Here is a 57,671-nt window from a genome sequence, read left to right on the forward strand (position 1 = left end):
CTCCCGGCACTCAAGGGGGATTATTTCCGCCTTGACTCGAATACCGTGGGCCGCCCCTACCATATCTATGTGCGCTACCCCGGGGGATACCGGGACAACCCGGAGCAACAGTACCCGGTTATTTACCTGCTGGACGGTGACTCCATGTTCCCCATCCTCGCCGCCAACCACCTGTTCCTGCACTACGACGACAAAATTCCCGAAGCCATTGTGGTGGGCATTGCCTATGGCGCGTTTGATCCCGCCATCAACATGCGAGACATCGATTTTTCCACTCCGGCGAAAGATCGGGAGAGAAGCGGTGGTGTGGCACTGTTCCACCAGTTCCTGGAACGGGAGTTATTACCGGCAGTGGAGAGTCGCTACCGGGCGGATCCCCAGCGCCGTATTCTCTACGGCCAGAGTCGCGGCGGCTTTATGGTGCTTTACTCTGCCTTCAATCACCCCGACCTGTTCTGGGGCCGCATTGCCGGCAACCCGAGTTTCCTGCCAGACATGGAGCAATTCTTTGCCACTCCGGCGCCTTCAACCCGGGATGACCTGGTGTTGGCAATCTCCAGTGGCTCAGCCGACCGCTTCCAGGCCAGGGGGGAACGTGCACGCCAGTGGTACGACTACTGGAAGGAAAAAGGGGACGCGCCCTGGGAAATTCACTTCAATACCATCGAGGGTGGCACGCATGCTGCCGATAGCCCGGCGACCTATCGGTTCGGCCTGCGACAGCTATTCAGTGACGAGATCGAAACTGCCCGCCGCGCGGCAGAAAGAGCAAGTTCGGCATCCACCCAACACTGAATCACTCGGGGGGAATCGGGCACGGCGCCACCGGCGCCGTGCCCGGGATACATCAGAAGTTATAGCGCAGGTCCAGGCCGTAGGTACGCGGTGCTGAGATACCCAGGAAGCCAGTGCCGAAAACATCCAGCGTACGGCCACCCACACTGCCAGTCACCTCGTTTTCCAGCAGGTTGCGGCCCCAAAGGGCAACTTCATACTGCTCGCTATCACTCATCCACGACAGGCGGGTGTTGAGCAGCCGGGTATCCTCACCGAAACCCGGGATAGGCGTGTCCACGCCGGCGATCATTACCGATGAGATAGCAGCGGGATCACTTTCCGCACTGTTCTCGGCATAGATATAGTCCGCGTACAGGTCCACCGAGCCAAAGCTCACCTCAGGTGACCAGTTGAACGTGAGGGTATAGGCGGTATCGGCAGAATCGTTCTCGCGATCGGACTGCAACTCGCCGCGGGCATTGTAAAAGCTTTCCCACTCGGACTCGGTATCCCGCAGGGTGGTCACCAGGCCCAGGCGCACAGTGTCCACGGGCAACCAGTCAAACGTCACCTCGATACCGTCGATTCTCTGGTCACCGTTGATTACCCGCGGCAGGGCGTTGGTCTGGCCGGGAGGCAGGGTCTCGACGCTGCGCTGGCGATTATCCACAGTCATATCGAAGTAGCTGAGCTGCACCCTGGCGCGATTGTCGAACAGGTCCCCCTTCAGGCCCAGTTCGATATTCTCCACTTCCTCGGGCTTGATCGGGTTTGCCGCCGAGGACTGGTCGAGGCTGTCAAAGCCCCCGGATTTATAGCCGGTGGCATAGGACAGGAACACCATGGCCTGGTCGGTGATATCGTACTGGCCCACCAGGCGACCGGTAACCTTACTCCAGTTGTCCTCTGCTTCCAGCTGCCCGTCACCCACAACATAACCGTCGTCAGTGCGGAAGATCAGCGGTTCAATTGGCGCGGTACCGGGAACCGTCGGGCGGGAGAAATCCACCCCGGGCACCAGCCAGCTGAACTCCTTGTTGTCGTGGCTGTAGCGCAGGCCTGCCGACAGGCGGAAGCGATCGGTAAAGGCATATTCCGCATCGGCGTAGAAACCATAGTTAACAAACTCACCTTCATTGATTACCGACTCCTGCCAGGTCATGCCGGCGTACTCCGGCCCGAACAGCATACTGGTGCCGAGAGCCTGGGCGACGGCATCGTAATAGACACCGTCCTGTGGCAGCACTCCCTGCCCCAGCAAGGTGGTGAATGTGGCCCAGTCCCCCGGCGCCCACAGGTGATCGATCGATGCCAGCGCAGCCAGTGAATCTGCGGCTGCGGCACTGGCTATCGCGTCGGCTTCCGCCTGGCTGATCAGGCCCGCCTGCACTGCCGGTGCGGTTTGCGCATTGGCTGCGGCAATGGTGCCGGCCTCAATCATGCCCTGCAATGTGGGGTCGTTTACCAGGGCCGTGGTGGTGACGCGGATGGCGGAGTCTGCCAGCGCCGTGACGGTGGTGTCCTGGCGAATGGATTCGGAGGAATAGTTGGCACCGAACACGGCGTTGAGGGTGTCGGTGTTGTAGTTGAACTGTACCTCGGAATAGCTGATATCGTTGTCGAAGCGATTGTTCGTATCCAGGTATACGGTGGGCTCGGCGGTACCGTCTTCCTCTTCCCGGTTGGTGGTTTCGAAGGCGCGATAGCTGTGCACCGCCTTGACGCTCAGGGTGTCGGAGAAATCGTGGAACAGCTTGGCATTGATTGCGTACATATCGCGGGTTTCCTCGCCGCGAATCAGGTCGTTGGCAACCCTGCGGGAATACGGCTCGGTATTCAGGGCAAAATCGCTGAAGCCCACGGCCGCGCGGGGGGAGTTATCCACCTGGTCCCAGTCGTAGGAGAGCTGCAGGTCGGTCGCCTCGCTCACATCCCACAGTGCGGAAATACGGCCAGTCACCACATCCTGCTCACCGGAGTCGCGGCCGCTGGCATTCTCGATATATCCGTCGCGCTGGTTCGTCAGCAGGTTCGCCCGCACGTACAGGCTGTCGGTAACCGGGGCATTCACCATGCCCTCGTTGCGGACCAGGCCGTAGTTGCCGATCTTGGTGGAAACAAAGGCCTCGAAATCCTCCGAGGGCTGGCGCGGCACCAGGCTCAGGGTACCGGCCGCCGAGTTGCGCCCGAACAGCGTGCCCTGCGGGCCTTTCAGGACCTCCACCCGCGCCATATCGGAAAACGCAATGGTCGTCGCGGCGGAGGGCAGGTAGGCATCGTCATAAAAAGTCGATACCGAGGGATCACCACCGGCACTGATATTGGGGCTGGAAATACCCCGTATCGACAGCGAGGCCTGGGTCAGGCCATCACCGGCATCGAAACCGGGGATGTACGCATCCATTTCGTTGAGCGTCAGCGCGCCGGTATCGACGATATCATCCGAGGAGAAGGTATCGACGGTAATCGGCACGTCGAGGCTGTTCTGCTCGCGCTTCTGTGCGGTTACGGTGATTTCCTCCAGCGCGCTTTCGGCAGCAGAGATGGAGAGTGAAAAGCCGGCGAGTGGTGTCACCAGTGCAATGGCCAGCGGCAGCCGGGCCCGCTTGAAAGTTACAGGCTTCATGGTGGGGGTCCCCTATTTATTATTAGGATCGCAGGGTACAGGTTCGCAGCTGGTCGCAGGGTACATCGCAGCCAACGCGATCCCTTTCTCATCCCGGACCTCCCCGACACAGGAGGGCAACATCCCCTCACTGCCTGCCGAAAAGAAATACCCGGGAGTAAATCAGTTAAAAAATTAGCAACAAAGCCGGGGCGTGTAAATCGTCAATAGCGGTCACCCGGGAGCCTCACAGATTGATAATGATGAATTCCGCTGGCCTTATTGTGGCCAGGCCGATGGACACTTTCAGGGCCGGCTCTATCCGCCCACCATCCTCGGCGGTCTCCGAGATATAACACCGGCTAAAAAAAGCGTCTTCCGGCTTGGTGCCCTGCAGGGCACCGGCGCGCCACTGCGCCGTAAGGAACTCCCCTATTGCAGACTCAACCATATGTCGTGCATACCGACTGTCTGTAATCTCCCCCAGGCCCCGGAGAAACCTCCGCACAGCTACCCGCACCATATTGCAGTAGCGCCTTACATTGATATAGCGCCATTCATTACTATCTCCCGCCAGCGTGCGCGCACCCCAGACGCGGTTACCTTTATCCGTGAAATAACGCAATGGATTGATGGCCGTACCACTGCTGTGCACGGTCATCCCCTGGCCCATCCGTGAGTCAACCTCCACGGCCAGGGACCTGACTCCCGCCAGCGCAATATTGGCCGGGGTCTCCCAGACCCCGCGACTGCGATCCACGGCGCAATAGATTCCGGCCATGGCCGCTGATGGCGGCAGGGTTACCGAGTGCCGATCGAGGGCGGCACGAACTTTCCGGTAAAGCTCCGGCCTGGCATTTCTGCCGCGACCTTTCAGGTCGGCAAGTGTGTGGGCTCTGCCGGCTCGCCGCCCCATATCCTGCATTACCAGGATCGACTGTTCATCCCAGCGCCATGGCAACGTGGTATGGATAGAGGGAAAGTAAGCGGCACCGTATTCGAGACTGGGTGAGCTGATGCCGTCACGGAAGGCGGAGAGGCAATCCTCCACCGGGCCGCCCCCGTCCCAGGGGTCGGCAATCAGGAAGCGATCACCGGTTTCTGCACACTGGTCGAGTGCGACGCGCAGCACATCGTAATAGCGGGCCTGTATCGAGCGAATCAATGACAAATCGCCCGGCACCGCCGGGCGGATGCCGCTGAGGTCCGGCATCACCATCAGCGTGGGCCCTTCTGTCCGGGCCAGTGCGGAGAGGGCCCCAAGGTGATCGGCGGCCACTTCCGACATGACACCAGCGCCGTCAAAGCTCCCCGCGCTGACAACATAGCAACGGCCACCGCCGTTCAGGAAGTAATGCTTCAGGGCATAGGCCAGCCGGAACCGCGCCAGCGTGTCCTTATTGGGATCGGCAATGCCGTCGATCGGGTTGCCATCGGCGTCCAGGTGGATTTCGAAATTCCCGATGGCCGGTGGCTGTCCGAAAATCATTGCGAACTCGGCCAGCGAGCGGATTTCCACGACGCGGTTGAGCAGTGACTGGCCGAAGTGGAAAATTCTTTCTGTGTAGCCAATGAATACGGGCACTGCGGTCTCCACCGCGTGCACCTGCTGAAACGGCACCGGGATTTCGTCCACAAAAACACCCGGCTGGCCATAGAGCTCGCTCATGGTACCCCCTCATCACTGGTCTTGAGTCTCTGCTGACTGGCAGTTTTCCCTAGTGTGCCAATCGCCGGCCCGGCAATCTATTCCAATGCCGACCGGAACGGGCCTTTGGGAAAATATTGGCAGCGTTTCCTTTTTAGGGACTCAGTGACCGAATACAGCGGAGAGTTTCCAGCGCAGATTTCCCCCTGGGGAGTAGAGAAGCGGGCAGGCACCCCTGCCCCGGCAGTACTGGGTTCCGGTTTGCCCGCCGACAGGTGAACGTCAGGTAAGGTGATGCTCGAACAATGCCAGCATCTTTTCCCAGGCACGCTCTGCCTGTTTCGGGTTATGGGCCATGGAGCCCGGCGGGCACCAGCCGTGCATGGCGCCCTCATAAACTTCAACCTCGGCCTGGACACCGGCGTCGTCAAACGCCTCACGCAGCACGGCCTTGGCTTCCGGCTGCCGTTCATCGTCGTTCTCGGCAATGGCCACCAGGAAACCGGCCTGGATTTCCGGCACCAGTCGGTGGGGACTGTCCTCTTTATCGGTTACCAGCCGGCCGCCGTGGAAGGAGGCTCCGGCCCCGATTCGTTCCGGCATATCGGCAGCCAGGCGGAAGGTATAGGAGCCCGTCATGCAGTAACCCATGGTGCCCGCCTTTTTCCCGGTATCCACCGCGGCCTGACGGTCCAGGAACTGCATAAATGCACGGCCATCAGTCACGCAGGTTTCCGGGGACAGGGTGCCGGCCTGTTTCCGCGCCTCCGGCCAGACTGCCTTGCGCAGCTCCGCATCAATCAACCGGGTACCGTCCGGCACCAGCTGGCCCTGCATGGTCCGGTAGTAGGGATTGACCACCAGGACCGTATAGCCGGACTCTGCCAGTCGCTTGCCCATCTCGCGGAAGGCCGGGCGTATGCCAAAGATATCGGGCCACATGATCACCGCCGGGTATCGGCCACTGGCAGGGTGCACGAAATAACAATCGGCTTTGCCATCGGGCGTCGTGACCGTCACATTCGATTCCACCACCTGCATGGCCCGCGCGGACACCGGCAACATCGCTGCCAGCGCCGCGCCAAGTCCGATCCTGCCGAAATCCCGCCGGCTGATGCCGCGACTGTCTCCGTGGCTATCTATGTACTCGTCCACATCCCTGTTCGTCTGCTCGTCACACATGCCCTGCCCCCTTGGGTTAAATTCGCCTGCTGGCGTTTATTTGATCGGCCACTGCCGTGGACCGGGCCAGGCCCGGCTCTACCTCACCGGGAATACGATCCGCGACAGCGATCAGCCCACCGAATAGGCCAGGATCTGGCTGATTTCATTCAGGCTGCGCCCGGTCTGGCCCTGCCACCCGGCAACAGCCTTCTGCAGCGCAGCCCAGTCCTTTTTCGACGAGGGCGTCTTCTGCACCACCCCTTCACGCACCAGCGCCTGCACCATGTCGGGGGAGAAGATCAGCGTATCCACCCCCATGCGGCGCAGGAAAATCTGCCCCGTACGACCACCCAGGCGGGAGCCTCCCTTCTGCAGGTAGCGCAGGTTGTCACCGTAATCTGCCGCCTGCCAGCCGGCAAAGTAATTGCCCAGGCCATTGTGGGCACGGGAGAGCTCGAGAAAGAAGGTAGCGTTGTCGCGGATGGCCCTGGTCTTGGCCCAGTGACGGATCATGCCATCCTGTTTCATGACACTCTCCAGCTCGTCGTCGGGCATAAAGCTGCAGTGGTGCAGGTCGAAGCCGTGGAAAATCTCCTCGATGCGCGGCCACTTGTTGCGCACCACGGTCCAGTTGAAGCCGGCCTGGAACACGGCCCGCGATGCCGCGGAGAGCCATTCGCTGTCCGGGATCTTTTTCAGCGCCCGCGCTGACCTTGGCCTGGTGAGCTCTTTATCCAGTTCCGCTTCACCACCAAAACGCTCGATCACGCCCGCCTCTATATCCCGGAAATCCCGCACTTCCACTCTCCTCGCTATGCCAGCCTTACCGATGCACGTTTATAACAGGGGGCGCCCGCCCCCGCTACACTCACCCGGCCAAGTGCAAGCCGGCTATAGTTTCGGCACAATGAATGACAGATCGGCGCGACCACCACCAACGCCGGGAAAATGATAAGAAGGGGAAACTCCATGATCCGACGCACCACATCCGCTATTGCCACATTCGCCACCGCCTCGGCGCTCACCCTGGCCTGCGCCATTTCAACGGCCCATGCCTATGACGAACAGTCCCTCAGTAGTGACGCAAACTGGGTCGAAGCCCAGTCAAAGCGTATTGCCCCCCAGGCCACCGGCCTGGCCGATGACCTGTGGAACTGGGCGGAAATGGGTTACCAGGAGACCCGCAGTAGCGGGGCAATCCAGGACCACCTGAAGGAGGCCGGTTTCTCGGTAGAGACCGGTATCGCCGATATCCCCACGGCTTTTGTCGCCAGTTACCGGCAGGGTCGCGGCGGGCCGGTGATCGGCCTGCTGGCAGAAATGGATGCCCTGCCCGGGGTGGCGCAGGAAGCGGTCCCGGAACACAGCCCGATCGAGGGCCAGGCCGCCGGCCACGCCTGTGGTCACCACCTGTTCGGTGCCGGCTCCACCGCCGCGGCCATCATGCTGAGCCGCTGGCTGAAGGAAACGGGCACCCCCGGTGAAATCCGCCTCTACGGCACCCCCGCCGAGGAAGGCGGTTCCGGCAAGGTCTATATGGTGCGCGCCGGGGCCTTCGAGGGCACCGATGTGGTCCTGCAATGGCACCCCGGTGACCAGAATGCCGCCCTGCCCACGTCCAGCCTCGCCAACCGCTCCGCGAAATTTCGCTTCAAGGGGATCGCCAGCCATGCCGCCGGCGCCCCGGAACGGGGCCGCTCGGCCCTCGATGGTGTGGAGGCGATGAACTACATGGTGAACATGCTGCGCGAGCATGTACCGGACAGCACCCGCATCCACTATGTGATTACCGACGGCGGCCTGGCCCCCAATGTGGTACCGGCCAACGCGGAGGTCTTCTATTACGTGCGCGATAACACTGCGGCAGAACTGGAACCGGTCTGGAAACGGGTTGAGGAAATTGCCCGGGCCGCGGCGCAGGGCACCGGTACTAGCGTGGAATGGGAGATCATCCACGGCAACCACAGCCTGCTGCCCAACCAGACCATCAACCGCCTGCTGGATGCCAGCATGCGCCAGTTCGGTGGGATCGAATATACAAAAGCGGAAGAGAAGTTTGCCCGCAGCCTGGACGGCCTGGCCAGCAAGCCGGGGCGCATGCTCGGCGACCAGGAAAAGATTGCCGAATACAATCCTTCCGAGGCCCCCATGCCCGGCTCCACCGATGTGGGTGACGTCAGCTGGAATGTCCCCACCGGCGGCTTCGGCACAGCCACCTGGGTACCGGGCACTTCCGCCCACACCTGGCAGGCAGTAGCGGCCGGGGGCACCAGTATCGGCCACAAGGGCATGATGCTGGCCGCGGAAACCCTGGCCCTGGCCGGCATCCAGATGCTGCGGGAACCCGCGCTGGTGGAACAGGCCACCGAGGAGTTTGAACGCAAGCGCGGCAATGACTTCGAATATACGCCGCTGCTGGGCGACCGCGAGCCGCCGCTGGACTATCGCCGCTAATCCAGGCTATCTGTCACCCGGGGGATCGCGCCCCCGGGCAGGCCGGAATCATCAGGCCGGGGTGCTTCGCAGCTCCCGGCGCAGGATCTTGCCCACGGTGGATTTGGGCAGCTCGCTGTGAAAATGGATGTGCTTCGGTACCTTGTAGGCGGTCAACTGCTCACGGCAGAAATCGACGATCGCCGCCTGGTCCAGCTCCCCTTCCACCACGAGATGGGCGTTGACGGCCTCGCCGGTCTGCTCACTGGGGGAGCCCACCACTGCCGCCTCGATGATTTGCGGGTGGCGGCAGAGCACGTCCTCCACCTCGTTCGGGTAAACATTAAAGCCGGACACGATGATCATATCCTTGAGGCGGTCGACGATACGAACGTTGCCATTGTCCTGTACCAGGCCAACGTCGCCGGTACGGAAGAAACCATCGCGCAGCACTTCTGCCGTCGCCTCCGGGCGTTGCCAGTAGCCGGCCATCACCTGGGGACCACGAACCACCAGCTCGCCACTCTCACCCGGGGCCACCTGGCGGCCCTGCTCATCCCACACCTGCACCTCGGTTTCGGCCAGCGGCGTACCCACGGTACCGATTTCCTCGCGATCGAATTCATTCAGGGTGATGACCGGCGAGGTCTCTGAAAGTCCCCAGCCCTCGGTTACCGTGCAGCCGGTGACCGACTGCCACAATTCCGCAGCGGATGTTGTGAGTGCGGTACCGCCGGAGAAGGTCATCTTCAGGCTGCTGAAATCCAGCGCCTTGAATTCCTGGTGACGGCACAGGCCGGTAAACAGGGTGTTGATGCCCGCCATGCCGGTAAACCGGAACGGCTTGATGGCCCGAACCAGTCCATCCAGGTCGCGGGGATTGGGAATCAGCACGTTCATGGTGCCCATACTGAACAGGGCCAGCACGTTCACGGTAAACGCATAGATATGGTAAAGCGGCAACGGGCACACAAAAATTTCCTCGCCCTCGTTACCGCGCTGCGAAATACGCTCCAGCATCTGTGCCGCGTTGGCGAGCAGGTTGGCGTGGGTCAGGCTGGCCCCCTTGGCGACACCGGTAGTGCCACCGGTGTACTGCAGCACGGCGATATCCTCGCGTACCGCCGTGGATTTTTCGATCGACGGTAATTCGCCACCGCGCCCAATGGCGTCGACCAGGCCATGGTAACCGCCCGGTGCATCGACGGGATTGCCCAGCAAGTCGGCCGCGCCGGTAACCAGAACCCGCTCGATATCGGTATCGGCCTTGATGGCCTCAAACTTTTCCAGGAAGTCGGCGAGGATAACCAGCGCGCGGGCACCGGAATCGGAGAACTGGTGCTGCATCTCCCGCGGTGTGTACAGCGGGTTGGTGTTGACGATTACCAGGCCGGCCCGTAGCGCGGCATAGGCGGCAATCGGGTACTGGCTGATATTGGGCAACTGGATGGCAATCCGGTCGCCGCGCTCCAGGCCAGCCTCGTGCTGCAACCACTGCGCCAGGTGGCGGGACTTCTCCTCCACCTCGGCGAATGTCAGCGTCTGCCCCAGGCAATTGAAGGCGGGCAGGTGGGCGAATTTATCCAGGCCATGCTCGATAAATTCGGCGAGGTTATTGAACTGCATATTGAGTCCGGACTTTTTCATTTTATCGCTCTCCGGCTTTGTGATCAGGCCTGCCAGGGATTGACTGGCAGGCATTGTCCAGGCGCCAGCGCCCATTGCTATTAACTCTTCGCTTTGCTGCCCGCAGCCTGGCGCTGCTCCCGCGCCAGTCCCTGCCGGACCTTGCCATCGATGATGCGGTGGAACAGGCCGGGCGCCTTGCGGGCGATGGCCCGGGTCAAGCGGGCACGGAATCCCGGGGTAATCATGTATTGCCGCTTGCGCAGGCCCGCGAGTATTCCGTCGACTGCCCTGTCCACCGGCATGACACCAGCAAACTCGTTGATGAGCTCAGTCACCAGGCGTCCTGTGCGGCGTTCTTCTTCCAGCATGGGTGTGTGGATTTCCCCCGGGCAGACCACAGAGACATCAATGCCCTTCGGGGTGAGCTCGGTGCGCAGTACCTCGGCCAGGCCCACCACCCCAAACTTGGAGGCGGAGTAGGCAGCGTGGGTATAGCTGCCGCAGATTCCCGCCAGGGAAGCGACCAGTGCCAGGTGGCCACCGGGCTGCATATGCCGCAAGGCACCGGCCGCGAAGTTGCGACTGCCGATCAGGTTGACTCGGATGCTCTGCTCAAAGGTCTCGAAGGCCAGCTCGGAAAACTCCGCGGTGCGCAGGATCCCGGCACAATTGATGGCAAAGTCCGGTACACCGACTTCGGCCGTGGCCAGGTCCATACTGGTGGTAACTGCCACGGGATCGGTAATATCCACGGTGTAGCTTTCCACCCAGCCACCGGCATGCGCCTGCTTGCCGCGCAGGTCAGCCAGCACGGACTCATCAACGTGCAGGTCGAAGATCGCCACCCTGGCCCCTTCCTGCAGCAGGGCTCCGGCGAGGCGAAGGCCAATTCCACTGCCGCCGCCAGAGATAAATGCCACCCTGGGCGCGCCGTGTTTCCAGTTACTCATCGCTCTGTACCTCAGAAAATTATGACGTGCTGTACCGGGGGCATGGATTCTCGGCCGCACAAGCAGCCAGGTCAGCCCGGCACTGCAGTCCCCGGCACGCCGCTACCGAGGTGGTCCGCCAGTTCCGACATTGCCTGCTGGTAAGTCACCACCGGCTGGTAACCCAGCTGGCGCCTTGCCTTATCCACGGAAAACTCATTGGGGCCTCCCATCAGCCGGTAGGACTGACGGGTGACCAGCGGGCGCTCTTTCTGCCCACGCAGGTGACCGAACCATTCCAGCACCGGTGCCAGTGCCCTTGCCAGCCAGTTGGGAACTGAGGCCGGCGCTGGCGCACCGGCGAGTCGGGCCAGGTCGCCGAGATACTGCTTCCAGGTAATTCCATATCCATCCGCGGCCACAAAAATGTCGCCCCGGGTAGATTCCGAACGGGCTGCCACAAGCAGCATTGCCACCAGGTTCCTTACATGCACCAGCCCCGCATCCCAGTCACCGCTGCCAAGCAGGCAGGCCTGGTGATTGCGCAGCATGTCCACCATCAGGTTTACCCAGGGCCCACTGCCGACACCAAAGACATTGGCGGGACGTATGACCGTTGCCCTGAGCCCCAGTCGTTGCACCGCCTCACGGGTAACGCGCTCCTGCTCCTGCTTGCAGTACTCATAATGGGACGTGGCCTCGCCGAGTGGACTGTCTTCGTCGAGAGGGCCTCTGGCCAGGGCGCTGGCGTAGGCACAGACGCTGGTGGTCACGATAAAGTGCGCATCCCACGCCAGCGCCAGGTCGATAGCCTGGCGGGTACCCCCGACCGTGATATCCACATGCGCATGGCGCGTGCCCCAGTCACTGACTACCGCCGCCAGGTGAAAGATGGCGTCAACCCTGCCGATCTGCCATTTCAACCCGGCCAGGGCTCGCACATCACCGGTGACAATACGTACCCGGTCACCCCAGTCCGCCGGGACCGGCTCGCCCGGCATCATCAGTGCAACCACAGAGACCTTTTCAGCCAGCAGGGCCTGCACCAGGTGGCGACCGATAAACCCACCGGCCCCGGTAACGAAGGCGGAATTCAACTCACTCACAACCGGCCCTGCTTATTCGCCCACGACGATCATCTGGTCGCAGCGCTTGCCCTCCGCTTCACACAGGGCGCGGTAAAGATTCATGACAGTCTTGGCATCGAGCACACTGGTGACATTGCCATCGTCATCGATATTGACGTTGCTGCCAAAGATGGCAAACCAGACGTCTGCGTCTTCAGTTGCATCGTCGGCCACCGTGAGGGTGTGCACAGAGTGGGCCGGCTCGAACAGGTAGGAGCCCGCATTGTTAATTTTTTGCGGATATTCCTTATAGAACCATTCGCCGGATTTGGTAAAGGCAAACACGGGCCCCGTATGGTAGTGGGTATCGACACAGAAACCGGGTTTGAAGCGGCTGCGGATTACCCACAGGTTCTGGTTCAGGTCGATATGCAGCACCTGCAGCAGTGAGCCATCGGGCAGGGTTACCCAGGGTAGGTCGGTCTCCTGCAACAGCACCGCCTCGCGGGCGTCATCACGGGATACCACACCGCCTGACTGCATGGCAGCCAGCATTTCCAGTACCGGGGTCTTTGCTTCACTCATCGCCTTGTCTCTCTCATCACTGGGAGCTGTAACGCCCCTTTAATAACAGGGTCAGTCTAGGGGCAGTGACATCCGCTCAACTTGACTATTTACGAACAAAGCTTGATATTTTGCGAACACCCGGAATTGACTGGATCGAGGTCGTGGATGTTCCTGATTCGCAGTGGCGCTATTGAAAGGTACGAGCAGCTGGTCAGTGAAATGGGGCAGAACCCGAATGAGTTACTTGGTCAGGTGGGCCTGACCATTGCCCAGGTCCGCCAGCCGAACAGCTATATCGCCTATCCCCGCCTTGCCGACTTGCTGGACCTGTCCGCTGACGCCTGTAATGAGCCCCTGTTCGGGCTGCGCCTGGCTGCCCGACAAACCATGCTGGCGCTGGGAGAGATGGCCCTGTCCGCCTCGCAGCAGGAGACCCTGCAGGATTCCCTGTCCTACGCCGAACACCACATTGTGCTGCACGCCCATGGTGTCAGCGTCAGCCAGCATATCAATGGCGAACAGCTGGAATTACACCTGGCCTTTGACTTCAGTAATTCGAGTGGATTGCGACAGCTGATGCAGCTGAGTGCCGGGCAGGCGTTCAATACGGTATGGCAAATGGTGCAGGGTGCTGGCACATCACTGAAAATCCACCTCCTGCAATCCAGGCCGGAAGGAGACCTGTGGCAGTCAGAGAGATATGCAGATCGACTGGTTTTCAACAGCCATTTTTGTGGCATCAGTTTCCCCGCCAGCTGGCTGTCCCGTAAGCCGTGCCCGGATGAAGCATTGATTCGCGAGCATTTCCGCGAGCGTATCAGGCAGCTTGAATCCCTCTACCCCGATAACCTGCAGGCCCAGGTGCGCCATATCGTCAGTAACCTGCTGGCCAGCGGCGAGTGTGATGTCACCCGGGTTGCCGCCACCCTGGATCTGCATCCGCGGGTGTTGCAGAAAAAGCTGCAGGCCCAGGGAGTGACATTTCGCGAGCTATTGCAGGAGACACGTATGGAAATTGCCGAGCTGAACCTGCGCTTTGGCCGCCAGTCCATTACCGATCTCGCCCTCAACCTGGGCTATGCAGACGTGGCCGTATTCAGCCGTAACTTCAAGCAATGGACAGGGATGTCGCCCCGCCAGTGGCGAAAGGAAAACCGGGAAACCGGGCGGAACTGATATCCCGCCCGGCAGAGGGTCAACTGCCCTACTTTGCCTGGCACTATCCCCTTGCGCTTTCCTCCATCCCCTTACGCCCCTTTCCGCTCACGGCGCTCGGCGCGGCGTTCCTGTCGCTCTTCCCGGAGTTCACGCAGTTCGGCTTTCTGCTCGTCGGTCAGGACCGCCAGGAACTGCTGGCGGCTATTCTGGTGCAACTCCATCCGGCGAATCTTGAGCTGGCCTATTTTCATCGCCAGGGCATCCAGGGTAGCCCGGCCGGCCTCATCTGCCAGTGCGTTGCGTAATTCCTTCCGCAGGCTATGGGCCTCGCGCATCAGCTCACGCCGTTCGTCACTGACGGCGTCATGATTTTCGACCAGCTGCGCTTTCTGGCCTTCAGTCAGCTCCAGCTTTTCGGCGAGACGTTCGATGCGCTGTTGCATCTTGTGTGACTTGTCCCCGTGCCTGTGGCCAAAGTCCCCGGCCATACCGAGGGTGGGCACGGCAATCACTGCAGCCAGGCCAATTCCGGTGATCGCGTTTTTCCACTGCCTGTAATTCATGGTTAGCACCTCACTTCTGCAAAGGGTTGCTCACTGTTGGTGAGCGCTGTTGTCGTCTGGCTTGCATCGACGTGAGCATGGTACCGGCGACCGGTGTAATGGAGGGCTAAGCGGGGTTAAACAGTGTTAAGAAAGGTCGGTACTTCCAGGTCCGCCCGGTTTTCCTGCGGACATGGAAGCACTCGATGGAAGGGGGCTATCGGGGGTCAAGAATCCAGGCCAGCTCGTCCACCGCCCGGGTACTTTTCAGACCGCCGGGCAATAGCCGACGCTCGGCCAGGTTGAGGTTATGGCTCGGGCTGTAAAGTCGCTCCACTTCACCGGGGCCGATGGAAAAAGGTGGTCCGGCCATCAGCTGCTGGTCGTACTCGAAGGTGATCAGTAACTGCGGAGCCCCGGGCGCAAGCGCCAGAATATGGGTGGCATATTCATTCCGCATAGACTCGGGCAGCGCCACCAGGGCCGCACGGTCGTAGACCGCATCCACCGGGCCGAGCTGCTCCGGAGACAGCTCGAAGATATCCCCCACAAAAATATCAATCCTGCCGCGCTCCCCGGCTTGCCCGGCACTGTAACAAAGCAGGTTGCCAGTGCCGGACACCATCGGTTCAACACCCAGCTCTTCAAACAATTCCCGTACGGCATTTTCATTCAGCTCGGCACCGGCAACGCTGTAACCCTGAGCCAGTAACCAGTGAATATCCAGCGTCTTGCCACAAAGCGGCAGGAAAACCCGACCGGCAGGTGCCACTTCAGCGAAATAGCGCACCAGCAGCTCATTGGGTTTTGGCGCATGGAAGCCGATTTCTCGCTCTTCCCATTTCCGGTGCCAGAATTCCTTATCCATCTATCCTCCGTTCACAACAGGTTTTCCGGGAATATAACCCGTGCGGGAGTTTTATTCATCGGGCTATGGCCGGGTTTGGGTCAAGGAAGCGTGCAGGCTATGAAAAAGACCCGCCAGGTGGCGGGTCTTTCGGTTTGCGGGCCGGCCAGCGGCCGAACCGGGTTCTCTATCAAGGGCTCAACCGGTTCAGTGGCCTTTTGCCCAGGTCACGTGGGTGATATGGCGCATACCCTGCGGGTCGATGCGGATAAAGGTTTCGTGCTGGCCGCGGCGACCGAGGGACATACCCCAGCCGGCGTTGCTGTTTTCCCAGCCGATATCCGACTTGTTGCAGCCTTTTCCGGGCGGGGAGTTGCAGTCACCACCACCACCGCCGCCGCCGGAGCCATCACTGGCGAAGGAATCATAGCTGTCGACATGCCCGTAGATGGTGTCCAGTTGCGCCATATCGTGGTTATCCGGGTACTCGTAGGGCGGGTCCTGGTAATCCATGCAGGAGAACAGCGATTCGTTATTAAAGTCCTCGTCCTGGTGGCCCAGTCCCACATCGTGCCCCAGCTCCTGGCAGGTGACACTCTGCTTCCAGCTGAAGTTATTGTAATAAGACTGGGTGAAGTAGGTATCATTCAACTTGGTATAGCCGGTCACGATATGCCCCTGGGCATCCAGGGAAATACCGGCGATCCCCAGCCAGCCGTTGTTGCCATAGTCCAGGTTACAGATGCGCACCATACCGTCCGGGGCGCTGCATTTGCGGCGGGTCCGGGATGAGGTGTCACCACTGGGGTCCTCGATCATGTTGAGCTTGGTCGACTTGGACCAGTCGGCAATGGCCTGGGTGACATAGGGGTCCCAGTCTGTGGTGGTGCTGTTGATTACCTGCAGGTCAAAGGAGCTGGTTGTCCTCGCCCAGTGGTAGTCAGCCCAGGAGTGATCTGCCGAGGCCGTAACAGGCAGGCCCGCGGCTAGCAGTACCGCAAGAAAATGCTTTTTCATTATTCTCTCCAGAATTCCAAACCGCTATAGAAAGTTGCGCCTGGGGGCTTCACGGGCGTACGGCTTGTCCGGAAAACCACAGGACGCGATTCACCGGTCCAAATACTGGCTGGAGCAGCCAACTGCTGGCGGTCCCTGAATCCTTGCAGTCACCTGGAGAGTCGTCAAGGCGACTTACGGCGCCAGACAGGACAGTCCAAGCTGTCTTTAATTCGACCTTATCTTCGAACAGGAAATAATTCGGTCAAATCACGCCCGATTGCGCATTTTGAGGAAAGCTTTAGTGCACAAAGTTGCTCTAAATATTTTGTCTTGCACTGAGGTTTCAGTGCACCAATGGCAGGCACTTGTTCAAATATTGCGAACCAATACGCTAATAAAGGAGGCCGGACACGACATTCTTACGGTACTGGATTGCCGGCAGTGGGCAGTCATTGCTTCCAGGGCATCTTCCATTCCGGCTACGGAACCGGACTGCCCGAATGGCCCCGTGACAACCCGCGGGCACTGGCATTATGCCGGCGGGGGCCGTTCTGCCCTGGACCACTCAGCGGACCGGTGCAGGGAATATAACTGCTGTCTCACATTAACCTCCCCAATACGGGAGTTGTAACGTAACCTTACCACCAACTAGCCTTCTTTTCGGTAACCAACCACTTTCTGACAACCTATCCGGGAGAATCCCATGCTTATCGGCAGTCCCCGCCGGGTCGCCATCGTCGGCGCCAATCGTATCCCGTTTGCCCGCTCCCATACGGCTTATGACGGGCTCAGCAACCAGGTCATGCTGACAGATACTCTCCGTGGACTGGTCGACAAATACTCCCTCGCTGGCGAGAAGCTCGATGAAGTGGCTGGGGGCGCCGTACAGAAACATGCCAAGGACTGGAACCTGGTGCGGGAATCGGTGCTCGGTTGCGGGCTGGATCCCCACACGCCTGCATACGATATCCAGCAGGCCTGCGGCACCAGCCTGGAGGCCACGATCCTGGTGGCCAACAAGATTGCCCTGGGCCAGATCGACTGCGCCATTGCCTGTGGCACCGATACCACCTCCGATATCCCCATGGGCGCCCATCCCGGCATGCGCCGTACCCTGCTGAAGATCAATAATGCCCGCACCACCGTTGATCGCCTGAAGGCCGCCGCCGGGTTGCTCGACCCGCGCCAGCTGTTGCCGGAAGTCCCCACCGGTGCCGAGCCGCGCACCGGCATGAGCATGGGGCAGCATGCCCAGGTTACCGCCACCCAGTGGGGGATTACCCGTGAGGCACAGGACGAGCTGGCCCTGGCCAGCCACAAGAACCTGGCCCGGGCCTATGACGAGGGTTTCTTCGACGACCTGGTGATGCCCTACCACGGCCTCGAGCGGGACAACAACCTGCGCCCCGATTCGACCATGGAGAAAATGGCCAAGCTCAAGCCGGCCTTCGACCGGGACAATGGCACCATTACCGCCGGCAATGCCACGCCATTCACCGACGGTGCATCGGCGGTGCTACTGGCCAGTGAGGAATGGGCAGCGGCACGTGGCCTGCCGGTACTGGCCTATATCACCGCCGGCCAGGCCGCCGCAGTGGATTACGTCAAGGGCGGTGAGGGACTGCTGATGGGCGGCGCCTATGCCATTCCCCATATGCTGCAGCAGCGTGGCCTGTCGCTGCAGGATTTTGATTTCTATGAAATTCACGAGGCTTTTGCCGCGGTGGTGCTCTGCACCCTGGCAGCGCTGGAATCGAGCGAGTTCTGCCGCGATAAACTGGGCCTGCCGGAGGCGCTGGGCAGCATCGACCGCAGCCGCCTCAACGTCAACGGCAGCTCCATTGCTACCGGCCATCCGTTCGCGGCTACTGGAGGACGCATTGTCGCCTCCCTGGCCAAAATGCTCGACCAGAAAGGTTCCGGCCGCGGCCTGATCTCTGTCTGTGCCGCCGGCGGCCAGGCGGTGACCGCCATCCTGGAAAAATAACATTCAAGAAAGCTATACCATGCCCGACCTGCTGAAACAGCTGCACAGCAACCCCCTGTCCGGTTGGCTGGTGCGATCGCTCGGCCTGCCCAATCCCGTCACGCTGGCACGCACGGACGGTCCCTATGCCGCCCGCCCGTTTGCCGGCAAAACCGCCATCCTGGTGACACTGGGCTACGGCCCGCTGGAACAGCCGCTGGCCGGGATCCTGGAGCGCGGGGGAGCGAATCGCTGTGCACCGGATGACCTGGCCGGGGACCAACGGATTGATATTCTCGTGGTGGATGCCTCCGGTATCGACTCGCCCACGGATTACTCATCCCTGCACGGACAGCTGCACCCCCTGGTCCGCCGGGTCGCCCGCAATGGTCGCGTCTTCCTGCTGGCCCCCCTGCCGGAGGAAACAGAAAGCCCGGTGGCCACCGGGGTGGCCCGGGGGCTGGAAGGCTTTAGCCGCTCCCTGGGCAAGGAGCTTGGCGCCAGGGGCATCACCGTGAACCTGGCCTATACCGGCCGGGATGCCGGCGACCGGCTCGACATGCCCCTGCGCTTTTTCTGCGGTCCCCAGACCGCCTATGTGTCCGGGCAGGCCATCACCATCCGGGGCTCAGTACAGGCACCGGAAACCCTGCCCGCCGAACAGGTGCTGGAAAACAAAGTGGCGCTGGTAACCGGCGCCGCTCGCGGCATCGGGCTGGCAACAGCGCAGCGCCTGCGCCAGGAGGGCGCCACCGTGGTATGCGTGGATATCCCGGGCGCATCTGCGGAGCTGGAGCAAGCCTGTAAAGAGATCGGGGCGACGCCGCTGGTTCTTGATATCACAGCGGAAAACGCACCGGGAGAACTGGCAACATTTATCCAGCAGGAGTTTGGCGGCCTGGATATCCTGGTGCATAACGCCGGTATCACCCGTGACAAGACCCTGGGCAAGATGCCCGAGAAATACTGGCAACAGGTCATGGCCGTGAACCTGGAGGCTATCATTGCCGTCGACCGGGCACTGCATGAGGCGCAGCTGGTCCGTGACGGCGGCCGGCAGGTGTACCTGTCCTCCATGAGCGGGGTGGCGGGAAATTTCGGGCAGACCAACTATGCCACCACCAAGGCTGCGTTAATCGGCTACGTCGGCGCACTGGGGCGGGAACTGGCAGGGCGCGGTATCTGTGCCAATGCCGTGGCGCCCGGCTTTATCGAGACCGCCATGACCGACAGGATGCCCTTTTTCACCCGCGAGGCGGGCCGTCGCCTCAACTCCCTCAAGCAGGGGGGACAACCGCGGGACGTGGCGGAGCTGGTGTGCTTCCTGTCGTCACCGGGTGCCTACGGGATCACCGGGAATACCATTCGCGTATGCGGCCAGGGATTGATCGGCGCCTGAGCCGGCCGGCTTCAGGGTGCACTGATACACACAATACCCAGCGCCTGGCCCGGTTCCCCCCGGTAGGTATCCAGGAAGTGGCAGTCGCCGACCTGGATCGGCACCGGCACGAAACTGTGGCCCATATAGACGGCGTCGATTCCGGACACCCGGAATGGCGCCAGGCGGTCGCTTGAGCCCCCGGCAACCCATTCCGCACACTGCCCGGCCCCTGCATCACCCGCACGTTGCATCTCACGATCCTTGAACGCGGCGATTTCCCGCGCGGTGGTCTCGCTGGCGAGGAAATCTCCGTAGAACTGCTCCACCAGGGTCCGCTCCCAGAGTATCCCCCGCGCCACTCCCGCCAGCGGTTCCCGGGCCGGGGATTTTCCGGCCTGCCAGGCAGCGTCAATGGCGGCGAGGGACCGCGCCATTCTTCTCCAGTCTCCGTCGGGCAGGTTGGCGTGAACCAGGCCGATGCGCCCGTCCCCGGTGTCTATCTCGATCGCCCAGGGCCACTGCTGCACTTTTTCCACGCAACGCTGCTGCCGATCGCCGGGGAGACTGTAGAACCAGTCGCCACCATTCAGTTGGTGCAGGGCAGACTCGGCCGGGTCGGCAAAGCCGGCCAGCATCATCGCCTCGTGGTTGCCGGCAATGCTGATATAGGTGCGCTGGTCCACCATAGCCAGCAGCTGCTCGCTGTCCGGGCCACGGTCGACCAGGTCGCCGACGAAGAAGAGCCGGTCACAGTTGCCATCGAACCCGATGTTCTCGAGCTGAAGCTTCAGTTGCTGCAGGTGGCCGTGGAGGTCGCCGACAACAAAATCTCTTCCCCGCTGATTGCGGCCAACACGACGCAAAAGGTCCATGGGAATGGTAATCCGGGCTGGGCACAGGTAACGATTACCCGCTAATCCTAGTCGTCGCCGCCTGGACCGGGGATGCTCCCGGCGCCGGAAAGTGAACCCCGGCGCCGGGACAACAGGCAGGAATTGTTTGCCGCCGCAGCTTATTCGCCGCTGCCGGCCATCGGTGTCTTGCCGAGCAGGTCGAGGTAGAAGGCGTATTGCAGCGCCCTCTCCTCGTAGCGCCGGTAGCGGCCGGATGCACCGCCATGGCCGGCGTCCATGTTTACATGGAATACCAGCCGGTTGTCATCGGTCTTCAGGTCCCGGAGCCTGGCAACCCACTTCATGGGTTCAAAGTACTGCACCTGTGAATCGTGCAGGCCGGTGGTCACCAGCATATTGGGGTAGTCCTGGGCCCTGACCTGGTCGTACGGGGAGTAAGAAAGCATGTACTCGTAGCTGTCCTTGTTATTGGGGTTGCCCCACTCGTCATACTCGTTAACCGTCAGCGGGATCGACTCATCGAGCATGGTGGTGACCACATCCACAAATGGCACCTGGGCAGTGATCCCGCGGTAGAGTTCCGGCGCCATATTGACGACGGCTCCCATCAGTAATCCGCCGGCACTGCCGCCCGCGGCAAAGACTTTGTCAGGCGCGGCGTATTTTTTCTTCGTCAGCCCCTTTGTTACATCGATAAAGTCGGTAAAGGTGTTGATCTTGTTGAACATCTTGCCGTCTTCATACCAGGCCCGGCCCAGCTTCTGGCTGCCGCGGACATGGGCAATGGCAAAGACAAAACCCCGGTCCAGCAGCGAAATAACGTCAGCGCGGAACGCCGGGTCAATCGTATAACCGTAGGAACCGTAGCCGTATTGCAGGAGCGGGTTGGTACCGTCTTTGTTGAACCGGTCCTTGCGGTAGACGAGGGAAACCGGGATCTCCTCGCCATCACGGGCGGCGATGGTAATGCCCTCGCTCTGGTAGCGCGCCGAATCGAAGTCACCGGGCACCTGGTCCTGCTTCATCAACTGCAGGTCGCCGGAGACCAGGTCGGCATCGTATATCGTATCCGGCGTGGTCAGGCTGGAGTAGGCAACACGCACCGAGCCGGCTTGCGGATCGGGGTTATTGCCGAGAGACAGCTGGTAGACAGGATCATTGAAACCCACTTCGAGATCATCATCGCTCTCGAGGCCGAGGATGCGCAGGGCTTTCTGGCCGTCCTGGCGTTCAATCACCGCCAGCCTGTCCGTGAAGGTGGTGAAGTCCGCGAGGAAAACATCATCGCGGTGGGGAATGACCTCCTGCCAGCGGGACTTGTCGCCCGCATCTGCCACGGCAACCTTCATCAGGCGGAAGTTCTCTGCTTCCCAGTTGGTCTTGATATAGAACTCGTCACCGAGCTTCTTCGCATAGTACTCGTGCTTGTCTTCCAAGGGGTGCAGTGGTTGAAACTCTCCCTCCGGCTGGTCTGCATCCAGCACGGACACGCCCTTCACCAGCGTGGAGTAGTGGTGGATATAAATCAGCTCACCGTCGCGGGAGTTTGAAATCGCGGTATAAAACGACTTGTCTTTTTCTTCGTACACCAGCTGGTCTGCGCTTTGTGGCGTACCCAGTTTGTGGCGCATCACCTGATAGCCGAGCAGGGTCTGGGGGTCTTTGTTGATATAGAAAACGGTCTGGTTATCGTTGGCCCATGCCACCATGGCCTCTGCATTCTCCAGGCGATCGTCCAGCAGCTTGCCGGTCTCCAGGTCCTTGAAGCGGAGGGTATAAATACGCCGGCCGACACTGTCCTCGGCATAGGCCAGCAGGCGATTGTCCGGGGAAACCGCGGTCTCCCCCACATTGAAATACGACTTGCCGTCCGCCATGGCATTGACGTCCAGCATGATTTCTTCCGGCGCATCCAGGTCACCCTTGCGGCGGGCATGGACGGGGTATTCCTGGCCCGGCTGGTAGCGACTGTAGTACCAGTATCCGCGAACCTTGACCGGTACCGTGGACTTGTCCTGCTCGAGCCGCCCGGTCATTTCATCGTAGAGCACCTTCTGCAGCGCCTCGGTATGCGCCATCACGCTCTCGGTGTATTTGTTTTCCGCCTCCAGGTGGGCGATGACCTCGGGATCCTGCCGCGCGTCATCGCGCATCCAGTAATAATCGTCGACACGTTCATGGCCGTGGATCGACATCCTGTGGGGTTCTTTCCTGGCCACGGGAGGAACGGCTTCAGGGGACAGCGCGCTGGCCGAGGCCGGGGACTCCCCGGACTGGGAATTCCCGGACGGCGGTTTACCACACCCGGTTACAGTGGCCAGGCTGGCGAGGGTGATCAGGAGGGCGACTCTGGTTTTCATGGTGGCTCCGGATGCGTGATTATCGTTATACCGCTCATCTGGATATCCTATACCAGAATCTTTTGCAACAAACTGCGAGCGGCTTACGGGCCATTACAGTGCGGGCCCCGCACAGGTCCCTCTATACACCGTCACCCGATAACAGCAGACACTATCGACCCGGCAATAACAGCCAGCTCATACCCGCGATAATCAGGGACGCCAGCACACTGAGTACCGCCCCTTCACGGACCATGTCCTGCATCCGCAGTACACCCGTACCATAAGCAATGGCATTGGGCGCTGTGGCCACCGGCAGCATAAACGCACAACTGGCGCACATGGCGGCGGGAATCATCAGTACCATCGGATCGAAACCGGCGGTCTCAGCCGCCACCGCCAGTATCGGCATCAACAGGGTGGCTGTCGCGGTGTTGCTGGTAATCTCGGTAAGGAAAGTCACCGACAGGCACAGCAGCACCAGCATCAGCCAGAGTGGCAGTGTCGTCAGGAATGACAGGCCATTGCCCATCATCTCGCTGAGACCAGAGGCCGTAAAACCCTTGGCGATGGCGATGCCGCCGGCAAAGAGCAGCAACATCCCCCACGGGATAGTCTCCGCAGTGGGCCAGTCCAGCAGGCGCCCGCCCTTGCCGTTGGGCACCATGAACATCACGACCACCGCGGCCAGCGCCACCGTGCTGTCACCGGCACCCTCCACACCGAGGAGCCCGCTCCAGCCACCAAAGGGTTCGCTGCGGGTCACCCAGGCCAGGATGGCCAGGCCAAATACCGCCAGCGTCCGCACCTCTTCCGGGCGCCACTCGCCCACCTGTGGCGGCTCGATGGGTTTATCCAGTCGCACGCTGCGGGTCAGCCACAGGGCCATCAGTGGCAGGGTGACCAGTACCACCGGCAGGCCGATGGACATCCATTCCAGGAAACTGAAGCCACTGCCGGTGACTTCCTCGTAGATACCCATAAAAATCACATTGGGCGGTGTCCCGATGGGGCTGCCCACTCCGCCCAGGCTGGCCGCGTAGGCGACCCCCAGCACCAGTGCCACGGTGAGCTTGCGGTTATCCGCCCGCGACAGGACCGCCAGGGCGATGGGCAGCATCATCAACGTGGTGGCGGTATTGGATATCCACATACTGAGCAGCCCCGCCGCCAGCATAAATCCCAGTACCAGCCGGCGTCCGCTGGACACCCCCACCAGTTGCAGCATATACAGGGCCAGGCGCTCGTGCGCACCGCTTTTTTCCAGCGCCTTGGACAGGATAAAGGCACCCATCAACAGCAGGATCACATGGCTGCCGAGGGAGGACGCCACCAGTTTGTGATCGGCCACCCCGAACAGCGGCAGGAGCACAAACGGGGCCAGGGAGGTGGCGGGAATCGGCAGCGCCTCGGTCACCCACCAGATAACCGTGAGCAGGGTGATGGCAGCGGTGACCGCAGGCAGGTAGGACATGCCCAGCAACTTGAGCACACCGTAGAAAATTACCGCCAGCACTGGCCCGAAGATAATAAAGTGCTGCCGCGTCAATGCCATCGCGAGCTCCCTCCCCTACCGGTTGCACCGGCCCGTTATGATTTTTGTTGTTTTCCAGTTTTTACCTACAGGCGCTACTGCCCGGATAGAAATCTCCTGGAGAAAGACCAGGGTACCGCAAATTCCGGCAAAAGTTGCCCGGCCACTGCCCATAGGTGGATAACAACAGGAACGCAGGGTCTATGCTTACAGCAAGTCCCTGCAACACGGAGTTTCCATGCACCGGCTATCGCCCGGCAAACTTGCAGCCCCCCTGTTCACTGCCATCCTGTTGTTGCAGGCAGCCTTCACTGCCAGCGCGGAAAACGGTCCCTCATTCGACTGCGAGGGTGTGCGCGAGGGCAGCACCGAGGCGATGGTCTGCGCGGATGAGGTACTGGCGTCGCTGGATCGCAAACTCGCCGAGGTCTACGCAGCGGCGCTCGCAAAAGCCTCCAACGAGCATCCCCCGGTGCTAAAGGCCGGCCAGCGCGGCTGGATCAAGGGGCGCAACGAGTGCTGGAAAGCCGACGACCAGCGGCAGTGTGTCGAGGACAGTTACCGCCGGCGAATCGCCGAGCTGCAGGCGCGCTACCGCCTGGCGCCCGGCAGGGGCCCGGTGACCTTTGCCTGTGACGGCAACCCCGCCGACGAAGTGGTGATCACCTATTTTGCGACCGAGCCGCCCACGCTGATCGCCGAGCGCGGCGACAGCGTCTCGCTGATGTACCGGCAACCCAGCGCCAGCGGAACCAATTACCGGGGCCGCAATGAGAGTTTCCGGGAGCATGGGGGCGAGGCCACCATTATCTGGGGCTTCGACGCCAAGCCGATGCAGTGCCGGCAATCAACCACAAGGTGAGCCACCGAATATAGCTCCCACCTCTTATAACCAGACTGCCATTGCCTGTGCGGAACCGTTATTGGTCAACTCCTGACCGGCCGCTATAATCCGCGATCCCTTAAGTTCGCCCTGCAGCCCCCGGGCCTCCTGCCGCTGGCGCCGGGGATTCCTGGCATTCCCGCTGTTCGTCAAAGTTGTATCCATGACCAAAGCATCCCCGCTCGCCCTCCTTCCCCTGGCCCTGTTCCTCGCGCTGTTTGTCGGCAGCGGCCTCTGGTTCCAGTCACAGGGAGTCGAGATGGCCTTTTACCAGGTATCCGCACCGGTCGCGATCCTGCCCGCCATTGCGCTTGCCATACTGCTGGCCAGGGGTCCCCTGCAGCAGCGTATCGAAACCTTTGTGCGCGGCGTGGGCGACCAGACGATTATCACCATGGTGCTGATCTACCTGCTGGCCGGCGGCTTCGCCAGCGTGGCCGGGGCTGTGGGTGGTGTGGAGGCCACGGTCAATTTTGGCCTGAGCGTAATTCCACCTACACTGGTGTTGCCGGGCCTGTTCGTGATCACGGCGTTTGTGGCCACCGCCATGGGCACCTCCATGGGCACGGTCGCCGCCATTGCGCCGATTGCCGTGGGCGTGGCCGGGGCCACCGACCTGCCGCTGCTGCTGACCGTGGGCACTGTGGTGGGCGGGGCCATGTTCGGTGACAATCTCTCGATTATTTCCGACACCACCATCGCCGCCACCCGCACCCAGGGCGTGGCTATGCGGGACAAGTTCCGTATGAACCTCCGCATCGCCCTGCCCGCGGCCCTGGCCACCATGGTATGGCTCTATTTCCAGGGAGGCACCGCCACAGTGGAAGTACCCGGGGATTATGACCTGCTGCGGATCCTGCCCTACGTGGCGGTGCTGGCCATGGCAGTACTGGGGGTCAATGTGCTGCTGGTACTGTTTATCGGCATCCTGCTGGCGGGAGTTATTGGCCTGGCACTGCAGCCCGGCTACAGCCTGGCGGTGCTGTCGCAGGACATTTACCGGGGCTACGGCAATATGCAGGAAATCCTGGTGCTGTCCCTGCTGATCGGGGGACTGGGGGCAATGATGAAATCCCAGGGTGGCCTGGAGTGGCTGGGCCGCACCATCGACCGGCTGAGCCGCCTGGGACATAACCGGGAGCCGTCCCCACGCGCAGGTGAAATAGGGATTGGTGCGGCGGTGGCGGCAACCAACATGTGCGTCGCCAACAATACCGTGGCGATCCTGCTGAACGGTGAATTGGCCCGGGGGATCAGCGACCGCTATGGCGTCGACCCCGGGCGCAGTGCCAGCCTGCTGGATATATTCTCCTGCGTCGTACAGGGCCTGTTGCCCTGGGGTGCGCAGTTGCTGCTGGCTTCCTCCCTGGCCGCAGTGTCGCCGTTGGCCCTGGTGGGACAGGTGCAGTACTGCTGGCTGCTCGTGATTGCGGCGCTCGCCAGCGTGGTGCTGGCGAACCGACGGGCTGCAATGGCCACGTATACCCCGGCGGCCACCGAGTCCCCCTGACGCCAGCGGGGGAACTCCCTGGCCCCGGCCGACTCCAAGGCCGGACAGTGGAAAAGGGATTGTGCAATGAACCAGGGATCGGGATTCAGGCTGAAGGATCACCGCGGAATACTCCTCTTTGTGGCGCTGATGCTTATCTTTCGCAGCGCCCTCGCCGACTGGAACCACGTACCGACCGGGTCGATGCGGCCGATCATCCAGGTGGGCGATTACATCCTGGTGGACAAGCTGGCCTACGACCTGCGCGTACCCTTTACCCATCGCTCCCTGGTCCGCCTCGGCGAGCCGGCGCGGGGCGATATTGTTGTCTTCGATTCCGGTGTGACCGGCAACCGGCTGGTCAAGCGGGTAATCGGCACACCGGGGGATACCGTGGCGCTGCGGGGTAACCAACTGGTTCTCAACGGGGTGCCCGTCCAGTACCAGCTGCACACAGATAGCCCTGCCTCCCGTGAACTGCTGGAGATGCTGCCGGGCCAACCCCATCCGGTGCGCCTGGAGCGGGAAGCCAACAGGCTGTCCAGCTTTGCGCCGGTCAGCATACCCGCCGACTATTTCCTGGTCCTCGGCGACAATCGTGACAACAGTGCCGATTCCCGCGTGATAGGGCTTGTCCCCCGCCGGGAAATTGTCGGCAGGGCACACCGGGTCCTGCTCTCCCTCGACTACGACAATTACTTCCTGCCCAGGCAGGGGCGCCTGCTCAGGCCCATCTGACGGGGGATCACTCCAAATTCCACGCAAAAGCTGTACACTGCCGGCGAACAAGTAGAATAAGTCCCCGGCATGGCCACGATCCCCAATACCGTCGAAGTCCTGGAAAAACTCCGCTGGAACGCTCACCTGTGCAAGCACAGCCACTTCCGCGCCTCCATGCGTGGGCGCAACCTGCATGTGCTGTGCGGGGTGCCCATCGTGGTGATCAACCTGTTCCTGGGCTCCCTGTTTTTCTCCCTTATCAATGCCGAATTGCCCGACTGGACCAAGTGGGCGGGTGCCGGCCTGGCGCTGGTCACTGCACTACTGGGTGGCGTACAGACCTTTTTCAATTTCAAGAAGAACTACGAAGGGCACCGGGAGATAGGCAACGAGTACCTGGCCGTAGGGCGGGAGTGTGAGCGGCTGATTGCACTCTATTTTGACCGGATCCTGGACCTGGAACACCTGTCGGCCAAGATTGCGGAACTGAACGCGCTCTACTCCGATATCAACCAGCGCGCCGAGGAGTTTATCGTTTCCAATACCGACTACCGGGAGGCGTTACGCATCCAGAACAAGAAGGCGGAGCGCGAACCCTCCCTGGTGGAGCAGGCCCGCCGCGGTCACCTGGAGGCACAGCGGGAACCCGAGGCCAGCGTAGCCTGAAAACAGCAACCGGGGATAAACCATGCATCACCTGCTGGAAAAACTCAGCCTCTGGGCCGGGCCGGCGGTCCTCATTGGCCTCGCCTGCCTGGTGCAATTCTCTCCCCAGGACCTGGATGCATTGCTGCGCTACGACCGGGCCCTGGTCCTCTCGGGCGAGTACTGGCGAATTGCCAGCGGGCACTTCACCCATACCGACCTGAACCACCTGTTGCTCAATGTAGCGACACTGCTGCTGTACTGGGTCCTGTTCCCAAACCGCCATCCCCTGACCCGCCTGCTGATCGAGGTTTCCGTGCTGGCAACACTGTGTGGACTGGCGCTGGTGCTGTTTGAGCCACATGTCAGCTGGTATATGGGGCTTTCCGGGCTTGTTCATGCCCTGCTGGCACTCAGCGCTACCCAGGAAATCCTGCAGCGCGAGACACGTTGGCGGGGCACGCTGCTGCTCTCCATCCTGGCGCTGAAGGTTTACTCGGAGTACTACGGCACTGAGGGTTCCCTGGTATCCCGGTGGATCGACGCCCCGGTTGTGCACGACGCGCATTTCTGGGGGCTGGCCTGCGGGATTGTGGCCGCCCTCTGTATCCGCGTCGGTGCCCTGCTGGGGGAACCCCTGGCGCGAGGGACCGGAGCGCTGCGTCGCTAGAGCTGGCAGCTGCCGGGCAAGTTACGCCGTACCCTACTCCGGCACCTGCACCTGCCGGTTGGATTCATGCGCGGTGTCCGGATCTCCGCCAAAGCGGAGGTCACGATTGAGGTTATCGATCGTCGCCAACTCCTCATCGCTCAATTCAAACCCCCACAGCTCCAGGTTGCCGGTCATGTGCTCGATGCTCTCGGCCTTGGGAATCACAATCCGGCCCTGCTGGACATCCCATTTGAGGATAATCTGCCCGGCATTGACCCCGTGCTTTTCCGCCAGTTCCTGGATCACCGGGTCACTGACCGGCTTCTCCCGGGTCTTCACATCACTCCAGCCCCCGGTTCCCAGGGGGGACCAGCAGGACACCGCCATCTGGTGGAACTGGCAGTATTCCACCAGTGCTTTCTGGGTGAAGTAGGGATGCAGTTCCAGCTGGTTGTAAGTGGGCTTGATGCGGGCGAAGGTGGCGAGCTGCTCTATATCTGACTTGCGGAAATTAGACAGGCCCAGGGCACGGATTTTCTTTTCATCGTAAAGCGACTCCATCGCCTCCCAGGTCTCGCGCGTGTAGGCTGGCACGGGCCAGTGCACCAGGTAGAGGTCCAGATATTCCAGTTCCAGGCGCTCGAGACTCCGCTCGAATGCCGCCTGCGTATCGCTGCCCTGCTCTGTATCCCACACCTTGCTGACGATAAACAGCTCGTCGCGCGGAATTCCGGACTGCAGGATGGCGCGTCCCAGGGCGCGCTCGTTGCCGTACACAGAAGCCGTGTCAAAGTGACGGTAACCCACTGCCAGGGCCTTGAGGAGAGTATCTGTGACACGGCTGTCATCCTGTTGCCAGGCCCCGATAGCAGCGGTGCCAAAGCCGATCTGGGGAATTTCGACGCCATTATGGAGTGTGATTGTGCGCATGGGGGTACCTTTCAGGCCGGACGGGTAAGCCGTCACCACTGCGCTCCGGAGCACCGGGCGACAGGCGATTCTCATGATGATTTGGCCTGAGTCTAGCCCATCTGGTGCATGGCGCAGTGACGCCCTGGCGGCTAGGTCCAGCCGCCGCCGGCAGACCTGGACTAGCTCCGTTTCCCGCCATCGACTGTGGCTGCCCGGCACTGCCCATCAGGTTGTTGTACCGCAACCACCTCGCGCCCCAGTGCGCGATAGATCCGCTCCAGTTCGTCGATGCGCGCCTGCCAATCCATTCCAGCGGTTGCCGCGCTGCGCCCGGCCAGGCCCATTGCCTCTCGCATGCAGGAATCTTCAGCCAGCTTGCAAACCGCAGCTACCAGGCCCTCGATGAATCCCTCAACGCTGCTGACCGGTACCCGGATCCCGGCATCCTGCGGCAGGTAATCCGCCGGCCCACCCCAGTCCGCAGCAATTACCGGCAGCCCCGCCGCCATCGCCTCCATGACCACCGCCCCGCCAGCCTCGCGCAGGCTCGGCAAAACAAAAACATCGGCGCGCCGATAACAGTCGGCCAGCCCGGATGCGTCCACCCAGCCGGAAAAAACCACCTTTGACTGCAATCCCAGTGCTTCGCCCAGGCTCTCCAGGGCGGTGCGCTCTGCGCCATCGCCGACAACTTCCAGCACTACCGGCAATCCGGCCGGGAGCCGGGCCACTGCCCGCAACAGCAGGTCCACGCCCTTGAAGGAGACCAGCCTCCCGCAAAACAGCAGGTGCAACCTGCCGGGCTGACGACCTCCCACTCTCGGTGCGTACTCGCGCGTATCCACCGCATTGGCAACGAGCTCGCAGACCTCGCCCCGCAGGCCAGGCGGCAGCGCCGCCCGGGTACGCGCATTGGAAACCAGAACCATCCGGGCGTCGGGAAGACCGCGGCAAAATGCCGCCATGGGACGTGCCAGAGCGCGTACGCCGCTCACCAGCAGCCGGGACAGGAGGGGCTCCCGATAACGAAACGCCGGCGGATAATCCATCGCCCCGTTCAGGGGGCCGATAATCACCGGCACACCAAATCCGTGCACCAGTGATGGTGCCCGGGGCGAGATCGGGATTGGCTGGTGAATCAACGCCAGGCCATAACTACGGACAAGGCGATGAATCAGGGGGCGTGCCCGCCATTGCATAATCAGCCACAGCAACATGCCGGTGGTCATCGTATGGATACGCTCCGGCAACCGGCAGCCCAGTTTCGCCACCCAACGCTCCAGGCGGATTTCGGGCACATAGTGGATGTAGCCCGTGAGTGCTGGATACGCAATATCCAGCCAGCACCGGTTCCGGGCATGCACCAGCAGGTGGGCATGGATGTGACGGCGATGGAGTTCCAGGAAATAGCGCAATGGCCGCGCCGCCTCCCCCCCGAAAGACAGTGAGGCATTCGGCGCGAATAGCAGCACCGGGTCATTGGCGGGCATCACATGCCCTCTTTGACCGCTCTGCCGGGAACGGCATCAATCACAAACTGGAAGGAAGTTCGCACCAGGTATAACAGCCAGGACGCAATACCAAGGAACTTGCTGCCGTCTTCGAAAATATGGTGAAGCGGCAGGATATCCTCCGGCAACTTGTCGACGGCCAGCGACAACGTGAAAAAGCCACCGGCGCAGAAAAAAATAAGGAAGTCTGTGTTCAGCATCGTCCGCCAGAAGCGCACTAGGTAGGCCACCATACAGAACCCGTACAGCAGGATCACATAGCGTTCCCGAAGACCAAAATAATACGGGAACACAACTTCATGCAGGAGAAACAGGTCATCAAGAAGAAGCAGTATGATGAAGGCACCGGACCAGAAAAGAAATGATTGTTGCTTCCTGTCACGGCCAAGTCGACCCACAAGCGCTGCGCAAAACAGGGAAATTGCGGCGGCGGCACACCATAGCAGAATGCCAAGATTCGACAGGATGCCGGTATAAAAAGGGGCCCGGATCACAGCAACAGGATCGCGGGTAAGGTTTTGCACAGGGACGCCCAGCCCCTGTGATATGACCACCAGGGCCAGCAATCCGAGGAAAACTACCAGGTAGAGCAGTACCAGGCCCTTGCCAAGCCTGCGAAACTGAATCAGCAGTCGGGTGACCAGCTGGCCTGCCAGCTGCAAAACAATCCGCACTGGCGATACGCCAGGGCACGGCGGTGCCTGCTCCATTTCCATATGGGATCGACCGTCATCCAATTGCCACAGAAGTTTCCTGCATTAGACACGCATCACACCGCGAATGGCAACTAGTTTTAATAAATCGCTTAGCGTCGAAAAGAATGGCAGCAAGCGTACCAATTTGAAGGTTCTAAAATGAAAAGTTATCCAGGGTGTACCACCCGGGGCAGCAGATACCGGACTTAATTATCGACAACCTCCACCTCCCGGGTATCGGCTTTCCGGGTGACATTGATACTGGCTCTCGGTGCCCGCACGCGCGCGCCTGCGGGGACGTCAACACTGACCACTGCATTGGCCCCGATCGAGACATCATTCCCAATCGTAATATCACCCACAATTACCGCACCGGCACCCACATTGACCCGGGAGCCGATTGTTGGCTTGGCGTTGCGGTCGCTTGCACTGGCAATTCCAAGAGTCGTGTTCTGCCGGAAAACCACGTCGTCGCCGATAGAGCGCGCGCCAAGAACAATGCCACCAAAATGTTCAATCTTCACCCTGCGCCCCAGACCGACGGTGTAGTCCAGTTTGATCCCACACAACCACTGGCAGAGTATCCGCCAGATACGGTAAGCGACTGTCAGTGGCGCACGCAGCAAGCGGGAACGTACCCCCATACGCCAGTTACCAAAGCGGTGGCAAAATACTGCCCAGAACCCCTGGCTCAACCAGTCGCGGTCATGGGTGACAAAATCTTCCCTGACCAGCGCCCAGAAACCGATGCCGGGGGGATTGCAGTTTCGATCACCTTTCGGCAGCGGTGCGGCAGCGGTCGATCGTCCCTTCTCCATACTCAGTTCCCCAACATGGCTTTTTTAAGGAAGCGCCCCATGGAATGGCCATCAACCCGGCGGCGCCGCGGAATAAAGATGGCCAGCAGGTTATTGGCCATGCGCCCAAGCAGCCAGGCGAAACCGGCGGAAAAGGCATAGAGCCGTGAATGATTCTTGTAAAAGTAGCGATTCCAGGATTCATACCAGTAGTCCGGCATGGGCCGGGCCGCCGACTGGCTGCCGACAATATTTGTCGCCGCACCGGCAAGGTGCACAATCCTGGATGCCGGCAGCGAGTAAATCGCTACGCCCTGTCGGCGTGCACGACGCATATAATCCACCTCCTCAAAATAGAGAAAGTAACCACTATCCAGGTGACCAAGGCGGCTCAGCACCTGCTCACTGAGAAAAAAACCGGCCCCGGTAACCCAATCGGCCTCGATCGGTTCCTCCGGAACGCCCATACTGACCCGGCGATGGGGAAAAAATCGGTCGATTAGTGACAGGGAAACTGCGCGTTGCATCTCCGAGACCAGTGAGGGGAAACGGAATGCAGAAGGCCTGGGCACCAGGTTTTCATCCAGCAGCGTGGACCCGAGAATACAGAGATCCCCCCGGGCGCGGGAAAAAGCCACCAATGCATCAATGGCGCCCTCCACTGGGTAGGCGTCCGGGTTGAGGAAGTAGTAGTAATCGGGATTCAGGCCACTGCGTGAAACCGCTTCGAGGGCCAGGTTATTACCATAGGAGAAGCCGCCGTTATGGCTACTGTCGATCAGGTTGATGGAGGCGGCATGCGAGCTGCTTGCCCGGGCCCGTGACAACAGCCCCCGGGAATCATCCGTGGATGCGTTATCGACGATAAACAGGCTTAACTCTATGCCGGTGTCGTTCACCGAGGAGAAAACCCTCTCGATATTCTCTGACACCAGGTGTCCGGTATTGTAATTTACAATAATAACCGCAACGTCAGTCATGCTCTTCCCTAAGTGATTAACCTGTTGCCGGGCGGCGCTTGCAATCGCATACCCGTACGCAGTCGTTGCCCCATAGCATCCTGTCCCGGAGCGCGGTAGACCAGGGCTCGATCATAGCGCTCATGCATGACGCCGTAAAACTACATCAAATTACATTGGCAGCAATTCGGGGTCTCCCCCCCCCGACAACTCATGGTATCGGCCCGGGGCTTGCTGTTATTCGAGCCACAAGAAGATGCAATGGGCGCCAAATGCTCAACAGCTGCCGTCAGGACCGGCGGGCTTTCACATCCCTTCCCGGTGATGGGGCCAGCGACGGTCCAGGTGCGACAGGAAGCGGTGCAGCAATAAAGTGAATCAGTTAGTATCGACAGCAGGTGTCGAACCCAGAACCATAAACAGGCGGTCCTATGGCAAACCAGCTGACAGCCCTGCTCGATCTCTGGTACGGGCAACGCAGAGAGCGCACCTGGGTGTTGGGCAGTATCTACCGCACTGCCGGCCCCTGCTATCGCAAGGCCGGGGCAATGATGCTGTTCGATGACCTGGGCCGGCATTATGGCCTGCTCAGTGGCGGCTGCCTGGAGGCGGACATCCAGCGCCATGCCCGACAGGTCGCCCACTCCGGTGCGGCCAAAACGCTGTGCTATGACGGCAGCGACGAGGACGACTTCGCGTTTCAGCTCGGTATCGGCTGCGGCGGCATTGTGCATATATTGCTGCAGCCGGTGCAGGCCGACAACGATTACCTGCAACTGGGCCGGCTGCGCGAGCAGCTGCAGCAGCGCCAACCGTGTTACTACCTGCAGAAAATACCGGTCAACGGTGAAGTAGCAGCAGGTGTCGAGCCGGCCGGGAACAGTGGGCCGACGGGGCGCGCCACATTGGTGCAGCGCGAGGATGGCGACTGGCTGCGGACTCCCGTTACACCGCCTGCCCATATCCTTGTTGTTGGTGCGGGCGTGGATGCACGGCCCATGGCCCAACTGTTCCGTACCCAGGGCTGGCAGGTAAGCCTGTGCGACCCGCGCCCGGCCAACGCGCGGCCCGCCTATTTCCCCGGCTGTCACTGTTATTCCTGCCCTCCCGATGAACTCAGCCAGCACCTCGACCTGTCCCACATTGATGCCGCCGTGATCATGAGCCACAACCTGGAGCTGGACGCGGCGGCAGTGCGCCTGCTGCAGGGACAGCACCTGCGCTACCTGGGCCTGCTCGGGCCCACCAGCCGGCGGGACCGGGTGCTGGCACTGGCCGGCACGTCGCTCACAGAATTGAACCGAAACCTGGACACCCCCCTGCGGGCGCCCATTGGCCTGGATATCGGTGGGGAATTGCCGGAGAGCATCGCGCTGTCCACCTGTGCAGAGCTGCATGCGGTGCTGCACGGCGGAAGCGGAAAATTTATTACCGACCTCGACGAGTCCGCCGCATGCGATGAGCCGGCGGGGCCGCGACGCGTCCCGGCCTGATGCGGGGAAGGACAATGGAGCAAGTCCAGCCAATCATCCTGGCTGCCGGTGCTGCCAATCGCTTCGGCGCCTGCAAACTGTTACTGCAATACCAGGGGAAAACACTGCTGCAACGCTGTGTCGACACAGTGACATCAATGCAGTTGCCGGACCCCATTATTGTCAGCGGTGCCTGGCACCGGCAGCTTGAAGAAACGCACCCGGAGCTGGACCTGCGTGAGCACCATGGCTGGCGCGGCGGTATGGGCAGCTCACTGGCATTCGGCATCCGCCTGTTGCCGGAGCAATATGATGCAGCCCTGGTGTTACTGGCGGACCAGGTGGCAATCTGCACAGCGGATATTGCATCCCTGCTGGCGGAATGGAAGAAGCATCGCGGAATAGTGTGTAGCTATTACACCGAACGGCGCGGTGTACCCGCCATTTTCCCAAGACAGCTCTTCCCCCGCCTGGAGGGGCTGGACAATGATCGCGGGGCCCGCGGGATACTGCGGGACCAACATGCCGATGTCATCAGTGTGCCGGTTGCCAACGCCGCTATCGATATCGACACCCCCGAAGACTGGCGAGCCTACGGAGAAAAATAATGCAGCTGACCATCAATGGCGAAAAACACGAAATAGACGTGGACGAGGATATGCCTCTCCTGTGGTTATTGCGGGACGAACTGCAGATGACCGGCACCAAGTTCGGCTGTGGCCAGGGGCTCTGTGGCGCCTGCACCATTCACCTGGACGGACGCCCGGTGCGCGCCTGCCTCACCCCCGTAAACGCGGCCAGCGGCAAGGCTATCACCACCATCGAGGGTTTGTCGGCAAACGGCGACCACCCGCTGCAACAGGCATGGATCGAGCACAATGTGCCCCAGTGCGGTTACTGCCAGAGCGGCCAGCTGATGAGTGCCGCCGCACTGTTGCGGGACAACCCGAACCCGGCGGACAGTGATATCGACCGGGCCATGACCGGCAACCTGTGCCGCTGTGGCACCTATCCCAGGATCAAGGCGGCGATCAAGTCTGCCGGCAATTTCGTCAACGCAGCAGGGGAGAAGGAAAATGCCTGACAACAACAGCCCCGTGGAAAATGTCAGCCGCCGCCATTTCCTGAAACTGACCGGACTCGCCGCCGGCGGGCTGGTACTGGGCACTGCCCTGCCCGGTTGGCAGCCCAGCTGGGCAACACCGGCCGGGGACGCCAGCGAGCTCAACCTGTTTATCAGTATCGCGCCTGACGACACCGTTTCAATCATCTGCCACCGCTCGGAGATGGGCCAGGGCATCCGCACCGGCCTGCCCCAGGTAGCCGCTGACGAGCTGGAAGCCGACTGGCAGAAAGTGGAGGTGGTACAGGGCCTCGGCGACAAGCGCTACGGCAGCCAGAACACCGACGGCTCACGCAGTATCCGCCGCTTCTACGACACCATGCGCCGCATGGGTGCCAGTGCGCGCACCATGCTGGAGAGAGCTGCGGCCGAGCAATGGCAGGTGCCCGCCGGCGAATGCGCGGCAAAAAACCATCGTGTGGTGCATACACCGTCCGGGCGCAGCCTGCCATTCGGCGAGCTGGCTACGGCGGCAGCCGGGCAGCCGGTACCGGATGAGGAGGAACTGCGGCTGAAAGGCAGCGAGGATTTCCGCTATATCGGCAAGCCGGTCAATACTGTCGATACGCCGGCCATGGTGGTGGGCGCGGCCGATTTCGGCCAGGATGTCAGCATCGACGGCATGCTGATTGCCAGCATCGAACGGGCCCCCGTGCTGGGCAGCACCATCGAGAAACTCGATGACCGCGCGGCGCGCAAAATAAAGGGGGTGGTAGCCATAGAGCGACTCGACGGCGGCACGGAACCGCCATTGTTTCACGCCCTGAGCGGGGTGGCGGTGCTTGCCACCAACACCTGGACCGCCCTCAAGGCGCGCAAGGCACTGCAGGTTACCTGGAGCCGGACCGGCCATCACGAACACAACAGCGATGCCTACCTGGAAACACTGCAGCAACGTGTTCGCGAGCCAGGCAAGAAGATCACCGACCACGGCAACGTGGAGGGTGCGCTGGCGTCAGCCAGGAGAACCCATGAGGCGGTCTATACGGTACCCTACCTGGCCCACGCCACCATGGAACCGCCCAGTGCCACCGCCGTGACCACCGATAAAGGCTGCGAGATCTGGGCCTGCGTGCAGGACCCCCAGTCGGTACAGCAGCATGTCGGCAATGCGCTGGGACTGGAGCCGGAACAGGTCACGGTCAATGTCACCCTGCTGGGCGGCGGTTTTGGCCGCAAGTCAAAACCCGACTTCGTGATCGAGGCGGCCCTGTTGTCGCGCAAGATGCAGAAGCCGGTCAAGGTTGTATGGAGCCGTGAGGATGATATCCGCCATGACTATTACCATGCCGCCAGCGCCGAATATTATCGCGCCGGGCTGGACAGCGACGGCCGGGTAACCGGCTGGCTGCAACGGGCCGCATTCCCCTCCATCGGCGGCACTTTTTCACCAGGTGTGGACCACCCGGCCGGGTTCGAACTGGACCTGGGTTTTGCCGACCTGCCCTTTGCCGTAGACAACCGCCGCTCGGAAACCCAACAGGCGGAATACCATGCCCGTATCGGCTGGCTGCGCTCGGTTAGCAATATCCAGAACGCTTTTGGTCGCTGCAGTTTTGCCGATGAGCTCGCCCACGCCGCCGGTGTCCCCGCAGACCGTTTCCTGCTCGAGCTGATTGGGCCGGATCGCACCATTGACCCCAGCCAGGGGGATTACAAATTCGGCAATTATGGTGAGCCGCTGGAGAAATTCCCGTACGACACGGCGCGCCTGAAAAACATCCTGCGCCGCACTGCGGCACGGGCGGACCTGTCATTGCGCGGCGACCACAAGTCCGGCAATGGTGAGGGCTGGGGCATCGCGGTGCACCGCAGCTTCCTCTCCTACGTGGGCATTGCCACCAAAGTGCGCGTGCAGGACAACCGGCTGGAAATACTGGAGATGCACGCAGTGGCCGATGTGGGACTGGCGGTCAACCCGGACCGGGTGAAGTCGCAGATGGAAGGCTCGATGATTTTCGGCATGAGCCTGGCCTTACTGGGGGAAATCCGTATGGAAGAAGGTGCGGTAGCCAACAGTAATTTCCATGACTACCAGCTGCTGCGGATGCACCAGTGCCCACCGCTGGAAGTGGAACTGGTGGCTTCAGATGAAGCGCCGGCGGGCGTCGGCGAACCCGGCGTGCCGCCGGTGGCACCCAGTATTGCCAATGCCATTTTCGCAGCCAGTGGCCGCCGCTATCGGGAACTACCGCTGAACAGGCACTTGCAGCTGGGCTGATGCCGGTGATGGCCGGCGCTGCCCGGGGGCTTTATCAAAGCTTTCCAGCGGGACCGGCCGACACGACCGTAATACAGTTCGGCGGAGCCGCCGGGAAGCCTTGTTTCGCGGCGAAAATAATCGAGGGGGTTATTTCGGCGGCAGGGATCCGGCAAACTCGGCACCACGGCAAACCCAGTCGTCCAGGTCCGCAAGGATCGCGTCCTCCTCGACATACACCATGCCCTTGAGTGGCCGGCCGGTGTAATCCATCGGGCGGGTATAGCGCTCGCCCAGGGCCTCCTGGTAATTATCGGGGCCCACGCGCACCATCAGCTCCTCGCCAACCACACCGCAGGCCATATTGCCGTTCAGCATAAATGCCAGGCCACCAAACATCTGCTTCTCGGTAAGCCCGTCGTTTTCCTGTAAAAGCTCACGCACCTTTTCTGCAAGCTCTTCGTTGTAAGCCATAGCAACCTCCTCGGAGTTTCTTGCCGCAAGCGGAATCAACGATTTAGTAGGTGGTGGGACACCGGCGGTCCCGCGCCACACCACACGAATGCCCAGCTGGCGCCGGCAGCGGACAGTGGGTAGCGATAAAAAGTGGAAATCTCTGCCTGCAACGCTGCTCCCGGGGCGGTGAGCGCAGGCTGGTGAATTCAGCGACTGGTTGCAGAAATTGCACCATATATAAAAAATTATTTTGGAGTGACAGTTTAAGTGTAGCAGGAAATATGGTTTTTTCCGGTCAATGCTGGACTTTCTGGCCAGGCGGCACTACACGCCTCCACTTCCGACAGCCACCAAAGCCGGGATCCTGCGACACAGAAGTCCACCCAGCGCAGTCCTGGTAAAACGGTGCCACTAAAAAAAGCCCACTCGATGAGCGGGCTCCCCGGGATTTCCGTGCGCGAAAAAGTTGACGCTGCCGTGCTCATCGCCTGACTTGAGGGTCCGGCGGGCTGCTTTACCCGAGCATTTCCAGTCGGCCATCATCCAGGTGGTAAAGCGCGCCGGCAATTTTTATCTTCCCTTCCTTCTCCATTTCAGACAATACCTGGCTGCGCTGGCGGATATCATCCACCGCCCGGCGTACATTGGTGATCGCCACCATATTGACGAACTCTGCATTCTTGCTGCTGCGATCGCCTTCGTACTCGGTTGCCTCAATGGCCGGTTCGATATGATTGAGCAGTCCCGTGAGATTCCCCAGTTCCACACCGTCAATGGCACCTTTTACCGCGCCACAGGATGTGTGCCCCATTACCAGGATGGCTTTGGACCCCGCTGCTGCACAGGCAAATTCCAGACTCCCGAGAATATCATCGTTACAGATATTGCCCGCCACCCGGGCGTTGAATACCTCGCCAAGCCCCTGGTCAAGCAAGATTTCCGCCGGTGTGCGGGAATCGATACAGCTCACTATTGCCGCGGCAGGATACTGGCCCCTGGCACTGGCGCGCTTCTGGGCGAGGAAGTCGTGGTCTTCCATTTTTCCCGTACGAAAACGCTGGTTCCCCGCCTGCAGGCTCACGAGCACCTCATCCGGAGTCATTTTATCCCGCTCTTCCTTTGTCAACGCTGCCGCATAGCTGAGCCCGGAAAGGCCGGCCAGCCCGGCACTGGAGGCAATACCCAGTGCACCTTTCAACAACTGCCGGCGCGTAAAATTAAAACGGGTCCCGTCAGTGCCTCTGCAACCCTTCCCTGCCGCTCTGTCGGTCATAACTATCCCTCCACCATGGCCAAACCACAAGACAGGATACGCTGCCAGGCTGCAAACAGTTCGGGTTGCCAGCAATTTCTGTCAGGGAAATCCACGAGGCTCCGGCATCATGAGAAGCAGGGTTGTTATTGATGGGCAGTAACCCCCAGACCTTGCCGGGCGTAACTGACCCCGGGGATCCACGGCAGAAACAACCGACATAAAAAAGCCCGCTCATGGAGCGGGCTTTGGGTTTCCCGGCGAGCCGGCGCGTAATTGCCGGTCTCAGTCGACAAAGACGCGCGCATTGCGGAACAGGCGCATCCAGCCGGAATCCTCTTCCCAGTCATCCGGGTGCCAGCTGTTGCTGACGGCACGGGCGACCCGCTCCGGGTGCGGCATCATGATGGTGACGCGCCCGTCCTCGGAGCACAGCGAGGTAATACCGTTGGCCGAGCCATTCGGGTTGGCCGGGTAGGTCTCGGTGATCTGGCGATGGTTGTTCAGGTAGCGCATGGCGATGGTGCCGGATTTCTCGCAGGCTTCCAGAGCCTCCTGGTCCGGGAACTCCACCCGACCCTCGCCGTGGGCAACCGCCACCGGCATCCAGGAACCGGCCATGTCGTTGAACAGCACCGACGGGGAATCTTCGATACCCACCAGCGCAAAACGCGCCTCGTACTGTTCGGACAGGTTACGCACAAAGCGCGGCCAGTGCGCCGCCCCGGGGATCAGCTCCTTGATCACGGAGAACATCTGGCAACCGTTACAGACTCCCAGGCCGAAGGTGTCCTGGCGATTGAAGAAGCCCTCGAACTGGTCGCGGGCGCGGTCGTTAAAGAGGATGGTCTTGGCCCAGCCCTCACCGGCACCCAGCACATCACCATAGGAGAAGCCCCCACAGCCCACCAGGCCCTTGAACTCGTCCAGGGTAACGCGGCCGGCCAGGATATCGCTCATATGGACATCCACGGCGTTGAAGCCGGCACGATGGAACGAGTGCGCCATTTCCACCTGGCTGTTGACGCCCTGCTCCCGCAGGATCGCCACGCGGGGGCGCTCGCCCTTCTTGATATAGGGCGCGCTGATATCCTCGTTGATGTCGTAGGTCAGGTTGACCGACAGGCCCGGGTCGTCGCGGGTAATCGCGGCGAATTCCTGTTCGGCGCACTCGGCGTTGTCGCGCAGGGACTGGACCTGGTAGCTGGTTTCGGACCAGGCCCGCTGCAGCTCGGCACGGGAGCGGCTGAAGAATTCGCGGCCACCGCGGGTGATACGCACATTGTCGTCGCGGTTCAGGTAGCCGATCTGGTGCGCCGGCACGCCCACAGCGCCGAAGCGCTGCACCAGGATTTCCGCCTCATTGGCAGGCACCTGCAGCACGGCGCCCAGCTCTTCGCTGAAGAGCGCCGCAATCACGTCCTCACCCAGCTCGTAGATATCCACATCCACCCCGGTGCGCCCGGCGAAGCACATCTCGGCCAGGGTCACGAACAGCCCGCCGTCGGAGCGGTCGTGGTAGGCGAGGATGATGTCCTCTTCCAGCGCCTCCTGCATGACCTCGAAGAAACCCTTCAGCAGTCGGGCATCATCCAGGTCCGCGGGCTTGTCACCCAGCTGGTTGAAAACCTGCGCCAGGCAGGAACCGCCCAGGCGGTTCTTGCCCGCACCCAGGTCGACGAATACCAGCTCGCTGTCGCGCCCGACCTTGAGCTGCGGGGTCACGGTCTTGCGTACGTCCGTGACCGGCGAGAATGCGGAGATGACCAGGGACAGGGGGGCCGTGACCGCCTTGTCCAGGCCGGCATCATTCCAGGCGGTGCGCATGGACATGGAATCCTTGCCCACCGGGATGGTGATACCCAGCTCCGGACACAGCTCCATACCCACCGCTTCCACGGTGCGGAAGAGCTTCTCTTCCTCACCGGGGTGGCCAGCGGCGCACATCCAGTTGGCAGACAGCTTGATATCCGACAGCTTGCCGATACGGGCGGCGGCGATATTGGTGATCGCCTCGCCCACCGCCAGGCGACCGGACGCGGGTGCATCCAGCAGGGCCACCGGGGTGCGCTCCCCCATGGCCATGGCCTCGCCGGCGTAGCTGTCGTAAGCCACGGTGGTGACGGCACAATCCGCCACCGGCACCTGCCAGGGGCCAACCATCTGGTCGCGGGCCACCTGCCCGGTCACGGTGCGGTCGCCGATGGTGATCAGGAAGCTCTTGCTGGCCACGGTGGGCAGGCGCAGGACACGGTCCACCGCCTCGTCCAGCTCGATATCCTCGGTCACGAACGGGGTGGTGCTGACCTTGCGCTTGTCGGCCTTGCGATGCATCTTCGGCGGCTTGCCGAACAGTACCGACATGGGCAGGTCGACGGGCTTCGCCTCAAATTTCTTGTCGTTGAGCAGCAGGTGCTTGTCTTCGGTGGCCTCGCCCACCACCGCGTAGGGCGCGCGCTCCCGCGCACAGATCTGCTCGAACTTCTCCAGGTCGTCCGGCATCACGGCGAGAACATAGCGTTCCTGGGACTCGTTGCACCAGATTTCCAGCGGGCTCATGCCCGGCTCGTCACAGGGAACGTTGCGCAGCTCGAACTTGCCGCCGGTGCCGCCGTCCTTCACCAGCTCGGGGAAGGCATTGGACAGACCGCCGGCACCCACGTCGTGGATAAATGCAATCGGGTTTTTGTCGCCCAGCTGCCAGCACTGGTCGATCACTTCCTGGCAGCGGCGCTCGATTTCCGGGTTCTGGCGCTGCACCGAGGCAAAGTCCAGATCCTCGGAACTGGTGCCACTGGCCATACTGGAAGCCGCACCACCGCCCAGGCCGATCAGCATGGCCGGGCCCCCGAGCACCACCAGTTTGGCGCCGGGAGCGAATTCCGGCTTGTCGATGTGCTCTTCGCGGATATTGCCGTAGCCGCCGGCGATCATGATGGGCTTGTGGTAGCCGCGGCGCTCGCCGTCGAAATCATCCTCGAAGGTACGGAAGTAACCGCAGATATTCGGGCGGCCGAACTCATTGTTGAACGCAGCGCCACCAATGGGCCCCTCAATCATGATGTCCAGCGCGGTAACGATGCGCTCGGGCTTGCCATAGTCCACTTCCCACGGCTGCAGGTAACCGGGGATCTGCAGGTTGGAGACAGTAAAGCCGGTCAGCCCCACCTTGGGCTTGGAGCCGCGGCCCACGGCACCCTCATCGCGGATCTCGCCACCGGCACCGGTACCGGCGCCCGGGAAGGGTGCGATGGCAGTCGGGTGGTTGTGGGTCTCCACCTTCATCAGCATATGGATCGGCTCCTGGCTGAAGCCGTACTCGCGGGACTCCGGGTCCGGGTAGAAGCGGCCGGCTTCAGAGCCGGTGACCACCGCCGCGTTGTCCGCGTAGGCGGACAGCACGTTGTCACCCCCCTTCTGGTAGGTATTGCGGATCATGCCGAACAGGGACAGGTCCTGGTCCTCGCCGTCAATGGTCCAGCTGGCGTTGAAGATCTTGTGGCGGCAGTGCTCCGAGTTCGCCTGGGCGAACATCATCAGCTCCACGTCGGTGGGATTGCGCTCCAGCTCCTCGAAGCTCTTCAGCAGGTAATCGATCTCGTCGTCCGCCAGCGCCAGGCCCAGGCTCACGTTGGCCTCTTCGAGGGCATTGCGACCGCCGTCCAGCAGGTCCACGGTGCCCAACCGGCGCGGCTTCTCGACCTGGAACAGCTGCTCGGCCTGGTCGAAGTCGGACAGCACACTCTCGACCATACGGTCGTGCAACTGGGCAGCCAGCGCCTCCCGTTCAGCGCCGGTTAACTGGATACCGGTAAGGTAGTAGGCAACACCACGTTCCAGCCGGTGGATCTGCTCGAGGCCGGCGTTATGGGCGATATCGGTGGCCTTGGAGGACCAGGGAGAGATAGTGCCGGGGCGCGGCACCACCAGCAGCAGCTCGCCTTCGGGCTTGTGCTTTTCCTCGGTGGGGCCGTACTGCAACAGGCGCTCCAGCAGCGCCTCTTCCTTTTTGTCCAGCTTGTCGGTATCGGCAAAATGCACGAACTCGGCGTAGACATCTTCGATCGCGGGCTGCAGGGAACGCAGCTGGCTGAGTAACTTTTGGTGGCGGAATTTCGACAGTGCGGGAGCACCACGCAGAACTAGCATCGCGGGAGTTTGCCTCTTGTCTGAATGTGAGAATCGGCGCGCCAGGTGTCGCACCGCGCCCCCGGGAGAGCGCCCGGGGTTGGGAAGGGCGCAATTGTACCCGAACCGCGGCGACTCCAACACTGTCCAAGTATGGTTATCCGCCCGGCGAGAGCCAGCTCCCGGACGCCCAAAGCACCCGGCTGCAGCCGGGCAGGAAAAAGGCGGCGGGTTCAACGTGATGTGGTTCTCCGCGCCGCTGGGACCCAGTCGGCCCTACTAGACTTGTTGGGTAAGTACAAGTAGCCAGATCACAAAGCAAAAACCCGCCAGCGAGCAATTTCTCGCCATATGGGTTAGAATCGCGGACCTTTTGCCGGACCGGCCATGCTCAGGATGAGCTCCACCGGCAACCGCTGGCGCGAAAGCGCACCGATGAAAGCGATAAGAACTAAGGGACTAGAGGGGACTGTTTATGATCATGAAAAGCCGCATGTTGCGATACAGCCGCCGCCTGGCCAAGGGCCTGGCGCTGGCCTGCTGTGCCTCGCTGATCGTGGCGAGCAAGGCCCCGGACACGCTCGAGCAGGTCAAAGCGGCCGGCAAGCTGGTGGTCCTGTCCCAGAATGGTCCCACTACTTATTACGAGGATGCCTCCGGCACCCATACCGGGTTCGAGTATGGCCTGCTGCGGGCCTTCGCCGAAGACCTGGGCGTGGACCTGGAGATTCGCGACGTTCACGACCTGGACGAGATCTTCACCCGCCTCGACTCCCCGGCAGAGGGCGCCCACCTGGCGGCGGCAGGCCTGACTGTCACCCCCATGCGCCGGGACCAGGTGCGCTTTACCCCCTCCTATTTTGAGATCCGCCAGCAGGTGATCTATCGCCTGGGCGAGAAACGCCCGCGCTCAGTGGGCGACCTGCAGGGCAAGCAGGTGGCGGTGATCGCCGGCAGCGCCCACGCCGAGCAACTGCGCCAGCTATCCGGCCGCTACCCCGACCTGCAGTGGGACGAGATCTCCGATGTCGACGCCATGGAACTGGTGGAAATGGTCGATGAGGGCAAATACCCCTACGCGGTGGTGGACTCCAATGCCTATGCCGTGCACCGTGGCCTCTACCCCAACACCCATATCGGCTTCAACCTGACGCAGTTCCAGCCTGTGGCCTGGGCATTCCCCCGCGGCGAGGATGACAGCCTCTACCGGGCAGCCCGCAATTTCATGCTACGCGCCAACACCAACGGTACGGTGGCGGAGCTGCGGGAGAAGTTCTTCGGCCATGTCAGCGAGATGAACGTGGGCGGCGCCCAGGCCTTTGCCAAGAGCACCCGCGAGCGCCTGCCCCAGTGGCGCGAGACCATGGAAAAAGTCGCTGACCAGTACGAGCTGGACTGGCACCTGCTGGCCGCCCTCAGCTACCAGGAATCCCACTGGAATCCCAAGGCTCGGTCCCGCACCGGCGTCCGCGGACTGATGATGCTGACCCGCGGCACCGCGCGGGAGCTGGGCGTCGACCGGATGGACCCGGTCGAGAGTATCGAGGGTGGCGCCCGCTATATCGTCGAGCTTCGCAACAAGATTCCCGAGCGTATCCGCGAACCGGACCGCACCTGGATGGCCCTGGCCGCCTACAATGTGGGCTACGGCCACCTGGAGGATGCGCGGGTGCTGACCGAGAAGATGGGCGGCAACCCGGACCTGTGGACCGATGTCCGCGAGCGCCTGCCGCTGCTGGCCAAGCGCCAGTATTACAAGGGCACCAGGCACGGCTACGCCCGCGGCTGGGAACCGGTGACCTACGTACAGAATATCCGCCACTACCAGGCACTGCTGACCTGGAACAGCCGTATCGAGGAACAGCGCCTGGCCGAGGCCGCCAATGATGCGGCCAATGAAGAGGCCCTGGCTGACAACGGGCCGCTCGAGAGCGGTGCCATACCGGCCTTCTGAATCCCCTCCCCTGTCCGAAGCAGTACCCGAGGCGGCGGGCTATGCCCGCCCAGCCTCACCCTCTTCCTAGCCACGCCGCCAGCGGTGGAATCGCTCTAGTAAACCAAGCACGCCCTGTGGCGCGTGGGCGCGTTTCCAGTTGCCGGCCACGAAGCGGTTGGCCTCCATCATGGTGGGATAGATATGGATAGTGCCCAGCAGCTTGTTGAGGCCCAGGCCGTGCTTCATCGCCAGCACGAACTCCGCAATCAGCTCACCGGCGTTTTCACCCACGATGGTTGCCCCGAGGATCCTGTCCTTGCCCGGTACCGTGAGGACTTTGACAAAGCCCCGGGCGGAACCGTCGACGATAGCCCGGTCCAGGTCGTTGAGGTCGTAGCGGGTCACGGTGTAGGGGACACCATCGGCGCTGGCCTGGTGTTCACTGAGGCCCACGCTGGCCACCTCCGGGTCGACAAAGACCGCCCGCGGTACCAGGGAGTAATCCACACGGAATTTCTTCAGGTCGCCAAACAGGCCGTTCACCGCCGCGTACCAGGCCTGGTGCGATGCCATATGGGTAAACTGGTAGGGGCCCACCAGGTCACCTGCGGCGAGAATATGGCCGATCTCCGTACGCAGGAAATCATCGGTAAGCATATGGCCGTCCTTCACCAGGCCCAGCTCCTCCAGCCCCAGGCCGGTGACCCTTGGCCGGCGCCCCAGCGCCAGTAACAGCTGATCGAACTCCAGCGTGGTTTCGCCGCCGTGGCCGGACACCGTCACCCGGCCACCACTGCCGTCGCGGGGCAGGAAACCGGTTGCCTTGCAGCCCGTGAGCACTTTCACTCCGCCAGCCACCAGGGATTCCTCCACGGCCTCGGATACCTCGGCATCTTCCGCCGGCAATAGTCGCGGGGCCATTTCCACTACCGTGACACTGGAGCCCAGCCGCGAAAAGGCCTGGGCCAGCTCACAGCCGATGGCACCGCCACCCAGCACGACAAACTTTTCCGGGGCCCGCTCCAGGCTGGCAAACCGCTGCCACAGCGTCTCGCTGGTAACGTAGTCCACCTGGTCCAGGCCGGGCAGTGGCGGCACCAGCGGTTCGGCACCAGTGGCGAGTACGATCGCACGTGCAGTAAGTACTCGCTCACCACCACTATTGAGACGGATTTTCACCGTCCAGGGGTCCACCAGCTGCGCCCTGCCCTGCACCACATCCACACCCAGCCCGGTGTAGCGCTCCACACTGTCGTGGGGCTCGATGCTTTCGATGGACGAACGTACATGGCGCATGACCGCTGGAAAATCGATCTCCGGCTCTGCCAGTTTTACCCCGAAGTCCGCTGCCTGCCGGGCACCATGGGCCACTCGCGCGCACTTGATCAGCGCCTTACTGGGCACACAGCCGGTATTCAGGCAGTCACCGCCCATGGGACCGGCCTCCACCAGGGTTACACTGGCCTTGATCGCTGCAGCGATGTAGGCACTCACCAGCCCGGCAGAACCGGCGCCAATCACGATCAGGTTGCGGTCGAACTTCTTGGGCTTGGCCACATCTGCCTCACTTGTCAGTGGGTTGCTTCAGGATTCACGGGCGCGGTAACGCTCGATTGCGTTCAGGACTTTCTTCGCCAGCAGCGGGAACACTCCCAGCAGGACAAAGGACAGTACCAGCCCCGGGGACAGGATATCGCCGGGACTGTCCACCTGCGCCAGCTGGGTACCGGCATTCACGTATACGAACGTCGCAGGCAGCATCCCCAGCTGGCTGACCCAGTAGAAAGTCCAGGTGGGGATCCGCGTGAGCCCCATGACGATATTGATGATGAAGAAAGGAAACACCGGCACCAGGCGCAGGGCAAACAGGTAAAAAGCCCCCTCCCGCGCCATCCCTCGATGGATAGCCTCCAGGCGATCGCCAAAACGTGCCTGCACCCAGTCGTGCAGCAGGTAACGGGAGACCAGGAATGCCAGGGTAGCGCCGATCGTGGACGCAAAGGAAGTAATGACAGAGCCCCACAGCAAGCCAAACAGTGCCCCCGCCGCCAGCGACATGATAGCCGCCCCGGGCAGGGAAAGTGCGGTAACCAGGATGTAGAGCGCTGCGAAGAGTAGCGCCACCAGCAGCGGCGACTGGCGCTGCCACTGGGCAAACTGGGCCTGCCCCTGTTTCAGGCTTTCCAGCGTCAGGTACTGGTTCAGGTCAAAGGCGAAAAAGCCAATGCCCAGGAGCAGCAGCAATGCAATCAGGACAATTTTCTTGGTCAAAATATGCTTCCCCAACAGGGATCAAAAGCCAGGAATACTTGTACGTCGTATCGAGTCAGGGGGATTACCCTTCCCTTTCCGACACCAGGGCATCCTTCCATAACAGGACCGGATTTGCATCTGTCGCCGGGTTTCTGGAATTCTTACAGTTCAGGGTAAGTGCCGATAGAACCCGGCACCAATAAAAATCCCAAAAGCTTGGAACAGGAAGATGCTGGAAGGTATACACCACGCTGCCATTATCTGCTCGGATTACAGCGTGTCCCGCCATTTCTACACCGAGGTCCTGGGCCTCAAAATACGCGCAGAGAACTACCGGTCAGAGCGTGATTCCTGGAAACTCGACCTGGCTCTGCCTGACGGAAGCCAGGTTGAGCTCTTCTCATTCCCGGGCGCGCCCCCGCGCCCAAGCTATCCGGAAGCACAGGGCCTGAGGCACCTGGCATTCCGGGTGTCAGAGCTGGAACCGGCGATCGCGCAACTGGAAAGGGGCGGCATCGCGGTCGAGCCGGTTCGGACAGACGAATATACCGGCAGGCGCTTCACGTTTTTCAGTGATCCCGACGGCCTGCCGCTGGAGCTCTACGAACAGTAGAAATACGGTTTCATTTTCCAGGGCGGCGAGTCACTCGACAGCGAGGGCACTGGCAAGGCGTTCACCATCAAAATGCTTCTCCAGTCCACTGAGATAGCCCTGTACATCCGGATTAGCCATCAAGCCCTGCATCGCGACCTGGCCTAAAACAGCAAAGCTCGTTTCGAAGGCATTCTTTCCCTCGTACTTGATTGCCTGGGCGGTCTCGTCCTTACAGCGGTCAGCGAGCAGATCCATTACCAGACCGGCGGCATCCTTGTTCATCTGCGACGCCTGTGCCGGGGAAATGTTTGCAAGGTTTTTTACATCCGGGTGGGATGACATGGCCGCATACAGCCACTGGATAAACAGTGTCTTATCCGAGTCACTGGTTTCATGGACCAGACACTTGGACATTTCGTCAGTAAACGGGCCCGCGAAGGCCTGTGATGACAGGATACCCAGTAGCAGTAAGGCACGAGTGAAGGTTTTCATGGCGTCCTCTTGGCTGCTTTATGCAGCGGCTTAGTTTTTATCCAGAACTTTATAGCATGCTGCGCAGGCATAAAAAAAGCCGCCCGAGGGCGGCTTTTTTGCTCGAAAGCAGCGACTGGTTACCAGCCGGTTACTTCCTTCAGTGCGTCACCGATCTGCGCCAGGGAGCGCACGGTTTTGACACCGGCGTCTTCCAGGGCGGCGAACTTCTCGTCGGCAGTGCCTTTACCACCGGAGATGATCGCACCAGCGTGGCCCATGCGCTTGCCGGGAGGAGCAGTAACACCGGCAATGTAGGAAACCACCGGCTTGGTGACATTTTCCTTGATGTAAGCGGCAGCCTCTTCTTCCGCGGTACCGCCGATCTCACCGATCATCACGATAGCCTCGGTAGCCGGGTCCTTCTCGAACATCTCCAGGATGTCGATAAAGTTGGAGCCCGGGATGGGGTCGCCACCGATGCCCACGCAGGTGGACTGGCCGAAGCCGTGGTCGGTGGTCTGCTTGACCGCTTCGTAGGTCAGGGTACCGGAACGGGACACGATGCCCACTTTGCCCGGCTTGTGGATATGGCCCGGCATGATGCCGATCTTGCACTCACCCGGAGTGATCACACCCGGGCAGTTCGGGCCGATCAGGCGCACGCCCAGTTCGTCGCACTTAACCTTGGCATCCAGCATGTCCATGGTAGGAATGCCTTCGGTGATGCACACGATCAGCTTGATGCCGCCGTTGGCTGCTTCCAGGATGGAGTCCTTACAGAAAGGCGCCGGTACGTAGATTACGGACGCTTCTGCACCGGTGGCTTCAACCGCTTCTTTTACGGTGTTGAAGACCGGCAGGCCCAGGTGCTCCTGGCCGCCCTTGCCCGGGGTCACGCCGCCGACCATCTTCGTGCCGTACTCGATCGCCTGCTCGGAGTGGAAAGTGCCCTGGGAGCCGGTGAAGCCCTGGCAGATTACCTTGGTGTCTTTGTTAATCAGTACTGACATGATTATTTACCCTCCGCAGCTTTAACAACCTGCTCGGCAGCGTCAGTCAGGCTCTTGGCTGCAATAATGTTCAGTCCGCTGTCCGCCAGAACCTTGGCGCCCAGCTCGGCGTTATTACCTTCCAGGCGCACGACAACCGGCACCTTCACGCCAACTTCTTCCACTGCACCGATCACGCCTTCGGCGATCAGGTCGCAACGCACGATACCGCCGAAGATATTGATCAGGACGGCCTTGACGTTCTCGTCGGACAGGATGATCTTGAAAGCTTCAACCACACGCTCCTTGGTAGCGCCACCACCAACGTCGAGGAAGTTGGCCGGGCTGCCGCCGTGCAGGTTAACGATATCCATGGTACCCATCGCCAGGCCGGCACCGTTCACCATGCAGCCGATGTTGCCGTCCAGGGCCACGTAGTTCAGGTCCCACTTGGCAGCGTGAGCTTCACGGGCGTCTTCCTGGGACGGATCGTGCATTTCGCGCAGGTCCGCATGGCGGTACAGCGCGTTGCTGTCGATCACAACCTTGGCGTCCAGGCAGTGCAGGTTCTTCTCGGGAGTGATTACCAGCGGGTTGATTTCCAGCAGCGCCAGGTCCTTTTCCTCGAACATCTTGGCGAGGCCCAGGAAAATCTTGGTGAACTGCTTGATCTGGTTACCTTCCAGGCCCAGCTTGAACGCCAGCTCGCGCGCCTGGTAGGGCTGCGCGCCGGTCAGCGGGTCGACGGTGGCCTTGAGAATTTTTTCCGGAGTCTCTTCCGCTACCTTCTCGATTTCAACGCCGCCCTCGGTGGAGGCCATGAAAACGATGCGACGGGTGGAGCGATCGACTACCGCGCCCAGGTACAGTTCCTGGTCGATATCTGTGCAGCTCTCGACCAGGATGCGGGAAACCGGCTGGCCGTTCTCGTCTGTCTGGTAGGTAACCAGGTTGTTACCCAGCCACTTGCGGGAAAACTCCTCGATCTCGGCAGTGGAGTCCACCAGCTTTACACCGCCGGCCTTGCCGCGGCCACCGGCGTGTACCTGGGCTTTTACCACCCACTTGTCGCCGCCAATTTCCTTCGCTGCCGCCACTGCTTCTGCCGGGGTTTCCGCTGCAATACCTTTGGAAACCGGCAATCCGTATTCCGCAAACAGTTGTTTGCCCTGATACTCATGCAAGTTCATAGTCAATACCAATTCACATTTGAAATGTGTTTACCAATTGCAGATCACTCTGCACCTAAGAACAAAATTCGAAATTCCCGTCGTTGCAAATTTCAAATTCTGGGTCCATTGCCGGGGCAATGTTGCGCGGCGGGAGTTGCCGCGCACCGCTGGGAAGATATATTCCCGGCAGAAAAACGGTGGGGCGGTAAAACCGCCCCACCCTTCGCGACCGGAGGCCGCTCTTACTTGCGCTTCTTGCGGTTGGCGATATGAATGGCGTGACCATTCGCCGCCAGTGCCGCTTCCTTCACCGCCTCGGACAGGGTCGGGTGACCGAATACGGTCATACCGATGTCCTCGGCGCTGGAGCCGAACTCCATAGCAATTGCCACCTGCTGCACCAGGTCCGCCGCAGACGGGCCAACGATGTGCGCGCCGAGGACACGGTCGGTCTCGGCGTGGGCGATGATCTTGACCATGCCGCTGGTGTCGTTGGCAGCCATGGCACGGCCGGAGGCGGCAAACGGGAAGACACCCACATTGTAGGGCTCGCCCTCGGATTTCACCTGTTCTTCGGTCATGCCCACTGCGGCCACTTCCGGATGGGTGTAAATCACGTTGGGGATGACGTCGTAGTTCATCATCGGCTTCTGGCCGGCGATGCGCTCGGCGACAACCACGCCCTCTTCAGAGGCCTTGTGTGCCAGCATCGGGCCGCGCACCACGTCACCTACCGCCCACACACCCGGTGCAGAAGTCATGCACAGGTCATTGACGTAGATGAAGCCGCGCTCGTCCAGCTTCACATCGGCATCTTCGGACAGCAGGCCCTCGGTGTAGGGGCGACGGCCCACGCACACGATCAGCTTGTCGAAGGTTTCCTGCTGTTCATTGCCGTCCTTGTCCTCGTAGGTAACGACAACCTCGTCGCCCTTAACCTCGGAGCCGGTCACACGGCAGGAAAGACGGATGTCCAGGCCCTGCTTCTTGAAGATCTTCTGGGATTCCTTGGCGATCTGCTGGTCCATCACCGACAGGAACTTGTCCAGCGCTTCCAGAACCACCACATCGGAACCCAGGCGGCTCCATACGGAACCGAGCTCCAGGCCGATAACACCGGCGCCAATCACGCCCAGGCGCTTCGGCACCTTGTCAAACTCCAGCGCACCGGTGGAGTCAACGATAATCTTGTTGTCGACCGGGGCCGGCGGAATATTGATGGGCACGGAACCGGAAGCCAGGATGATATTGTCGGCTTCGTAAGTGGTGGCCTTGCCATCGTTGTCGGTCACTTCCACTTTCTTGTTGGCCAGCAGCTTGCCGGTACCTTCAATAGAGGTCACCTTGTTGGCAGTAAACAGGCCTGCGACGCCGCCGGTCAGCTTCTTGACGATATCGTCCTTGCGGCCGAGCATTTTCGGCACGTCAATCTTGACCTTGCTGGTCTCGATACCGTGAACGTCGAGGGAGTCTTTTGCCTCGTGATACTTCCAGGAGCTGTCCAGCAGGGCCTTGGAGGGAATACAGCCAACGTTCAGGCAGGTGCCGCCATTGACGACCTTACCGTCCTTGTTGGTCCACTTTTCCACACAGGCGGTTTTCAGGCCCAGTTGTGCGGCGCGGATTGCAGCTACGTATCCCCCCGGACCGGAGCCAATTACGATTACGTCAAATTTGTCCGACATGATCAGTTCCAAATATTCGTGAATGAGTTGGAGCCTGCTTGCAGGCCCCTACAGTCAAAGGCGGTTCTTATACTTCCAGCAGGATGCGCGCCGGATCCTCAATCATTTCCTTGATTGCCACCAGGAAGCCCACTGCTTCCTTGCCATCGATCAGGCGGTGGTCGTAGGACAGCGCCAGGTACATCATCGGCAGGATTTCCACCTTGCCATCGACTGCCATCGGGCGCTCCTGGATCTTGTGCATGCCCAGGATCGCGGTCTGCGGCGGGTTCAGGATCGGCGTGGACAGCAGGGATCCGAATACGCCACCGTTGGTGATGGTAAAGGTACCGCCGGTCATTTCCTCGATGGACAGCTTGCCGTCGCGGGCACGCAGGCCCAGGTCGCGGATATTGTTTTCCATATCCGCCAGGCCCATGTTCTCGGCATTGCGCAGGATCGGCACCACCAGGCCCTTGGGCGAGGACACGGCCACGCCGATATCCTGGTAACCGTGGTAGACGATGTCGTCACCATCGATGGAGGCGTTTACCGCGGAGTAGCGCTTCAGGGCCTCGACTGCGGCCTTGACGAAGAAGCCCATAAAGCCCAGGCGGGTGCCGTTGTGGGTCTTCTCGAACAGGTCCTTGTAGTTCTTGCGCAGGTCCATGATCGGCTTCATGTTCACCTCGTTGAAGGTGGTGAGCATGGCCGTGGACTGGGAGGCATCCAGCAGGCGCTCGGCGATACGCTTGCGCATGCGGGTCATGGGAACGCGCTTCTCGACGCGCTCGCCCTCGGCAACCGGAGCCTCGGCAGCGGCTGCCGCCGGTGCCGCGGCCGGGGCCTTCTCTGCTTTCTGCACGTCTTCCTTGGTAATGCGCCCGCCCTTGCCGGTGCCCTTGACGGAGCCCAGGTCGACGCCCTTTTCGTCAGCCAGCTTGCGCGCGGCAGGGTTTACCAGCTGGTCGCCGCCCTTGGAGGAAGGCTCTTCTTCCTTCTCCTCAGCTTTTTCCTCGGCTTTCTCTTCCTTGGCCTCACCGCCGGCGCTGCCGCCAGCACCTTCCTCGAACTTGGCGATCACCTCGTTGGACTCGACGGTATCGCCCTCGTCCTTGATGATTTCGCTGAGGGCGCCGTCCGCGGGTGCAACCACTTCCAGCACCACCTTGTCGGTTTCGATGTCCACGATCAGTTCATCGCGGGATACAGCCTCGCCGGGCTTTTTATGCCAGGTGGCAACGGTGCCATCCTGAACGGATTCCGGGAACGTTGGCGCTTTAATCTCGATCGTCATTGGTCCTGTTTCCTGAGATTGACTCTTGGGCGCCCCTTTCGGGGAACGCCCATTATTTGCTAATTACTGCCGCCCTTTACTTGACGGTCAGCGCCTCATTGATGAACTGGTTCTGTTCTTCCAGGTGCGTGGACATATAGCCCGCAGCCGGCGCGGCGGAAGCCGCACGGCCCACGTATTCCAGTTCCAGCTTGGGATGCTCTTCCGCCAGCAGCCGGCGCAGGTGATGCTGGCTGTGATACCAGGCGCCCTGGTTCATCGGCTCTTCCTGGCACCAGGCCACGCTCTCGAGGTTTTTGTACGCGGACACCGCGTCGACAAACTCCTCGTCCGGGAACGGATACAGCTGCTCGATGCGCACCAGCGCCACGTCCTCCTGCTCGCGCTCCATGCGCGCTTCCAGCAGATGGTAGTAGACCTTGCCGGAGCACAGGACCAGGCGCTTGACCTTGGCCGGGTCGACATTGTCATCCTGGATGACATTGTGGAACTTGCCGTTGGCCAGCTCATCCAGGGTGGAGGTCGCAAGCTTGTGGCGCAGGATCCACTTCGGGCTCATGATCACCAGCGGGCGGCGCATGGGGCGGATTGCCTGGCGACGCAGCAGGTGGAAGATCTGTGCCGGGGTGGTGGCGTTACACACCTGGATATTGTGCTCGGCGCACAGCTGCATAAAGCGCTCGAGGCGCGCGGAGGAGTGCTCCGGTCCCTGGCCCTCATAGCCGTGGGGCAGCAGCATCACCAGGCCACACATCCGGCCCCACTTGTGCTCACCGGAAGTGATGAACTGGTCGATCACCACCTGCGCACCATTGGCAAAGTCACCGAACTGGGCTTCCCAGACAATCAGCGACTTGGGCGTGGTAGTGGCATAGCCGTATTCAAACGCCAGCACGCCCTCCTCGGACAGCAGCGAGTCATAGATGTAGAACTCCGGCTGGCCGTCGTACATATTCTGCAACGGCACATAGCAGGAGCCATCTTTCTGGCTGTGCACAACCGCGTGGCGATGGGAGAAGGTACCGCGACGCACATCCTCGCCGGTCAGCCGGACCATATAGCCCTGCTCCAGGAGGGTGCCGTAGGCCAGGGTCTCGGCCATGCCCCAGTTAAGCGGGGATGCGCCGCCAGCCATCTTGCGGCGGTCTTCGTAGATCTTGGATACCTGGCGCTGCAGCACAACACCGTCGGGGATATCCGTCATGCGACGGGCCACGTCCTTCAGCTTGGGCAGCTCGAAAGACGTGTCACCCGGGGTGGTCCAGTCGTGGTTCAGGTAAGGGCTCCAGTCCACGAACATGGTTTCATCCGGCTGCTTCACCAGGCCGGTGGCCACGTCCTCACCCTTGTCCAGCTTGTCGCGGTAATCACTGGCAAGCTTGTCGGCGGCAGATTTGTCCAGCACACCCTCATTGACCAGCTTCTCCGCATACAGGGTGCGGGTGGTCTTGTGCTTGCGGATAGTCTGGTACATCAGCGGCTGGGTGCCGGACGGGTCGTCAGTCTCGTTGTGGCCGCGGCGGCGGTAGCACACCAGGTCGATGACGATATCTTTCTTGAACTCGTAGCGGTAATCGACGGCCAGCAGTGCCGCCAGTACCACCGCCTCGGGATCGTCGCCGTTCACATGCAGTACCGGGGCGTCGATCATCTTGGCCACGTCGGTACAGTATTCAGTGGAGCGGGCATCCTCGCGCTTGCTGGTGGTGAAGCCCACCTGGTTGTTCAGCACGATATGGATGCTGCCGCCGGTGTAATAACCGCGGGTCTGGGACATCTGCAGGGTTTCCTGCACCACACCCTGGCCGGCAAAGGCGGCGTCACCATGGATATTGATCGGCATCACCTTCTCACCGGTACCGTCGCTGCGTCGGTCCTGGCGGGCGCGCACGGAGCCGACCACAACCGGCGCACAGATTTCCAGGTGCGACGGGTTAAATGCCAGCGCCAGGTGAACCTCTCCACCCGGGGTCATCACGTTGGAAGAGAAGCCCTGGTGGTACTTAACATCACCGGAGGTGTCCAGGGTCTTCTTGCCCTCGAACTCCTCGAACAGGTCGGCCGGGTTTTTACCCAGGATGTTGACCAGGGTGTTCAGGCGGCCGCGGTGGGCCATGCCCATCACCACTTCCTTCACACCGTAGGTACCGGAGCGGCGGATCAGGGCGTCCAGCATCGGGATCAGGCTCTCGCCCCCCTCGACACCGAAGCGCTTGGTGCCCGGGTACTTGGAATCCAGGTGGCGCTCCAGGCCCTCAGCGGCGGACAGGCGCTGCAGTATCTCAGTCTGGATTTCAGCACCGAAATTGGGCTTGCTCTGGCTGCGCTCGAGGCGCTGCTGGAACCACTGCTGCTCATCCAGGTTGGAGAGATGCATGATCTCGGCGCCAAGGTTGCCACAGTAGGTGCGCTCGAGGCCCTCGACAATTTCACGCAGGGTCGCCTCGCCGCTGCCGAAGAACAGGCCGCCAGTCTGGAAGGTGGTATCGAAATCCCCTTCGGTCAGGCCGTGGTAGTTCAGCTGCAGGTCGGGCACCTGCTCGCGCGCCATCAGTCCCAGCGGGTCCAGGGTGGCCTTCTTGTGGCCGCGGTGGCGATAGGAACTGATCAATTGCAGGACTTTAACCTGCTTGCGCTCGTGTTCGATATTGACGGCGCCGGCACCGGGTGCGGCCAGCGGGCGGGTACGGTTTTTGGCCAGGAGCTCAAAGTGGGCGCGTACCGCTGCGTGGGACACGTCGCCACCGCTCTGGACCCGGGGCAGGCTGTCGAAGTAACTGCGCCACTCCTCCGGCACGGCACTGGGGTCGTGCAGATAGGTCTCGTACAGTTCCTCCACATAAGCGGCGTTCCCCCCCGATATATGGGAAGTGCGCCACAGCTGCTCCATGGTGCTTTCGTGCATGTTGATGCCTACCTCGATTGCAGCGGGGCCTCAGCATGGGCCTTTGCACTGCG

The 57,671-nt window shown here is 61.2% G+C and carries 46 protein-coding genes (1 of these 46 only partly in view); 16 read left to right on the forward strand and 30 right to left on the reverse strand.

Translation table 11 applies throughout. The features are described from left to right. Positions 1 to 795: the 3' portion of an alpha/beta hydrolase gene (locus tag ACH6CX_RS14540; RefSeq protein ID WP_237063270.1), read on the forward strand. Its footprint begins 123 nt before the window's first position; the window shows 795 of its 918 coding nt (coding positions 124-918); its start codon lies beyond the left edge, outside the window; the stop codon is at positions 793 to 795. Positions 796 to 847: 52 nt separating this feature from the next. Here the strand turns inward: ACH6CX_RS14540 and ACH6CX_RS14545 are convergent, their stop codons facing one another. The 4 genes from ACH6CX_RS14545 to ACH6CX_RS14560 form a co-directional block, all read right to left on the reverse strand. Further along, complete coding sequence (locus ACH6CX_RS14545; protein ID WP_232941389.1) at positions 848 to 3,403, reverse strand: TonB-dependent receptor; 2,556 nt, start codon at positions 3,401 to 3,403, stop codon at positions 848 to 850. A 226-nt stretch (positions 3,404 to 3,629) separates the two neighbouring features. Further along, on the reverse strand, positions 3,630 to 5,051 hold the full coding sequence (locus ACH6CX_RS14550) for a hypothetical protein (protein ID WP_396675673.1): 1,422 nt from the start codon (positions 5,049 to 5,051) through the stop codon (positions 3,630 to 3,632). Between the two features lie 261 nt (positions 5,052 to 5,312). Then, positions 5,313 to 6,212 (reverse strand): dienelactone hydrolase family protein, encoded by a 900-nt coding sequence (locus tag ACH6CX_RS14555; protein WP_396675675.1) that lies wholly within the window; start codon positions 6,210 to 6,212, stop codon positions 5,313 to 5,315. Between the two features lie 111 nt (positions 6,213 to 6,323). After that, a complete protein-coding gene (locus ACH6CX_RS14560; protein ID WP_232941386.1) occupies positions 6,324 to 6,992 on the reverse strand; it encodes a DNA-3-methyladenine glycosylase I in 669 nt (222 codons plus the stop codon). 171 nt (positions 6,993 to 7,163) lie between these two features. Between ACH6CX_RS14560 and ACH6CX_RS14565 the strand changes: the two genes are divergently transcribed. Further along, on the forward strand, positions 7,164 to 8,648 hold the full coding sequence (locus ACH6CX_RS14565; RefSeq protein ID WP_232941385.1) for an amidohydrolase: 1,485 nt from the start codon (positions 7,164 to 7,166) through the stop codon (positions 8,646 to 8,648). 51 nt (positions 8,649 to 8,699) lie between these two features. On the opposite strand, the gene ACH6CX_RS14570 is transcribed toward ACH6CX_RS14565, so the two are convergent. From ACH6CX_RS14570 to ACH6CX_RS14585, 4 genes are all read right to left on the reverse strand, one after another. Then, the gene (locus ACH6CX_RS14570; RefSeq protein WP_237063280.1) at positions 8,700 to 10,274 is read right to left on the reverse strand and encodes an AMP-binding protein; all 1,575 of its coding nucleotides are present in this window, start codon (positions 10,272 to 10,274) and stop codon (positions 8,700 to 8,702) included. Between the two features lie 80 nt (positions 10,275 to 10,354). After that, positions 10,355 to 11,206, reverse strand: coding sequence for an SDR family NAD(P)-dependent oxidoreductase (locus tag ACH6CX_RS14575; RefSeq protein WP_396675678.1), 852 nt, complete (start codon positions 11,204 to 11,206; stop codon positions 10,355 to 10,357). A 71-nt stretch (positions 11,207 to 11,277) separates the two neighbouring features. Continuing rightward, on the reverse strand, positions 11,278 to 12,291 hold the full coding sequence (locus ACH6CX_RS14580) for an NAD-dependent epimerase/dehydratase family protein (RefSeq protein ID WP_396675680.1): 1,014 nt from the start codon (positions 12,289 to 12,291) through the stop codon (positions 11,278 to 11,280). A 12-nt stretch (positions 12,292 to 12,303) separates the two neighbouring features. Continuing rightward, complete coding sequence (locus ACH6CX_RS14585; protein ID WP_237063286.1) at positions 12,304 to 12,837, reverse strand: 2,4'-dihydroxyacetophenone dioxygenase family protein; 534 nt, start codon at positions 12,835 to 12,837, stop codon at positions 12,304 to 12,306. Between the two features lie 147 nt (positions 12,838 to 12,984). Here ACH6CX_RS14585 and ACH6CX_RS14590 point away from each other — a divergent pair, with 147 nt between their 5' ends. After that, positions 12,985 to 13,995: an AraC family transcriptional regulator gene (locus tag ACH6CX_RS14590; protein WP_232941380.1), complete on the forward strand. Its 1,011-nt coding sequence runs from the start codon at positions 12,985 to 12,987 to the stop codon at positions 13,993 to 13,995. A gap of 71 nt (positions 13,996 to 14,066) precedes the next feature. Here the strand turns inward: ACH6CX_RS14590 and ACH6CX_RS14595 are convergent, their stop codons facing one another. The 3 genes from ACH6CX_RS14595 to ACH6CX_RS14605 all read right to left on the reverse strand — a co-directional run bounded on the left by ACH6CX_RS14595 (position 14,067) and on the right by ACH6CX_RS14605 (position 16,383). Continuing rightward, a complete protein-coding gene (locus tag ACH6CX_RS14595) occupies positions 14,067 to 14,540 on the reverse strand; it encodes a Spy/CpxP family protein refolding chaperone (RefSeq protein ID WP_232941379.1) in 474 nt (157 codons plus the stop codon). A 196-nt stretch (positions 14,541 to 14,736) separates the two neighbouring features. Next, a complete protein-coding gene (gene tmpT, locus ACH6CX_RS14600) occupies positions 14,737 to 15,387 on the reverse strand; it encodes a thiopurine S-methyltransferase (RefSeq protein ID WP_396675683.1) in 651 nt (216 codons plus the stop codon). A gap of 186 nt (positions 15,388 to 15,573) precedes the next feature. After that, positions 15,574 to 16,383, reverse strand: a complete 810-nt coding sequence (locus ACH6CX_RS14605; RefSeq protein WP_232941377.1) for a hypothetical protein — start codon at positions 16,381 to 16,383, stop codon at positions 15,574 to 15,576. A 685-nt stretch (positions 16,384 to 17,068) separates the two neighbouring features. Between ACH6CX_RS14605 and ACH6CX_RS14610 the strand changes: the two genes are divergently transcribed. Continuing rightward, positions 17,069 to 18,352, forward strand: a complete 1,284-nt coding sequence (locus ACH6CX_RS14610; RefSeq protein WP_232941376.1) for an acetyl-CoA C-acetyltransferase — start codon at positions 17,069 to 17,071, stop codon at positions 18,350 to 18,352. A gap of 19 nt (positions 18,353 to 18,371) precedes the next feature. Beyond that, positions 18,372 to 19,730, forward strand: a complete 1,359-nt coding sequence (locus ACH6CX_RS14615) for a 3-oxoacyl-ACP reductase (RefSeq protein WP_396675685.1) — start codon at positions 18,372 to 18,374, stop codon at positions 19,728 to 19,730. Positions 19,731 to 19,741: 11 nt separating this feature from the next. Here ACH6CX_RS14615 and ACH6CX_RS14620 read toward each other — a convergent pair whose 3' ends face one another. The 3 genes from ACH6CX_RS14620 to ACH6CX_RS14630 form a co-directional block, all read right to left on the reverse strand. Continuing rightward, complete coding sequence (locus tag ACH6CX_RS14620) at positions 19,742 to 20,584, reverse strand: metallophosphoesterase (RefSeq protein ID WP_237063300.1); 843 nt, start codon at positions 20,582 to 20,584, stop codon at positions 19,742 to 19,744. A gap of 140 nt (positions 20,585 to 20,724) precedes the next feature. Next, entirely contained in the window at positions 20,725 to 22,926 is a 2,202-nt protein-coding gene (locus ACH6CX_RS14625; RefSeq protein WP_396675687.1) for a S9 family peptidase, read from the reverse strand. A 151-nt stretch (positions 22,927 to 23,077) separates the two neighbouring features. Next, positions 23,078 to 24,460 (reverse strand): DASS family sodium-coupled anion symporter, encoded by a 1,383-nt coding sequence (locus tag ACH6CX_RS14630; RefSeq protein ID WP_237063304.1) that lies wholly within the window; start codon positions 24,458 to 24,460, stop codon positions 23,078 to 23,080. Between the two features lie 217 nt (positions 24,461 to 24,677). On the opposite strand from ACH6CX_RS14630, the gene ACH6CX_RS14635 reads away from it, so the two are divergent. The 5 genes from ACH6CX_RS14635 (at position 24,678) to rrtA (ending at position 28,846) form a co-directional block, all read left to right on the forward strand. Further along, the gene (locus tag ACH6CX_RS14635; protein ID WP_396675690.1) at positions 24,678 to 25,301 is read left to right on the forward strand and encodes an MliC family protein; all 624 of its coding nucleotides are present in this window, start codon (positions 24,678 to 24,680) and stop codon (positions 25,299 to 25,301) included. 184 nt (positions 25,302 to 25,485) lie between these two features. Continuing rightward, positions 25,486 to 26,832 (forward strand): Na+/H+ antiporter NhaC family protein, encoded by a 1,347-nt coding sequence (locus tag ACH6CX_RS14640; RefSeq protein ID WP_396675692.1) that lies wholly within the window; start codon positions 25,486 to 25,488, stop codon positions 26,830 to 26,832. 120 nt (positions 26,833 to 26,952) lie between these two features. After that, positions 26,953 to 27,549 (forward strand): signal peptidase I, encoded by a 597-nt coding sequence (gene lepB, locus ACH6CX_RS14645; protein WP_396675694.1) that lies wholly within the window; start codon positions 26,953 to 26,955, stop codon positions 27,547 to 27,549. A gap of 69 nt (positions 27,550 to 27,618) precedes the next feature. Beyond that, positions 27,619 to 28,197 (forward strand): SLATT domain-containing protein, encoded by a 579-nt coding sequence (locus tag ACH6CX_RS14650; protein WP_237063313.1) that lies wholly within the window; start codon positions 27,619 to 27,621, stop codon positions 28,195 to 28,197. Positions 28,198 to 28,219: 22 nt separating this feature from the next. Continuing rightward, entirely contained in the window at positions 28,220 to 28,846 is a 627-nt protein-coding gene (gene rrtA, locus ACH6CX_RS14655) for a rhombosortase (RefSeq protein WP_396675696.1), read from the forward strand. A 33-nt stretch (positions 28,847 to 28,879) separates the two neighbouring features. Here the strand turns inward: rrtA and ACH6CX_RS14660 are convergent, their stop codons facing one another. From ACH6CX_RS14660 to ACH6CX_RS14680, 5 genes are all read right to left on the reverse strand, one after another. Further along, positions 28,880 to 29,758 (reverse strand): aldo/keto reductase, encoded by an 879-nt coding sequence (locus ACH6CX_RS14660; protein WP_237063317.1) that lies wholly within the window; start codon positions 29,756 to 29,758, stop codon positions 28,880 to 28,882. A 161-nt stretch (positions 29,759 to 29,919) separates the two neighbouring features. Continuing rightward, a complete protein-coding gene (locus ACH6CX_RS14665; protein WP_334078742.1) occupies positions 29,920 to 31,230 on the reverse strand; it encodes a glycosyltransferase family 4 protein in 1,311 nt (436 codons plus the stop codon). Continuing rightward, positions 31,230 to 31,967 (reverse strand): hypothetical protein, encoded by a 738-nt coding sequence (locus ACH6CX_RS14670; RefSeq protein ID WP_396675699.1) that lies wholly within the window; start codon positions 31,965 to 31,967, stop codon positions 31,230 to 31,232. The genes ACH6CX_RS14665 and ACH6CX_RS14670 overlap by 1 nt, the downstream gene beginning before the upstream one ends. A 185-nt stretch (positions 31,968 to 32,152) precedes the next feature. Beyond that, entirely contained in the window at positions 32,153 to 32,764 is a 612-nt protein-coding gene (locus tag ACH6CX_RS14675) for a serine O-acetyltransferase (RefSeq protein ID WP_237063323.1), read from the reverse strand. 2 nt (positions 32,765 to 32,766) lie between these two features. Further along, positions 32,767 to 33,723 carry a glycosyltransferase family 2 protein gene (locus ACH6CX_RS14680; protein ID WP_396675701.1) on the reverse strand — a complete coding sequence of 319 codons (957 nt, stop codon included), beginning with the start codon at positions 33,721 to 33,723 and terminating at the stop codon, positions 32,767 to 32,769. 410 nt (positions 33,724 to 34,133) lie between these two features. Between ACH6CX_RS14680 and ACH6CX_RS14685 the strand changes: the two genes are divergently transcribed. The 4 genes from ACH6CX_RS14685 to ACH6CX_RS14700 are packed head-to-tail and all read left to right on the forward strand — an operon-like array spanning position 34,134 to position 38,518. Then, positions 34,134 to 35,195: an XdhC family protein gene (locus ACH6CX_RS14685; protein ID WP_396675703.1), complete on the forward strand. Its 1,062-nt coding sequence runs from the start codon at positions 34,134 to 34,136 to the stop codon at positions 35,193 to 35,195. A gap of 14 nt (positions 35,196 to 35,209) precedes the next feature. Beyond that, the gene (locus ACH6CX_RS14690; RefSeq protein ID WP_396675705.1) at positions 35,210 to 35,782 is read left to right on the forward strand and encodes an NTP transferase domain-containing protein; all 573 of its coding nucleotides are present in this window, start codon (positions 35,210 to 35,212) and stop codon (positions 35,780 to 35,782) included. Continuing rightward, entirely contained in the window at positions 35,779 to 36,258 is a 480-nt protein-coding gene (locus tag ACH6CX_RS14695) for a (2Fe-2S)-binding protein (RefSeq protein ID WP_334078832.1), read from the forward strand. Before ACH6CX_RS14690 ends, ACH6CX_RS14695 begins: the two co-directional genes overlap by 4 nt. Next, positions 36,251 to 38,518: a molybdopterin cofactor-binding domain-containing protein gene (locus ACH6CX_RS14700; RefSeq protein WP_396675707.1), complete on the forward strand. Its 2,268-nt coding sequence runs from the start codon at positions 36,251 to 36,253 to the stop codon at positions 38,516 to 38,518. The genes ACH6CX_RS14695 and ACH6CX_RS14700 overlap by 8 nt, the downstream gene beginning before the upstream one ends. 129 nt (positions 38,519 to 38,647) lie before the next feature. On the opposite strand, the gene ACH6CX_RS14705 is transcribed toward ACH6CX_RS14700, so the two are convergent. From ACH6CX_RS14705 to purL, 3 genes are all read right to left on the reverse strand, one after another. Then, the gene (locus tag ACH6CX_RS14705; protein WP_237063333.1) at positions 38,648 to 38,971 is read right to left on the reverse strand and encodes a TfoX/Sxy family protein; all 324 of its coding nucleotides are present in this window, start codon (positions 38,969 to 38,971) and stop codon (positions 38,648 to 38,650) included. A 496-nt stretch (positions 38,972 to 39,467) separates the two neighbouring features. Next, positions 39,468 to 40,226, reverse strand: a complete 759-nt coding sequence (locus tag ACH6CX_RS14710) for a carbonic anhydrase family protein (RefSeq protein ID WP_396675710.1) — start codon at positions 40,224 to 40,226, stop codon at positions 39,468 to 39,470. A gap of 264 nt (positions 40,227 to 40,490) precedes the next feature. After that, on the reverse strand, positions 40,491 to 44,354 hold the full coding sequence (purL, locus tag ACH6CX_RS14715; RefSeq protein WP_237063335.1) for a phosphoribosylformylglycinamidine synthase: 3,864 nt from the start codon (positions 44,352 to 44,354) through the stop codon (positions 40,491 to 40,493). A gap of 454 nt (positions 44,355 to 44,808) precedes the next feature. Between purL and mltF the strand changes: the two genes are divergently transcribed. Then, the gene (gene mltF, locus ACH6CX_RS14720) at positions 44,809 to 46,287 is read left to right on the forward strand and encodes a membrane-bound lytic murein transglycosylase MltF (RefSeq protein WP_237063337.1); all 1,479 of its coding nucleotides are present in this window, start codon (positions 44,809 to 44,811) and stop codon (positions 46,285 to 46,287) included. A 66-nt stretch (positions 46,288 to 46,353) separates the two neighbouring features. On the opposite strand, the gene ACH6CX_RS14725 is transcribed toward mltF, so the two are convergent. Together ACH6CX_RS14725 and ACH6CX_RS14730 are read right to left on the reverse strand one after the other, a co-directional pair. After that, entirely contained in the window at positions 46,354 to 47,826 is a 1,473-nt protein-coding gene (locus tag ACH6CX_RS14725; protein ID WP_237063339.1) for an NAD(P)/FAD-dependent oxidoreductase, read from the reverse strand. A gap of 27 nt (positions 47,827 to 47,853) precedes the next feature. Next, positions 47,854 to 48,540 carry a TVP38/TMEM64 family protein gene (locus ACH6CX_RS14730; protein WP_232941354.1) on the reverse strand — a complete coding sequence of 229 codons (687 nt, stop codon included), beginning with the start codon at positions 48,538 to 48,540 and terminating at the stop codon, positions 47,854 to 47,856. Between the two features lie 211 nt (positions 48,541 to 48,751). On the opposite strand from ACH6CX_RS14730, the gene ACH6CX_RS14735 reads away from it, so the two are divergent. Further along, positions 48,752 to 49,135, forward strand: a complete 384-nt coding sequence (locus ACH6CX_RS14735; protein ID WP_232941353.1) for a VOC family protein — start codon at positions 48,752 to 48,754, stop codon at positions 49,133 to 49,135. Positions 49,136 to 49,165: 30 nt separating this feature from the next. Here ACH6CX_RS14735 and ACH6CX_RS14740 read toward each other — a convergent pair whose 3' ends face one another. The 6 genes from ACH6CX_RS14740 to ACH6CX_RS14765 form a co-directional block, all read right to left on the reverse strand. Beyond that, positions 49,166 to 49,609 carry a hypothetical protein gene (locus tag ACH6CX_RS14740; RefSeq protein ID WP_232941352.1) on the reverse strand — a complete coding sequence of 148 codons (444 nt, stop codon included), beginning with the start codon at positions 49,607 to 49,609 and terminating at the stop codon, positions 49,166 to 49,168. A 119-nt stretch (positions 49,610 to 49,728) separates the two neighbouring features. Further along, positions 49,729 to 50,601 (reverse strand): succinate--CoA ligase subunit alpha, encoded by an 873-nt coding sequence (gene sucD, locus ACH6CX_RS14745; protein WP_232941351.1) that lies wholly within the window; start codon positions 50,599 to 50,601, stop codon positions 49,729 to 49,731. Between the two features lie 2 nt (positions 50,602 to 50,603). Next, positions 50,604 to 51,770 (reverse strand): ADP-forming succinate--CoA ligase subunit beta, encoded by a 1,167-nt coding sequence (gene sucC, locus ACH6CX_RS14750; protein ID WP_232941350.1) that lies wholly within the window; start codon positions 51,768 to 51,770, stop codon positions 50,604 to 50,606. A 224-nt stretch (positions 51,771 to 51,994) separates the two neighbouring features. Next, positions 51,995 to 53,437 carry a dihydrolipoyl dehydrogenase gene (lpdA, locus tag ACH6CX_RS14755; RefSeq protein ID WP_232941349.1) on the reverse strand — a complete coding sequence of 481 codons (1,443 nt, stop codon included), beginning with the start codon at positions 53,435 to 53,437 and terminating at the stop codon, positions 51,995 to 51,997. Positions 53,438 to 53,504: 67 nt separating this feature from the next. Continuing rightward, positions 53,505 to 54,713 carry a 2-oxoglutarate dehydrogenase complex dihydrolipoyllysine-residue succinyltransferase gene (gene odhB / locus ACH6CX_RS14760; RefSeq protein ID WP_232941348.1) on the reverse strand — a complete coding sequence of 403 codons (1,209 nt, stop codon included), beginning with the start codon at positions 54,711 to 54,713 and terminating at the stop codon, positions 53,505 to 53,507. A gap of 76 nt (positions 54,714 to 54,789) precedes the next feature. Beyond that, positions 54,790 to 57,618, reverse strand: a complete 2,829-nt coding sequence (locus tag ACH6CX_RS14765) for a 2-oxoglutarate dehydrogenase E1 component (RefSeq protein ID WP_232941347.1) — start codon at positions 57,616 to 57,618, stop codon at positions 54,790 to 54,792. Positions 57,619 to 57,671 lie beyond the last annotated feature (53 nt).

The organism is Microbulbifer sp. JSM ZJ756, from assembly GCF_044383805.1.
Lineage (GTDB): Bacteria > Pseudomonadota > Gammaproteobacteria > Pseudomonadales > Cellvibrionaceae > Microbulbifer > Microbulbifer zhoushanensis.

Coding starts and splice junctions, on each gene's coding strand:
- ACH6CX_RS14545 (WP_232941389.1), bottom strand. CDS start 3,403: ATGAAGCCTGTAACTTTCAAGCGGGCCCGGCTGCCGCTGGCCATTGCA.
- ACH6CX_RS14550 (WP_396675673.1), bottom strand. CDS start 5,051: ATGAGCGAGCTCTATGGCCAGCCGGGTGTTTTTGTGGACGAAATCCCG.
- ACH6CX_RS14555 (WP_396675675.1), bottom strand. CDS start 6,212: ATGTGTGACGAGCAGACGAACAGGGATGTGGACGAGTACATAGATAGC.
- ACH6CX_RS14565 (WP_232941385.1), top strand. CDS start 7,164: ATGATCCGACGCACCACATCCGCTATTGCCACATTCGCCACCGCCTCG.
- ACH6CX_RS14570 (WP_237063280.1), bottom strand. CDS start 10,274: ATGAAAAAGTCCGGACTCAATATGCAGTTCAATAACCTCGCCGAATTT.
- ACH6CX_RS14575 (WP_396675678.1), bottom strand. CDS start 11,206: ATGAGTAACTGGAAACACGGCGCGCCCAGGGTGGCATTTATCTCTGGC.
- ACH6CX_RS14585 (WP_237063286.1), bottom strand. CDS start 12,837: ATGAGTGAAGCAAAGACCCCGGTACTGGAAATGCTGGCTGCCATGCAG.
- ACH6CX_RS14590 (WP_232941380.1), top strand. CDS start 12,985: ATGTTCCTGATTCGCAGTGGCGCTATTGAAAGGTACGAGCAGCTGGTC.
- ACH6CX_RS14595 (WP_232941379.1), bottom strand. CDS start 14,540: ATGAATTACAGGCAGTGGAAAAACGCGATCACCGGAATTGGCCTGGCT.
- tmpT (WP_396675683.1), bottom strand. CDS start 15,387: ATGGATAAGGAATTCTGGCACCGGAAATGGGAAGAGCGAGAAATCGGC.
- ACH6CX_RS14605 (WP_232941377.1), bottom strand. CDS start 16,383: ATGAAAAAGCATTTTCTTGCGGTACTGCTAGCCGCGGGCCTGCCTGTT.
- ACH6CX_RS14610 (WP_232941376.1), top strand. CDS start 17,069: ATGCTTATCGGCAGTCCCCGCCGGGTCGCCATCGTCGGCGCCAATCGT.
- ACH6CX_RS14615 (WP_396675685.1), top strand. CDS start 18,372: ATGCCCGACCTGCTGAAACAGCTGCACAGCAACCCCCTGTCCGGTTGG.
- ACH6CX_RS14620 (WP_237063300.1), bottom strand. CDS start 20,584: ATGGACCTTTTGCGTCGTGTTGGCCGCAATCAGCGGGGAAGAGATTTT.
- ACH6CX_RS14625 (WP_396675687.1), bottom strand. CDS start 22,926: ATGAAAACCAGAGTCGCCCTCCTGATCACCCTCGCCAGCCTGGCCACT.
- ACH6CX_RS14630 (WP_237063304.1), bottom strand. CDS start 24,460: ATGGCATTGACGCGGCAGCACTTTATTATCTTCGGGCCAGTGCTGGCG.
- ACH6CX_RS14635 (WP_396675690.1), top strand. CDS start 24,678: ATGCACCGGCTATCGCCCGGCAAACTTGCAGCCCCCCTGTTCACTGCC.
- ACH6CX_RS14640 (WP_396675692.1), top strand. CDS start 25,486: ATGACCAAAGCATCCCCGCTCGCCCTCCTTCCCCTGGCCCTGTTCCTC.
- ACH6CX_RS14650 (WP_237063313.1), top strand. CDS start 27,619: ATGGCCACGATCCCCAATACCGTCGAAGTCCTGGAAAAACTCCGCTGG.
- rrtA (WP_396675696.1), top strand. CDS start 28,220: ATGCATCACCTGCTGGAAAAACTCAGCCTCTGGGCCGGGCCGGCGGTC.
- ACH6CX_RS14660 (WP_237063317.1), bottom strand. CDS start 29,758: ATGCGCACAATCACACTCCATAATGGCGTCGAAATTCCCCAGATCGGC.
- ACH6CX_RS14665 (WP_334078742.1), bottom strand. CDS start 31,230: ATGCCCGCCAATGACCCGGTGCTGCTATTCGCGCCGAATGCCTCACTG.
- ACH6CX_RS14670 (WP_396675699.1), bottom strand. CDS start 31,967: ATGGAAATGGAGCAGGCACCGCCGTGCCCTGGCGTATCGCCAGTGCGG.
- ACH6CX_RS14675 (WP_237063323.1), bottom strand. CDS start 32,764: ATGGAGAAGGGACGATCGACCGCTGCCGCACCGCTGCCGAAAGGTGAT.
- ACH6CX_RS14680 (WP_396675701.1), bottom strand. CDS start 33,723: ATGACTGACGTTGCGGTTATTATTGTAAATTACAATACCGGACACCTG.
- ACH6CX_RS14685 (WP_396675703.1), top strand. CDS start 34,134: ATGGCAAACCAGCTGACAGCCCTGCTCGATCTCTGGTACGGGCAACGC.
- ACH6CX_RS14690 (WP_396675705.1), top strand. CDS start 35,210: ATGGAGCAAGTCCAGCCAATCATCCTGGCTGCCGGTGCTGCCAATCGC.
- ACH6CX_RS14700 (WP_396675707.1), top strand. CDS start 36,251: ATGCCTGACAACAACAGCCCCGTGGAAAATGTCAGCCGCCGCCATTTC.
- ACH6CX_RS14705 (WP_237063333.1), bottom strand. CDS start 38,971: ATGGCTTACAACGAAGAGCTTGCAGAAAAGGTGCGTGAGCTTTTACAG.
- ACH6CX_RS14710 (WP_396675710.1), bottom strand. CDS start 40,226: ATGACCGACAGAGCGGCAGGGAAGGGTTGCAGAGGCACTGACGGGACC.
- purL (WP_237063335.1), bottom strand. CDS start 44,354: ATGCTAGTTCTGCGTGGTGCTCCCGCACTGTCGAAATTCCGCCACCAA.
- mltF (WP_237063337.1), top strand. CDS start 44,809: ATGATCATGAAAAGCCGCATGTTGCGATACAGCCGCCGCCTGGCCAAG.
- ACH6CX_RS14735 (WP_232941353.1), top strand. CDS start 48,752: ATGCTGGAAGGTATACACCACGCTGCCATTATCTGCTCGGATTACAGC.
- ACH6CX_RS14740 (WP_232941352.1), bottom strand. CDS start 49,609: ATGAAAACCTTCACTCGTGCCTTACTGCTACTGGGTATCCTGTCATCA.
- sucD (WP_232941351.1), bottom strand. CDS start 50,601: ATGTCAGTACTGATTAACAAAGACACCAAGGTAATCTGCCAGGGCTTC.
- sucC (WP_232941350.1), bottom strand. CDS start 51,770: ATGAACTTGCATGAGTATCAGGGCAAACAACTGTTTGCGGAATACGGA.
- lpdA (WP_232941349.1), bottom strand. CDS start 53,437: ATGTCGGACAAATTTGACGTAATCGTAATTGGCTCCGGTCCGGGGGGA.
- odhB (WP_232941348.1), bottom strand. CDS start 54,713: ATGACGATCGAGATTAAAGCGCCAACGTTCCCGGAATCCGTTCAGGAT.
- ACH6CX_RS14765 (WP_232941347.1), bottom strand. CDS start 57,618: ATGCACGAAAGCACCATGGAGCAGCTGTGGCGCACTTCCCATATATCG.